The sequence below is a fragment of the Methylocaldum sp. 14B genome (genome assembly GCF_002005105.1).
In the GTDB taxonomy this organism is placed as follows: Bacteria; Pseudomonadota; Gammaproteobacteria; order Methylococcales; family Methylococcaceae; genus Methylocaldum.
In genome coordinates, this window is sequence record NZ_MSCV01000015.1 from 1 (window position 1) to 57,671 (window position 57,671).

General features: G+C 56.8%; 47 protein-coding genes and 1 tRNA gene (1 of these 48 running past the window's edge). 15 read left to right on the forward strand and 33 right to left on the reverse strand.

The annotated features are described in order from the left end of the window. Window positions 1-156: 156 nt before the first annotated feature. On the reverse strand, window positions 157-516 hold the full coding sequence (locus B2A78_RS12380; protein WP_077730312.1) for a DUF86 domain-containing protein: 360 nt from the start codon (window positions 514-516) through the stop codon (window positions 157-159). After that, window positions 513-803: a nucleotidyltransferase family protein gene (locus B2A78_RS12385; protein WP_077730313.1), complete on the reverse strand. Its 291-nt coding sequence runs from the start codon at window positions 801-803 to the stop codon at window positions 513-515. The genes B2A78_RS12380 and B2A78_RS12385 overlap by 4 nt, the downstream gene beginning before the upstream one ends. Before the next feature lie 153 nt (window positions 804-956). Between B2A78_RS12385 and B2A78_RS26875 the strand changes: the two genes are divergently transcribed. After that, complete coding sequence (locus tag B2A78_RS26875) at window positions 957-1,085, forward strand: hypothetical protein (protein WP_276205391.1); 129 nt, start codon at window positions 957-959, stop codon at window positions 1,083-1,085. A 186-nt stretch (window positions 1,086-1,271) separates the two neighbouring features. Here B2A78_RS26875 and B2A78_RS25685 read toward each other — a convergent pair whose 3' ends face one another. Next, a complete protein-coding gene (locus B2A78_RS25685) occupies window positions 1,272-1,454 on the reverse strand; it encodes a hypothetical protein (protein ID WP_143735164.1) in 183 nt (60 codons plus the stop codon). A gap of 43 nt (window positions 1,455-1,497) precedes the next feature. On the opposite strand from B2A78_RS25685, the gene B2A78_RS12390 reads away from it, so the two are divergent. Continuing rightward, complete coding sequence (locus B2A78_RS12390) at window positions 1,498-1,764, forward strand: AlpA family phage regulatory protein (RefSeq protein ID WP_139841076.1); 267 nt, start codon at window positions 1,498-1,500, stop codon at window positions 1,762-1,764. A gap of 67 nt (window positions 1,765-1,831) precedes the next feature. On the opposite strand, the gene B2A78_RS12395 is transcribed toward B2A78_RS12390, so the two are convergent. After that, window positions 1,832-1,924: transfer RNA gene (locus tag B2A78_RS12395), tRNA-Ser, on the reverse strand. A 73-nt stretch (window positions 1,925-1,997) separates the two neighbouring features. On the opposite strand from B2A78_RS12395, the gene mltF reads away from it, so the two are divergent. Next, complete coding sequence (gene mltF / locus B2A78_RS12400) at window positions 1,998-3,527, forward strand: membrane-bound lytic murein transglycosylase MltF (RefSeq protein ID WP_240502514.1); 1,530 nt, start codon at window positions 1,998-2,000, stop codon at window positions 3,525-3,527. Here mltF and tadA read toward each other — a convergent pair. From tadA to B2A78_RS25690, 7 genes are all read right to left on the reverse strand, one after another. Continuing rightward, window positions 3,524-3,976, reverse strand: coding sequence for a tRNA adenosine(34) deaminase TadA (gene tadA / locus B2A78_RS12405; RefSeq protein ID WP_077730316.1), 453 nt, complete (start codon window positions 3,974-3,976; stop codon window positions 3,524-3,526). The genes mltF and tadA overlap by 4 nt on opposite strands. A 10-nt stretch (window positions 3,977-3,986) precedes the next feature. Further along, complete coding sequence (gene guaA, locus B2A78_RS12410; protein WP_077730317.1) at window positions 3,987-5,564, reverse strand: glutamine-hydrolyzing GMP synthase; 1,578 nt, start codon at window positions 5,562-5,564, stop codon at window positions 3,987-3,989. A gap of 20 nt (window positions 5,565-5,584) precedes the next feature. After that, window positions 5,585-7,048 carry an IMP dehydrogenase gene (guaB, locus tag B2A78_RS12415; RefSeq protein WP_077730318.1) on the reverse strand — a complete coding sequence of 488 codons (1,464 nt, stop codon included), beginning with the start codon at window positions 7,046-7,048 and terminating at the stop codon, window positions 5,585-5,587. A 107-nt stretch (window positions 7,049-7,155) separates the two neighbouring features. After that, window positions 7,156-8,157: a hypothetical protein gene (locus B2A78_RS12420; RefSeq protein ID WP_077730319.1), complete on the reverse strand. Its 1,002-nt coding sequence runs from the start codon at window positions 8,155-8,157 to the stop codon at window positions 7,156-7,158. Between the two features lie 31 nt (window positions 8,158-8,188). Beyond that, window positions 8,189-10,336 carry a YgiQ family radical SAM protein gene (locus B2A78_RS12425; protein WP_077730320.1) on the reverse strand — a complete coding sequence of 716 codons (2,148 nt, stop codon included), beginning with the start codon at window positions 10,334-10,336 and terminating at the stop codon, window positions 8,189-8,191. Window positions 10,337-11,045: 709 nt separating this feature from the next. After that, on the reverse strand, window positions 11,046-11,825 hold the full coding sequence (gene amoC, locus B2A78_RS12430) for a bacterial ammonia monooxygenase, subunit AmoC (protein WP_077730321.1): 780 nt from the start codon (window positions 11,823-11,825) through the stop codon (window positions 11,046-11,048). A gap of 294 nt (window positions 11,826-12,119) precedes the next feature. Next, window positions 12,120-12,350, reverse strand: a complete 231-nt coding sequence (locus B2A78_RS25690; protein ID WP_139841078.1) for a hypothetical protein — start codon at window positions 12,348-12,350, stop codon at window positions 12,120-12,122. 356 nt (window positions 12,351-12,706) lie between these two features. On the opposite strand from B2A78_RS25690, the gene glgX reads away from it, so the two are divergent. Then, window positions 12,707-14,803 (forward strand): glycogen debranching protein GlgX, encoded by a 2,097-nt coding sequence (gene glgX / locus B2A78_RS12440; protein WP_276205394.1) that lies wholly within the window; start codon window positions 12,707-12,709, stop codon window positions 14,801-14,803. A 63-nt stretch (window positions 14,804-14,866) separates the two neighbouring features. On the opposite strand, the gene B2A78_RS12445 is transcribed toward glgX, so the two are convergent. From B2A78_RS12445 to B2A78_RS12455, 3 genes are read right to left on the reverse strand one after another with little or no spacing between them, the layout of a single operon-like run. Continuing rightward, window positions 14,867-15,685, reverse strand: a complete 819-nt coding sequence (locus B2A78_RS12445) for a quinoprotein dehydrogenase-associated SoxYZ-like carrier (protein WP_077730323.1) — start codon at window positions 15,683-15,685, stop codon at window positions 14,867-14,869. 31 nt (window positions 15,686-15,716) lie between these two features. Continuing rightward, the gene (locus B2A78_RS12450) at window positions 15,717-16,646 is read right to left on the reverse strand and encodes a quinoprotein relay system zinc metallohydrolase 2 (protein ID WP_077730324.1); all 930 of its coding nucleotides are present in this window, start codon (window positions 16,644-16,646) and stop codon (window positions 15,717-15,719) included. Continuing rightward, complete coding sequence (locus B2A78_RS12455) at window positions 16,646-17,551, reverse strand: LysR substrate-binding domain-containing protein (RefSeq protein WP_077730325.1); 906 nt, start codon at window positions 17,549-17,551, stop codon at window positions 16,646-16,648. Before B2A78_RS12455 ends, B2A78_RS12450 begins: the two co-directional genes overlap by 1 nt. Before the next feature lie 202 nt (window positions 17,552-17,753). On the opposite strand from B2A78_RS12455, the gene B2A78_RS12460 reads away from it, so the two are divergent. From B2A78_RS12460 to B2A78_RS12475, 4 genes are all read left to right on the forward strand, one after another. Next, window positions 17,754-19,451: an NAD(P)H-dependent oxidoreductase subunit E gene (locus tag B2A78_RS12460; RefSeq protein WP_077730409.1), complete on the forward strand. Its 1,698-nt coding sequence runs from the start codon at window positions 17,754-17,756 to the stop codon at window positions 19,449-19,451. Window positions 19,452-19,478: 27 nt separating this feature from the next. Continuing rightward, complete coding sequence (fdhF, locus tag B2A78_RS12465; RefSeq protein ID WP_077730326.1) at window positions 19,479-22,256, forward strand: formate dehydrogenase subunit alpha; 2,778 nt, start codon at window positions 19,479-19,481, stop codon at window positions 22,254-22,256. A gap of 295 nt (window positions 22,257-22,551) precedes the next feature. After that, window positions 22,552-24,417: a methanol/ethanol family PQQ-dependent dehydrogenase gene (locus tag B2A78_RS12470; protein ID WP_077730327.1), complete on the forward strand. Its 1,866-nt coding sequence runs from the start codon at window positions 22,552-22,554 to the stop codon at window positions 24,415-24,417. Window positions 24,418-24,555: 138 nt separating this feature from the next. Next, entirely contained in the window at window positions 24,556-25,428 is an 873-nt protein-coding gene (locus tag B2A78_RS12475; protein ID WP_077730328.1) for a substrate-binding domain-containing protein, read from the forward strand. A 74-nt stretch (window positions 25,429-25,502) separates the two neighbouring features. Here B2A78_RS12475 and lysS read toward each other — a convergent pair whose 3' ends face one another. From lysS to B2A78_RS12520, 9 genes are all read right to left on the reverse strand, one after another. Then, a complete protein-coding gene (gene lysS, locus B2A78_RS12480; protein WP_077730329.1) occupies window positions 25,503-26,993 on the reverse strand; it encodes a lysine--tRNA ligase in 1,491 nt (496 codons plus the stop codon). Window positions 26,994-27,094: 101 nt separating this feature from the next. Further along, window positions 27,095-28,193, reverse strand: a protein-coding gene (gene prfB, locus B2A78_RS12485) for a peptide chain release factor 2 (RefSeq protein WP_133719003.1) whose coding sequence is annotated in 2 segments (ribosomal slippage) — window positions 27,095-28,117 and window positions 28,119-28,193 — 1,098 coding nt in all. Because the reading frame shifts where the segments join, the coding sequence is not laid out codon by codon here. 94 nt (window positions 28,194-28,287) lie between these two features. Continuing rightward, on the reverse strand, window positions 28,288-28,608 hold the full coding sequence (locus tag B2A78_RS12490) for a non-heme iron oxygenase ferredoxin subunit (protein WP_077730331.1): 321 nt from the start codon (window positions 28,606-28,608) through the stop codon (window positions 28,288-28,290). A gap of 15 nt (window positions 28,609-28,623) precedes the next feature. Further along, on the reverse strand, window positions 28,624-29,079 hold the full coding sequence (sufU, locus tag B2A78_RS12495; RefSeq protein ID WP_077730332.1) for a Fe-S cluster assembly sulfur transfer protein SufU: 456 nt from the start codon (window positions 29,077-29,079) through the stop codon (window positions 28,624-28,626). Further along, window positions 29,079-30,320 (reverse strand): cysteine desulfurase, encoded by a 1,242-nt coding sequence (locus tag B2A78_RS12500; RefSeq protein WP_077730410.1) that lies wholly within the window; start codon window positions 30,318-30,320, stop codon window positions 29,079-29,081. Before B2A78_RS12500 ends, sufU begins: the two co-directional genes overlap by 1 nt. A gap of 68 nt (window positions 30,321-30,388) precedes the next feature. Beyond that, window positions 30,389-31,708, reverse strand: a complete 1,320-nt coding sequence (sufD, locus tag B2A78_RS12505) for a Fe-S cluster assembly protein SufD (RefSeq protein ID WP_077730333.1) — start codon at window positions 31,706-31,708, stop codon at window positions 30,389-30,391. 1 nt (window position 31,709) lies between these two features. Further along, window positions 31,710-32,468 (reverse strand): Fe-S cluster assembly ATPase SufC, encoded by a 759-nt coding sequence (sufC, locus tag B2A78_RS12510; RefSeq protein ID WP_077730334.1) that lies wholly within the window; start codon window positions 32,466-32,468, stop codon window positions 31,710-31,712. A 47-nt stretch (window positions 32,469-32,515) separates the two neighbouring features. Then, a complete protein-coding gene (sufB, locus tag B2A78_RS12515; RefSeq protein ID WP_077730335.1) occupies window positions 32,516-33,961 on the reverse strand; it encodes a Fe-S cluster assembly protein SufB in 1,446 nt (481 codons plus the stop codon). 18 nt (window positions 33,962-33,979) lie between these two features. Beyond that, on the reverse strand, window positions 33,980-34,441 hold the full coding sequence (locus tag B2A78_RS12520; RefSeq protein ID WP_077730336.1) for an SUF system Fe-S cluster assembly regulator: 462 nt from the start codon (window positions 34,439-34,441) through the stop codon (window positions 33,980-33,982). Window positions 34,442-34,663: 222 nt separating this feature from the next. Between B2A78_RS12520 and B2A78_RS12525 the strand changes: the two genes are divergently transcribed. Then, window positions 34,664-36,367, forward strand: coding sequence for a L,D-transpeptidase family protein (locus B2A78_RS12525; RefSeq protein ID WP_077730337.1), 1,704 nt, complete (start codon window positions 34,664-34,666; stop codon window positions 36,365-36,367). Between the two features lie 70 nt (window positions 36,368-36,437). Here the strand turns inward: B2A78_RS12525 and B2A78_RS12530 are convergent, their stop codons facing one another. The 10 genes from B2A78_RS12530 to B2A78_RS12575 form a co-directional block, all read right to left on the reverse strand. Continuing rightward, the gene (locus B2A78_RS12530; protein ID WP_240502509.1) at window positions 36,438-36,941 is read right to left on the reverse strand and encodes a DUF882 domain-containing protein; all 504 of its coding nucleotides are present in this window, start codon (window positions 36,939-36,941) and stop codon (window positions 36,438-36,440) included. 382 nt (window positions 36,942-37,323) lie between these two features. Further along, the gene (mtnC, locus tag B2A78_RS12535; RefSeq protein WP_077730339.1) at window positions 37,324-38,004 is read right to left on the reverse strand and encodes an acireductone synthase; all 681 of its coding nucleotides are present in this window, start codon (window positions 38,002-38,004) and stop codon (window positions 37,324-37,326) included. Next, window positions 38,001-38,561: a cupin gene (locus B2A78_RS12540; RefSeq protein WP_077730340.1), complete on the reverse strand. Its 561-nt coding sequence runs from the start codon at window positions 38,559-38,561 to the stop codon at window positions 38,001-38,003. Before B2A78_RS12540 ends, mtnC begins: the two co-directional genes overlap by 4 nt. After that, a complete protein-coding gene (locus tag B2A78_RS12545; protein ID WP_240502510.1) occupies window positions 38,558-39,172 on the reverse strand; it encodes a methylthioribulose 1-phosphate dehydratase in 615 nt (204 codons plus the stop codon). Before B2A78_RS12545 ends, B2A78_RS12540 begins: the two co-directional genes overlap by 4 nt. A 140-nt stretch (window positions 39,173-39,312) precedes the next feature. Next, window positions 39,313-41,184 carry an exodeoxyribonuclease V subunit alpha gene (gene recD, locus B2A78_RS12550; RefSeq protein ID WP_077730342.1) on the reverse strand — a complete coding sequence of 624 codons (1,872 nt, stop codon included), beginning with the start codon at window positions 41,182-41,184 and terminating at the stop codon, window positions 39,313-39,315. Window positions 41,185-41,298: 114 nt separating this feature from the next. After that, window positions 41,299-44,964 carry an exodeoxyribonuclease V subunit beta gene (gene recB, locus B2A78_RS12555; RefSeq protein ID WP_077730343.1) on the reverse strand — a complete coding sequence of 1,222 codons (3,666 nt, stop codon included), beginning with the start codon at window positions 44,962-44,964 and terminating at the stop codon, window positions 41,299-41,301. A gap of 383 nt (window positions 44,965-45,347) precedes the next feature. Next, window positions 45,348-46,349 carry an OmpA family protein gene (locus B2A78_RS12560; protein WP_077730411.1) on the reverse strand — a complete coding sequence of 334 codons (1,002 nt, stop codon included), beginning with the start codon at window positions 46,347-46,349 and terminating at the stop codon, window positions 45,348-45,350. A 388-nt stretch (window positions 46,350-46,737) separates the two neighbouring features. Further along, window positions 46,738-48,291 carry an SIR2 family protein gene (locus tag B2A78_RS12565; RefSeq protein WP_077730344.1) on the reverse strand — a complete coding sequence of 518 codons (1,554 nt, stop codon included), beginning with the start codon at window positions 48,289-48,291 and terminating at the stop codon, window positions 46,738-46,740. A 272-nt stretch (window positions 48,292-48,563) separates the two neighbouring features. Continuing rightward, complete coding sequence (gene recC, locus B2A78_RS12570) at window positions 48,564-51,821, reverse strand: exodeoxyribonuclease V subunit gamma (RefSeq protein ID WP_077730345.1); 3,258 nt, start codon at window positions 51,819-51,821, stop codon at window positions 48,564-48,566. A 271-nt stretch (window positions 51,822-52,092) separates the two neighbouring features. Then, window positions 52,093-53,307 (reverse strand): FAD/NAD(P)-binding oxidoreductase, encoded by a 1,215-nt coding sequence (locus B2A78_RS12575; protein WP_077730346.1) that lies wholly within the window; start codon window positions 53,305-53,307, stop codon window positions 52,093-52,095. A 299-nt stretch (window positions 53,308-53,606) separates the two neighbouring features. Between B2A78_RS12575 and B2A78_RS12580 the strand changes: the two genes are divergently transcribed. From B2A78_RS12580 to fliP, 6 genes are all read left to right on the forward strand, one after another. Continuing rightward, complete coding sequence (locus tag B2A78_RS12580) at window positions 53,607-54,245, forward strand: hypothetical protein (protein WP_143735166.1); 639 nt, start codon at window positions 53,607-53,609, stop codon at window positions 54,243-54,245. Between the two features lie 350 nt (window positions 54,246-54,595). Then, on the forward strand, window positions 54,596-55,114 hold the full coding sequence (locus tag B2A78_RS12585; protein ID WP_077730348.1) for a flagellar basal body-associated FliL family protein: 519 nt from the start codon (window positions 54,596-54,598) through the stop codon (window positions 55,112-55,114). 2 nt (window positions 55,115-55,116) lie between these two features. Further along, window positions 55,117-56,151 (forward strand): flagellar motor switch protein FliM, encoded by a 1,035-nt coding sequence (gene fliM, locus B2A78_RS12590; RefSeq protein WP_077730349.1) that lies wholly within the window; start codon window positions 55,117-55,119, stop codon window positions 56,149-56,151. Continuing rightward, the gene (gene fliN, locus B2A78_RS26990) at window positions 56,148-56,624 is read left to right on the forward strand and encodes a flagellar motor switch protein FliN (RefSeq protein WP_077730350.1); all 477 of its coding nucleotides are present in this window, start codon (window positions 56,148-56,150) and stop codon (window positions 56,622-56,624) included. Before fliM ends, fliN begins: the two co-directional genes overlap by 4 nt. Then, the gene (gene fliO / locus B2A78_RS12600) at window positions 56,621-57,040 is read left to right on the forward strand and encodes a flagellar biosynthetic protein FliO (RefSeq protein WP_077730351.1); all 420 of its coding nucleotides are present in this window, start codon (window positions 56,621-56,623) and stop codon (window positions 57,038-57,040) included. Before fliN ends, fliO begins: the two co-directional genes overlap by 4 nt. Window positions 57,041-57,075: 35 nt before the next feature. After that, window positions 57,076-57,671 carry the 5' portion of a flagellar type III secretion system pore protein FliP gene (gene fliP, locus B2A78_RS12605; RefSeq protein ID WP_077730412.1) on the forward strand. Its footprint extends 133 nt past the window's final position, so only the first 596 of its 729 coding nucleotides appear in the window; the start codon lies at window positions 57,076-57,078; its stop codon lies beyond the right edge, outside the window.

The window sequence follows — 57,671 nt, forward strand, 5'->3', positions numbered from 1 at the left end:
GGCACATCGAATTAAGTGTGGACGCGAGGGGTTAGTATCGACCTATACCCTGTCAATCTTCGCCGCGGGTTAGGGCATGATCTCATCCGTGCTCATTGGCGATCCGCGCCCAGGCGCTGGCCAACGCCTCGATACTGGATGTGTTCATGGTGTCCGTCATGGTTCGATCCCATAGCGGTTTTCGTCGTCGGCATCCTGGCGCACGGCGGATAGTTGCTTCAGCAGCCCCGGCAGCGCCGTTTGCACCGTGTCCCACACCATGTCGAGGTTGATGTCGAAGTAGCCGTGGGCGATGCGGTTACGCATGCCGCGCATGCTGCGCCAAGGCACCTCGGCGTAGCCGTCCATTACCTTCGTAGCGGCTTCACCGATGATGATGAGGCTCATGATGACGGCCTGCTGGGTGCGCTTGTCCGCCAGAAAGTCATCTTTACTCAAGCCTTCGACGAAGCTGCACGCATCCGTCGCGGCCTGCCGCATGTGGTCGAGGTAGTCGGGCAGGCGGCTCTCGCTCATACCGGCTGGGCTTCCGCGAGCACCTTGGCTCGGACCTTCGGCGGCAGGTCGGCCGGGGTCAAGAGATCAACATGGACGCCGAGCAGCGCTTCCAGCTCGTCCTGCAAACCGCCCAGATCGAACAACGTCGCGCCGGGTAATGCATCCACCAACAGATCGAGGTCGCTGCCGTCCCGGTCGGTGCCGTGCAGTACCGAGCCGAAGACGCGCGGGTTCGCCGCGCGGAAGCGGCTCGCCGCTTCGCGGATGGCGCTTCGTTTGAGGTTGAGCGCAACGGATGGTCGGATGTGACACCTTTCCTTATCTCAACTCGTTGAGACGGTAAGAAACCGATAATAGCATTTCAAGAACGATTTTCGAGAACAGCAAAGCGGGACTCGGGCGAACTGCTATTGGCCGACGCGCTGTCCCGGTGTCTCCGTCTCTCGGAGGAAATCGGCATGGTCGGCGTTGTGGTCGATGCCAAGCACGAGCACGCCAGGCGCTATTATGAGCGTTTCGAATTCGAACGATTCCCCGATGCCCCGCTCACCTTGTGGTTACCCACGGCAGCCATCGCCAAACTGTGAACCGGCACATCGAATTAAGTGTGGACGCGAGGGGTTATTAACCCGGCCTATATTTATAGGCCGGGTTAATCCGGGGCAGGGATGCCCCGGCGCGGCGACAAGCCGCGTGAGCCCAGGCCGGGCGTGTAACCGACCTGGGCGGCGGCCCGAAATACCAGGAGGGTATTTACGGGGCTGATTAATAATTCAATTGGCGCCCCAGATACGATTCGAATGTATGCCCATCCCCTTAGGAGTCCCGGTACGCTGCATTAAAGAAAGCGCAAGTTGATCGCAAATTTGACAACCTTTCCCGTCACCACTGTTTTTGAAGCGCTGTGCAATGTAGGCAGGCTGAATTTCATAAATCAGGAAACTGCGTTCAATCAAGTCTGACTTCCATTATCGTTTGGACGAATTTGAGAGGGTCATAATGAGCGAAAAAGCATTGGTAACCATTACAGATGCCGCAAAGATCATCTCCGTGAGTCGCGCGACGGTCTACAGAATGATTCAGGCCGGCGATTATGATCAGCAAATTGCACAAGGAAAGAAGTCCAAGGAAGACGTACCGCAAGCGATTCGAGGCTATTTAGGGTGTCGATTCCCCAGAATGATCCGTTTGGGGCCTCGTTGCGTGCGCCTGAACCGGGCGGAAGTGGAGGCATGGATAGCTTCGAGAGCCTCCCAAGGCGTGTAACGTCATGCACTACGGCGATGGGATGAGAACTGCGGTGGGCTACGAAACTAGTCGTAACTTATTGATTTGGCGGAGAGGGAGGGATTCGAACCCTCGTGCCGGGTTTCCCCGACCATCCGATTTCGAGTCGGCGCCGTTATGACCGCTTCGGTACCTCTCCCCGGAAAAGGCTGATATGATACGACACTCTTGTTGAGAACTAAATGGTGGGGGACATGAATTTGTCTGAAGTCATGCCCTTCGGCCTAAACCTGAAAGACACCTTGGGCCGAAGTTTAGATCATGCGAAAAATGTAGACGATAAAAACAAATTCATAAGGGGGCGACAAAAAAAATCAGCATTAAAGCAATCCAACGTTTTCCGTTTCCTCGCTTATCTCTTCTTCACGGCTTCTTTCTCGGGGTGTACTCAAGAAACATCCCGGCCTTTAACCCAGTTGGAACGGATCAAGCAATCCGGTGAACTGCGGGTCGTAACCCGGTACGGGCCTTCCACTTACTATGAAAGTGTCAATGGAGCGGTTGGTCTGGAGCATGACTTGGCCGAGCTATTCGCCAGGCGCCTCGATGTCAAAGTGAAATTTATAGTGTCGGATTCGGCTAAGCAGGCAATCCAGACTCTTGATGACGGAGGCGCGGATATAGCGGCAGCAGGGCTGCTTATCGATGTGGTAAGGAAAAAGAAACTACGCTTTGCACCGCCTTACCGCGTTCTTACCGAACAAGTCTTGTACAGTGACGGTCGTCCGCGCCCGAACAGCATCGCCGATTTGGCCGGAGGCGTGTTGGAGGTTTCGGCGGGTACCAGCCATGTCAACACTCTCAAAGCGCTGAAGCGCAACTATCGAGACCTTAATTGGCAAATCAATTTCGATCAGGACGTTCACGAACTTCTGTTTCTCGTCAGTGAAGGGTTGGTCGATTACACCGTCGCCAATTCGGATCAAGCACTGATCATGCGGCGCTATTATCCGAAGCTGCAAGTCGCCTTCGATATCGGCAAAACCCGGGAGCTAGCCTGGGCTTTGCCCATGTCCGAAGATTCCAGCCTATATGACGAGACCGTTCGGTTTTTTCGGGAGATCAAGGAAAACAAGACACTGGATCAGTTGATCGATCGTTATTACGGCCACGCGGAAGCATTCGACGTGGCTTTGGACAGTTCTCTACGTCGCGATTATTTGACCCGTCTGCCCAAATTCAAGCGATGGTTCGTGCAGGCGGGCAGACGTTATGACATCGATTGGCGCCTTTTGGCGGCCATTGCTTATCAGGAATCGAAATGGCGCAGCACGGCCGTCTCCGCCGAAGGTGTGCGCGGCATGATGATGTTGACCGGCGTCACCGCCAAGGAGCTGAAAGTAACTGATCGATTTAATCCGGTCCAAAGCATTTTGGGCGGCGCGTCTTATCTTCGGCAGACTTTGGCTAACATTCCGTCGCAGATCGAAGACCCGGATCGTACCTGGTTTGCCTTGGCGGCCTATAACCTGGGTTATGGCCACATCGAGGATGCCCGGAATCTGGTTGCGCGGCGCGGTGGCGATCCCGACAAATGGATCGAAATCAAGAAAGTGTTGCCTCTGCTCGGGAAACCGAATTGGTATCGCAAAACCAAGTACGGTAAAGCGCGTGGCGCCGTGGCCGTTCATTATGTGAACAGCATACGCCGGTACTACGATCTGCTGGTTTGGCTCACCGAGGAAAATGCAACCGGCAAGATGGCGATGGGACCGGAAAAGTCCCGGGCCGAGGGCGTTTAGCGTCGTTCCTGAAAAAAGCGCTTGAGGAGGGTGCCGCACTCCTCCTTCAAGACGCCGCCCTGATATGCGACCTTATGATTGAGGAACTCGGTATCGGCTAGCTGCAACGCGCTGCAAACGGCGCCTCGCGTGGGATCCGGGGCGCCGAACACAATCCGTTTCACCCGGGCGTGAATGATGGCGCCCATGCACATCACGCAAGGCTCCAGCGTCACATAAAGAACGGTATCGACCAGCCGATAGTTACCAAGATTCGCGCCGGCCGCCCGAAGCGCCATGATCTCGGCGTGAGCGGTAGGATCGTTCGTGCCGATCGGGCAGTTCCGGCCTTCGGCGATCAATGCATTGTCCTTGACCAGCACTGCGCCCACCGGCACTTCGCCCATGTCGCCGGCCTGTTCGGCAAGCGCCAGGGCATGGCGCATCCAGTCTTCGTCGCTGGGAGCCATGGACAGGGGATCATTCCCACTCAATGGTGGCCGGCGGTTTGCCCGAGATGTCGTAGGTTACCCTTGATATACCGGGTACTTCGTTGATGATCCGGCGAGAGACGAGATCGAGAAAGTCGTAAGGCAGATGCGCCCAGCGGGCGGTCATAAAGTCTATCGTTTCAACGGCGCGCAGCGCGACGACGAAATCGTAGCGGCGTCCGTCGCCCATGACGCCGACCGATTTGACCGGCAGAAATACTGCGAAGGCCTGGCTGACCTTGTCATACAGTTCGTGCCGGCGAAGCTCTTCGATAAAGATGGCATCGGCGCGGCGCAGCAAATCGGCATAGTCCTTCTTGACTTCACCCAGAATGCGCACACCCAGGCCGGGGCCGGGAAACGGGTGGCGATAGACCATTTCATAGGGCAGGCCGAGTTCCAATCCGATCTGTCGGACCTCGTCCTTGAACAATTCCCGCAACGGTTCGACCAGCTTGAGATTCATGTTTTCCGGCAGGCCGCCTACGTTGTGATGGGATTTGATGACGTGGGCTTTTCCGGTCTTGGAGCCGGCGGATTCGATGACGTCCGGGTAAATCGTGCCCTGTGCCAGCCAGCGGGCATCGGTGATTTTGCCTGCCTCTTCGTCGAAGATTTCGACAAACAGTCTTCCAATAATTTTTCGCTTTTGTTCCGGATCGTCGACGCCTTCGAGCCCTTGCAGGAATCTGTCCTCGGCATCAACCCGAATGACTTGGACGCCCATATGCTGAGCAAAGGTGGTCATGACTTGGTCGCCTTCGTCGAGGCGCAGGAGTCCGGTATCGACGAATACGCAGGTGAGGCGATCGCCGATGGCTTTGTGCAGGAGTGCCGCGACAACCGAGGAGTCCACGCCGCCGGAAAGCCCGAGAACCACCCGGTCGCTCCCTACTTTGGCGCGAATGTTCTGCAAACTGTCCTCGATGATATTACGCGGCGTCCATAGGGCTTCGCAGCCGCAAATATCCAGCAGAAAACGTTCGAGGATGCGCTTCCCCTGCCGGGTATGGGTCACTTCCGGATGAAACTGGAGGCCGTAGTAGCCGCGTGCGTCGTCGGCCATGCCCGCAATGGGGGCGCTTTCGGTAGAGGCGATAAGTTTGAAGCCGGCCGGTAATGCCGTTACCTGATCGCCATGGCTCATCCAAACATCGAGCAGACCGTAACCTTCCGGCGTCGTGTGGTCTTCGATGTCGTATAACAGGCGGGAGTGGCCGTGGGCGCGAATCTGCGCATAACCGAACTCGCGGTGGGTGCAGGCTTCCACTCGGCCGCCCAGCTGCTCGGCCATTGTTTGCATGCCGTAGCAGATGCCGAGTACCGGCACGCCCAGATCGAACACCATGGCGGGGGCGCGGGGAGTGTCCGCCAGTGTGACGGTTTCCGGCCCTCCCGAGAGAACGATGCCCTGAGGCTGATACTCGCGAATGAATTGCTCGCTGCAATCGTACGGATGAATCTCGCAATACACGCCGATCTCCCGGATGCGGCGTGCGATCAATTGTGTGTATTGCGATCCGAAATCGAGAATTAAAACTTTTTGGGAATGGATATTTAATGCCATGGACAGGTACGTTTGCCTTTCTAATCGAGCCAGTAATTGGGTGCTTCCTTGGTAATCGTCACGTCGTGTACGTGGCTTTCCCGAACCCCGGCGGTAGTGACTCGAACGAAGCGGGCATTGTTGCGCATGGCTTCGATGGTGTCGCAACCCGTGTAGCCCATGGCCGAACGTACGCCCCCGATCAGTTGGTGAATGATGGCGATCAGGCTGCCTTTATAGGGGACACGGCCTTCGATGCCCTCGGGGACGAGCTTTTCGGCATCGGTGCTTTCCTGGAAGTAGCGATCGCTCGAACCCTGCTGCTGGGCCATGGCGCCTAACGAGCCCATTCCTCGATAGGATTTATATGACCGCCCCTGGTACAGCTCCACTTCGCCGGGGGCTTCTTCGGTGCCGGCGAACAGTCCACCGATCATGATCGAGTAGGCGCCCGCGGCCAATGCCTTGGCTACATCGCCGGAATAACGGATACCGCCGTCAGCAATGAGAGGAATCCCGGATCCCTTGAGCGCTTCCGCGACATTGGCCACGGCCGTTACCTGCGGGATGCCTACGCCGGCCACGATGCGGGTGGTGCAGATGGAACCGGGGCCGATGCCTACTTTTACCGCATCCGCTCCCGCCTTGACCAAATCTCTTGCCGCTTCGCCGGTGGCGATGTTTCCGCCGATCACCTGCACTTGCTTGAAGTTCTGCTTGACCCAGCGCACGCGGTCCAAAACGCCTTGGGAGTGTCCGTGAGCCGTGTCGACTACTATGACGTCGACGCCGGCTTCGACCAGCGCGGCTACTCGCTCTTCGGTGCCGGGACCGGTGCCGACGGCGGCGCCAACACGAAGGCGCTCCTGCTCGTCTTTACACGCCTGCGGATAGTCTTTGGCCTTTTGGATATCTTTGACAGTAATCAGTCCCCGAAGCTGAAAGTTGTTGTTAACGACCAGCACTTTTTCGATCCGGTGTTTATGGAGGAGGTGGATGGCTTCCTCCTTGCTGGCGCCTTCCTGCACCGTGACCAGCTTTTCCTTTGGCGTCATGGCCTTGGTGACCGGCTCGTCGTAGCGGGTTTCGAACCGCAGGTCGCGGCTGGTGACGATGCCCACGAGATTTTCACCGTCCACAACGGGCACGCCGGAAATTCTTCTCGAGCGGGTCAATTCCATGACTTCGCGAATAGTGGTATTCGGAGAAACCGTGATCGGCTCTTTGATTACCCCGCTTTCGTACTTCTTGACGCTTTGAACCTCATAGGCTTGACGGTCGACCGTCATGTTCTTATGGATGATGCCGATTCCGCCCTCTTGGGCCATGGTAATGGCCAGGCGGGATTCGGTTACCGTGTCCATGGCCGCGGATAGCAGAGGAATATTGAGGCTGATATTGCGGGTAAGTTGGGTTTTTAAGCTGACGTCGCGCGGCAGTACGGCCGAGTGAGCAGGAATAAGGAGGACATCGTCGAATGTGAGCGCTTCTTGAACGACATGCATGGTTTGCTCCCGCCAACTAAAATTTACAGATTCTATTGTAGATATCTATATGTTGCAATATCAGGTCTAGGTTTGAAGATGGAGCTCGAATACCTTGCGGTGTGGTTCTAATGTGAGTGTTGCGAAAACACAGGGGCTCTTCGGTTGAGCTCCATTTCCGAATCGGGATCGATTCCCTGTCCAATCAACGCGAAAACGGTCTGTGCCATGGCAGCCTGTGCTATGGGCTCAAAAAATGCGGCTTTCAGAGTCCAGGCGAACGCGGCGGTAAACACGTATTGCCACAGGCCGACGGATACGGGTAGCGCGCCGGCGATGTTCTTGATCGGGATCAAAAGTACCGCAAAAGCGACTGCAAAGCCCAAGAGCTCAAAAAGGCTCAAGTAAAGACGGTTCTTGAACAGTGCCGAAAAGTGCTGAATGTGAGCCGCCAGCGCATTTCGAGCCGAGCGCCAAGGATCGGCCGTATTCGTGAAGAAAAGCCAAGCCAAAATCGCTAGATCGTTGGCGGAAAAAATCCGACCCGCGATCCAGGTTAACGCTTGGGAGAGTCTCGGATTGTTCATCTTGTCTAGAGCGGGACCTAAATAGGTTTCCGGAAGTTTTTGCAGGGTTTCCTTAACGGAGAGATCCAGTTCCATCAATCCGGAAGCGCTGGGAAAGCGCCGTGCTACGAGCTGTTTCGCATAATCGATCTGGGCTTTGCCTTCCGGAATGGATTGTCCCTTGGACTGCTCGGCCAACAAAGCCAGATTTCCCGCCTTGATGTGATAAAGAAAGGTTGCGCGAAGCTTATACATTAAAAACGCGCATCCGATGAATCCGGCGACGGCCCCGGCCGAAGCGAATGCGGTTGGATTCTGGCTCAAGGAACCCAGACCGATAGCGGTACCGGCACCGGCCGCCGTCATAAAGACATAGGCAAACGCTATCGCTAAGCATGCCAGCAGTCGATAAAGGACGAACGGCATTGATTTTTCAATGGTCCGCGTCGCGGCCAGCAAATTGAGGTCCGGCATCTCTTCCTCCAAGGTGGTTTTTGATTTTTGAGTTTTCTCGGGCAGGTCAAGTAGTTCGAATCTTAAGGAAAAACGGGGTTGTTTTTCCATAAAGTAAAAGTCCAGTTGTATCGGTGATTCGTTAAGATTTGCTCATCCGTCTCGATTTGCGCGGTGTCTTTGTCTTGGTCGTCGGCAGGCCGGTGTGCTGGGTTCGGAACGGCAGCGCCTTGCGGGCGATTCGAGTGCCTTCGTGTTGATTTCCGGTGCCTTCGGGCTGCCATGTCGGTACCAGATGATGCTTGCCGTTTCCGATCAGGTCTGCGCGTCCCATGCGTTTCAGGGCTTCCCGGAGCATCGGCCAGTTGTTGGGGTCGTGGTATCGGAGGAAAGCCTTGTGCAGGCGCCTTTGCTTAAGATTCTTGGGAACAAACACCGTTTCGCTGGTGCGTGTGACGCGGTGCAGCGGGTTCTTTCCGGAATGATACATGGCGGTTGCGGTGGCCATGGGGGAGGGGAGGAAGGCCTGAACCTGATCGGCCCGAAATCCATTGCGCTTGAGCCAAAGTGCGAGATTCAGCATGTCTTCGTCGGTGGTACCCGGATGGGCGGCGATGAAGTAGGGGATCAAGTATTGCTCCTTTCCGGCCTCCTTCGAGTATTTGTCGAACAAGGCCTTGAACCGGTCGTAAGTGCCGATGCCCGGTTTCAGCATCTTGGACAAGGGGCCCGGTTCGGTGTGCTCCGGCGCGATCTTCAAATAACCGCCGACATGATGGGCTGCGAGTTCTTTGACATATTCAGGCGAAGTCACGGCGAGGTCATATCGCAATCCCGAGGCAATCAAGATCTTCTTGATGCCCGGCAGTGCGCGGGCGCGGCGGTAAAGCCGGATTAGCGCCGTGTGGTCGGTATTCAGGTTTTTACAGATGCCGGGGTATACGCAAGACGGCCGGCGGCAGGCAGCTTCGATCGCCTTGTCCTTGCAGGCGAGCCGGTACATGTTCGCGGTCGGTCCGCCAATATCGGAGATGACTCCGGTAAAGGCCGGCGAGGTATCGCGAATGGTCTCTATTTCCCGGATGATCGAGTCTTCCGAACGGCTTTGAATAATGCGCCCTTCGTGTTCCGTGATCGAGCAGAAGGTGCAGCCGCCGAAACAGCCGCGCATGATGGTCACCGAATGCTGGATCATCTCGAACGCGGGAATCTTGCCGGTTCCGTAAGACTTGTGGGGAAGGCGCGAATAGGGCAGGCCGTAGACGCCGTCCATCTCCTTGGTGCCGAGCGGAATGGGCGGCGGGTTGATCCAGACGTCGCGGTCCCCGTGTCGCTGCACGAGCGCCCGAGCGTTACCGGGATTGGTCTCCTGGTGCAAAACGCGCGAGGCGTGAGCATAGAGGACGGGATCGGCTTTGACCGCTTCATATGCCGGCAGGCGGATGACCAATCGATCGCCGGAAGTTCGGCGTTTGGTCAGGCGGATCAGCGCTTCGGACTTACTGCCGGAAGTTTCCTTCGTACATCCGGGTGATTCCCCGTGATAAGGATTCAGTTTGGGAGCCTGATTTCCAGGCGCATCCACGGATGTGGAGTCGAGTTCGGTCCATCCTGCGGGTGTCTGTTTGCGGATGAACACGGTTCCGCGAATATCGGTCAATTGGTCGATGGATTCTCCCGCTGCAAGCCTGTGGGCGATCTCCACCACCTGGCGTTCGCCATTGCCGTATACGAGAAGATCCCCCTTGGCATCGAGCAAAACCGAGCGGCGCACTGTGTCGGACCAATAATCGTAATGGGCGATCCGGCGGAGGCTCGCCTCGATCCCGCCCAGAACGATCGGCACATCCTTGAAGGCTTCTCGGCACCGCTGCGAATAGACAGTGACACAACGGTCCGGGCGTCTGTCGGGGGCTCCGTCGGGTGTGTAAGCGTCGTTCGAACGGACGCGGCGGTCCGACGTGTAGCGATTGACCATGGAATCCATGTTGCCGCCGGTGACGCCGAAAAACAGGTTGGGCTTGCCGAGTTCTCGAAAATCGTCGGCGGATGTCCAATCCGGCTGCGCGATAATGCCGACTCGAAAGCCCTGAGCCTCCAGCAGCCGGCCGATGATCGCCATGCCGAAGCTTGGGTGATCCACGTAAGCATCGCCCGTTACAATAATGATGTCGCACGAGTCCCAGCCCAAGGCGTCCATGTCGCCGCGGCTCATGGGGAGTTGCGGTGCTGTTCCGAAGCGCTTGGCCCAGTATTTTCGGTAAGAAAAAAGATCGGGAGTAATGTTCATCGCGAACTAGCGAAGAAGACAAATGAAAGGAATCGAACAGGAGAGAATCGAGAGCACGACTCCCCGTACAGTACCTGAGAATTTAACTGGGGATTCTAACGCGAAAATCCCGCCTTAGGCGCTAAAAAGCCGATCGGCCGGCTTTTCGTTCACAAAAATCCAAGAACGAAAGATGGGCGAAGCCTGTAACGAAAATCGAATGGTTTCTAAGGGAGAGGCTAAGGTCTTAATGGCGCGCGTGCCTTGGATTCGCGGATAACGCCCAGTCCCCAGATGCCCCATGATGCCGTTTTAAGCATCAATAAAGGAATAGCGACGGCTTTGAGCCCCCAAAGAACAACGGCTAGCGCGCTTGCTCCGGATAGGCTCCAAGCAAACACACCCCAACGTCCACCGACGACGACTCGAAGAAGACGCTTAGATGTATTTTGCAATTTGCTCATAGATAGATGGCATCCAGCAAGCGGGGGCAGTGTACCATGCGGCATCGATCGGTAGAGTGGCGGTAAAGTAGAGATCCGCAAAACGCCTACTGAATGCGTGCTCAAGAAAATCCTAGCAAGCGAATTTAATATAAGCAAATAAATTGTTAAGAATACGTAATCAATGCTTATTTCCTTCACGCATTAAAAAGCCACTGCCTGAGAGCGTGGCTCCAGGCAGTGGCTGTAGACGCAAACAGTGCTTAGAAAACTAAGCTAAGACGCCGTTAGCGTTGTGCCGGTGGTATATCCGGGCAGAGGTCTTTGCCGATCAGGTTCGAGATGCTCGCAAACACCTGCAGCAACACGCCCATGATGGCCAATGCCAGCCAGCCGAAGATCACGAAGCCGTAGTGCAAGGGCGCTACGAACAACTCTTCCATAAACCAGAAGGTGTGACCCCATTCGTTCAAGCCGACGTTCGGCAGAATCATGAACGGACCGGTCCACAGAATCAGGTACGCCAGCGACAAGCCTTTCGACGTCGAGAAGTACGGCAGGCGGGTATGCGCATACAGGAACGCGCCACCACCCGTGATGATGTAGATCGGATAGCTCAGGTAGAACTCGATGATGTGCGACGGCGTGAAGTCGGTGTCGCGAACAATCGTCTGGTGCCAGGTGCCGTCCTGCTCGGTGAAGTAGCTCGCACCCCAGTAAATGGCCCATGCATACGCAAACAGCCAAATCAGGTGCGTCATGTTCCGGCGCAGTTCTTCCCGCGGCGCCAGTGCCGCCAGGTTGCGGTCACGGGTCTTCCACAGGTAGCCCCACAGAATCGAGGCGGTGACCACTTCCAGTACGATTTCGGTGTACAGGAAGTTCATCCAGTACGTCTCGAATTCCGGTGCGAACGAATCCAGACCGGCGGACCAGCCGTAGACCCCTTCATACCACCGAACCCAAAAATAAAAGACCGTGTACAGCATGAACGCAAAAGTCAGCCACTTTACGTTAAGTAAGGGTTGCTCTTTTGCTTCCACGCCACCTGCTGTTGTAGCAGCCATAGTTTTACCTCCATTGCTTGTTGTTAATTGCCAATGAATGCCAGAGTACGTACGTGACATCTCTGACCCCGATTTAGAGTAAAGCTGCACAAAAAAATTCCGATCCGTAGGAAGAAATTTTTAACTGTGCGGCTTCTGCGTTGAAAATACGGAGAAGCCCTTCGAAACCCTAAATACAGGGCCTATCCCGATACTTTTCGGCGTACGGCAGGTTTGTCGGAACGCCCAACCGCAGCCAATGGTATCGAGTCAATACTGTATGCTCGGCTCATAAGTGATGTCAACTAGGATGTGTCAATTATTTTTCGACGAAGTTGATGGCAGGATTTGGTGCCGATCGGATCGGGCTGACAGGCTCGGATCGTCGATTTTTACGCTGAGATGTTGCGGGGTCTGGCTGGGTCGCCCAGCTTTATCACCAGCGGCAATCAGATAGACGTCCATGACACCGTAGTAGCTGATCACGAAGCGTTCGAAGAATCGAGCCAGCGGGCTATGGATGTTTTCTCGTTCAGTGATGGTCAATACGGTGCCGTCGCCATCTTCCGCAAGTTCGTAAATCCAAGTACCGTTTGAAAAACAAGCTAAAAGAGGTGATCTGCCAGCGTGGCGACGGGCTCGACTCGTGTACTTTGCGTATTCGGTTTGTCCATTATGCGGAAGTGGGCGGGTTTTTCGTTCCGTGATCAGGATGATAAGATCGGCCTAATGTAAAGCGGATTGTTTGTGGCTCATTCATAAGCCAGCCATGAGAAGGGAGGCGCTTGATCGGCGAGGCGGTAGTACCGGCGCAGCTATTGGTACTGATGCAAGTCCACCGCAAGACCGTCGATCCGTGTTTTATGAAATCCGTCAATCATGCGACCACAGTTATTCCCTCTATGAAGCCCCGTTATTCCTATTCGGCGGGATCTCCTATTCCGCATGGAGTTCATTTGCACAAAGGCGGGGTGAATTTCTCCCTGTTTAGTCGGCATGCGACCCGCGTTTGGTTGCTTTTGTTCGAAGATGTGCATGCCAGCAAGCCGTTTCAAGTCATCGAGCTCGATTCGCAACATCATAAGACCGGCGACATGTGGCATATCTGTGTCCTGGGGGCAGGAAGGAATCTAGTTTACGCCTTTCGCGTCGATGGGCCTTTTGCACCTGAACAAGGACATCGTTTCGATTCGACGAAAATGCTGCTGGATCCATACGCGACGGCGCTTGCCACGCCGCTACAGTGGAATTTTGCCGGTTTTTCTCCTCATGCCAAACCAACTGCGCTCGCTGATTCCGAGCGAGAAAACCCGGTGGCCGCCAAAAATCTTGTTACCGGCAACGGCTTTGACTGGGAGGACGATCGACCACTTTATCATCCATGGTCTAGCCTGGTGATTTACGAAACGCATGTACGCGGTTTGACGGTGCACCCATCGTCCGGCGTCAGGTCGCCGGGCAGTTATCTTGGTCTTATCGAAAAAATTTCGTACTTCAAACGGATCGGGATCACGGCCGTTGAGCTAATGCCTTTGCAGGAGTTCAATCCTAATGAGGTTACCGCGGTTAATCCTCTGACCCGAGAGAGGCTCCGCAATTACTGGGGCTACAACACTATCGCTTTTTTCGCGCCTTTCGAGGGGTATGGCAGTCGTCTGTATCCCGGCTGTCAGGTCGACGAATTCAAGACGATGGTCAAAGCCCTGCACAAAGCCGGAATCGAGGTGCTGCTCGATGTTGTGTTCAACCACACGGCGGAAGGCGATGAAACCGGACCGACGCTCAACTTCCGCGGTCTGGACAACAGCATTTATTACTTGCTGGAAGACGATAAAAGTCGCTACAAGAATTTCTCCGGTTGCGGCAATACCATGAACTGCAACCATCCCGTGGTTCGCAACTACATTCTCGACTGTCTGCGGTATTGGGTCGTGGAGATGCACGTGGACGGTTTCCGCTTCGATCTGGCCTCTATTTTGGGGCGAGACCGCAACGGCCATCTGGTGGCCAACGCGCCGCTCTTGGAGCAGATTGCCGAGGACCCGATTCTGCGCGACGTAAAGCTGATCGCCGAGGCTTGGGATGCGGGCGGCGCCTACTTGGTCGGACGTTTTCCCGGAGAGCGCTGGTCGGAGTGGAACGGCCAATATCGTGACGACGTGCGGCGCTACTGGCGCGGCGATCTCGGCACGGCCGGAGCTTTTGCCAGCCGATTATGCGGCAGCGCCGATCTTTACGAGCATAGCGGGAAGGCGACGGTTAACAGCATCAACTTCGTGACCTGTCACGACGGGTTTACGCTGAACGATCTGGTGAGCTACGAGTACAAACACAATCTGGCCAATGGCGAAGAGAATCGGGACGGTTCGAACGATAATCACAGCGCCAACTACGGCGTGGAAGGTCCGACCGACGATCCGATCATCAATCGAATTCGGCTCAGGCAGATGAAGAACTTCATCGCCACGCTTTTCGTTTCCCGCGGGGTGCCGATGATTTTGGGCGGAGATGAGTTCTGTCGCACTCAACTAGGCAACAACAACGCTTATTGCCAGGACAACGAGATTTCCTGGTACGACTGGAGGTTGCTGGCGCGGAATCAAGAATTCTTCGAATTCGTGCGGAATATGATCGCCTTTCGCGCGCGCCACCCGGTTCTGTCGTCGGAAAGGTTCTATAGGCCAGAAGACGTGAGCTGGTTCAATCCGTCCGGGCAGGTTCCCGACTGGCATTCGGAGAGCGCGGTGGGATGTCGGATTTATGCGGAAAAAGAAGGAGGGCAAGACCTTTGTCTGCTCTTCAATCCGCTGACCTATGCGACAAACTTCGTACTGCCGGATCTGCCGCACGATTCGGCTTGGCTTAGGGTGATCGATACCAGTGCCGCGCCGCCTTTCGATATCTGCCGGCCGGGCGACGGCATCCCGTTCGGCGGAAACTCATCCATTCCGATCGAGGAGCGCAGTATGGTCGTGTTGCTCGCGGAGCGTAATCGCTAGTCTGAAAATGAAAACGGCCGGTTGTCCCGGCCGTTTTACGTTTCTAAGGCATGTACGAAACATTCACGGCGTTACCGTTTGAGTGGCCGAAAACTGATTTCCTTTATTGTCTCGAATTTCGGCTTTCAACTCTCCGGCCGTTTCCGGCACGAAATAGAAGCGGAAATTCGGGTCGGCGCTGATGGCGATATCGGTCTGTGCCGTGAGAACCGGTTTGTCGTTGAAGCTGACTTTTAGTTCTTCCACGAAGTGAGCCGGCTTGATCATCCGGGTCAATTGATCCATCTGCAGGCCGGTGATGTTCGGATGACTGATGAGCAGTTGAGCCAAATTCGGCTGTTGCAAGGCTGCTTTTTCATTGTCCAGCTTGAACTTCATCTTGCCCATGCGTGCCATGGCTGCCTCAAGATCGGTGCCTATGGGGGCCGAGCAGCCGCCGCTCGCTTTGACGAACACTTTGTTCATATGGAGCTTGCCGTCGTTGGTCTCGGCGATGGCGCGAATATGGGTGTAGGCGTTGACGCGTACCCGCATGGCCAGGTCGGCTTTTCCGCTTTCCGGTGTGAAGTGGAAGTTGGCGGAGAATGGAACCGGGTTGTTGTCGATGATCAAGGTCACGGTCTTGATGTATCGATCCTTGGTCTGCGGAATCTTGCTGTTGATCTGGATCGGTACCAAGGCCGGATCTTCTGCGCGATAAGGGGCGGTCAATTCGATGATTTGGTTGCCCTCTTCGATTGCGCGGTCGCCGAAAAATTTTTGTCTGAGTCCGCCGTTCCAGGCCGCTTCTTCCTCGCCGGCGGCGAACGCGGAGCCGGTTACTGCTAGTAAGTAGGCCAAGGCTAACCATAGACCTTTGTTTAACGCTATCAATTGTTTCATTGAGTTACTCTCCGGGTAAGTGTTCGGGGATTTAGTCGTCTTCCCACTCCAGTTCGGCGAATGCAGTGGAAATATTCCTCTTATGGAACTCGTCGAACAGTTGCCAGTCATCGCGGACCGATAAATCGACGTTCTCCATGGCATCCTCCATGGTTTTGTCATCTTTGATGAACGCTCTGATCTCGGACTGCAAAGTCTTGAGATAGCGCTCCTCGGGCTCCAATGCTCCAGGCCAATCGGCCGAAACCGGGCCGTGTCCCGGTATTGCCAGCTTGGCATCGATCGTTTTGAGTTGCTCGATCGTCGCGAGCCAGCCATTGAGGCTTCCGTCAACCACGGGTAAATGCCCCATGAACAGGAGATCGGCAAGCCAAAGGGTCTTGGTTTGAGCGTCGTAAATGCTGAGATCGTTGTCGGTGTGGGATGTCTTGTGTGCCCTCAAAAGCAGCGTTCTGGCGCCGAGCTCTAGCACGAGCGTGTCCCGAACCGAATGATCGGGCGGCACGAAGTTCTCGATCTTTAAACTGAAGCCGAGATCGCGCTCGGCCTTTTCTTGATAAAAGGGCGCGCGCATCGCCATGGCTTCGGCAAGCTTGTGATGGCCGATGAAACTGACGCCGGGCTGTTTGAATGCGATATTGCCGTAGATGTGATCCGGATGGACGTGGGTGTTGATGACGTAGCAGATCGGAGTCGTGGTGATGGATTCGATGGCGCTTCTCAAGGCATGGCCTTGCTCCGGGCTGCCCCCGGTATCAATCACCGCCACGCAACGCTGGCCGACTATGAAGCCGATATTGGCGATCTCGCCGCGGTTGTGGCTATCCGGCAGTTCGTGGACGCCCTGGTGAACGTAAATGCCCGGCGCGACCTGCTGAAGCGAGAGTTTGGGGATGTCGGTCTGGGCGGGGGCGTTTAGCGCGGTGAGCGACAGGATGAGCGCAATGACTGGAACTTTCATTAAGGTCTTGTGTCTTTTTCGTTGGCGATCAATAGATCGAGCAAAGCGCGGCTGGCCCGCGACCGCATTTTCGCTTCGGGCGCGATGATGTTCAACTGCCAGCGGAGGCCATCGGGCGGGTTGATCCGCCGTGATACCAAGCTGTTATTTTCATGGCGCATGGCCTGAATGGATGCAAAACCGATACCGAGTCCGGCCCGGACAGACTCTTTCACGCCCGCGACGCCCATCACCTCGATATTGACCGGCGCCGTAATATGCGCTTCGGCCAACGCGGTTTCGACGACTTGCCTCGCACCCGATCCCGGTTCGCGCCAGATGATTTGGTAGCGGGTAAAAACATCGAGAGGAACGGCCTCCGGATAAATTTCCGCGATTTCATGATTCTGGGGGACGATCAGCACGATTTCGTCCTCTTTCCACGGCAGCATGCGGAATGGCGCGGATAACTGCTCGGTCGCGACCGGGCCTTCGATGAAAGCCAAATCCAACTCCGGAAGATTTTGCACGATTTCTTGGGTATTGCCGGTATTGATATACACATGCACGCCGGGGTAGTCGGTTTGGAGTCTCACGACGTATTCGGGTAGGTAATAGCTGGCGATGGTCATCGTCGAGCCGATGCGCAAGGTTCCGACGTTGACCTGCTGTAAGCGGCGGATGTAGTCCTTCGCCTCGCGATAGTCGCGTTCCATGCGTTCGGCGTATTCGAGTAGACCTTGGCCTGCCGGTGTCAAAACGATTTGATGGCCGACTCGCTCGTACAGCGGTTCTCCGACGGCATCCTGAAGTAACTTCAGCTGCCCGGAGACGGCCGGTTGGCCTAGATTCAGCTGTTCAGCGGCTCGAGTGATGCTTTTCAGCTTTGCCACGATCGCAAAGGTCAGGAGAGACTGCAAGTTCATACATGATTCTGCATAAATATGCGTAACATCATGAAAAGTAATGGAAAATTCATGAATATCGATTTGAATTTGATGGACCCATCCGCTACAGTCGCGTACACCGATTCGACTACCCGCTAGAACGCGTTGTTTCTGCCGATGTTGAGGGCGCTGGGCCCGAGAACGGCTGTTTCCGAAGCACTATATTAAAGGTATGCACCGTATGACCACAGCTCCGGTTGCTTTTAAGAAAGTCAAGAAAAATAAGAGGATGGCGCCCAAGGGGCGCCCGATCGACCTCAAGGCCTTGGAGGAGATTCGTGCCTTGCTCGGCGAAGCGCCGCGTCGCCGGGATTTGCTGATCGAGCATCTGCATAAGATTCAGGATGCCTACAAGTATATTTCCGCAAAACATGTCGTTGCCTTGGCCCATGAGATGAAGCTTTCTCCAGCCGAGGTGTATGAGGTCGCTACCTTCTACCATCATTTCGATGTGGTCAAAGAGAACGAGACGCCTCCGCCGCCCTTGACGGTGCGCGTTTGCGAGTCGGTTTCCTGTGAAATGGCCGGCGCCAAGCCGTTGCTGGAAGCACTTCAAAAAGGGCTGGGAGAAGGGGTCCGCGTGATTCCGGCACCATGCGTCGGACGTTGCCAGCATGCGCCGGTTGCCGTGGTGGGGCAAAATCCGATCGATAATGCCAACGAAGAAACAGTACAGCAGGCGGTTGTCAGCAGGGCGGTCGAAGCCGAGGTCCCGGCTTACATCGATTATTCCCAGTATATCGCTCAGGGCGGATACCAAACCCTGAAGGCATGCATCGAAGGCAAGCGCAACCGCGAGTGGGCGATTAATGCCATGGAGCATTCCGGTTTGCGCGGTCTTGGCGGCGCCGGTTTTCCGGCGGGACGCAAGTGGCGGATCGTCAGTAGCTATCCGGGGCCGAGGCTCATGGCAGTGAACATCGACGAGGGCGAGCCGGGCACTTTCAAGGATCGCCATTACCTGGAAAGCGATCCTCACCGTTTTCTCGAAGGTATGCTGATCGCCGCGTGGGCGGTCGACATCAGCGAGATCTATATCTATCTTCGCGACGAGTATGCCGCCTGCCGCAAGATTCTTACCGAAGAACTGGCCAAGCTGCAGAGCAATCCGCCTTCCGCAACACACCTGATTCCGCCGATTCATCTACGGCGGGGGGCCGGCGCCTACATCTGTGGCGAGGAGTCGGCAATGATCGAATCCATCGAGGGCAAGCGCGGCATGCCGCGGCTCCGTCCTCCCTTCGTTGCCGAAGTCGGTTTGTTCGGCCGTCCCACGCTGGAGCACAACATGGAGACGGTGTTCTGGGTGCGCGACATTCTGGAGAAGGGACCCGAGTGGTTCTCTTCGTTCGGGCGGCACGGCCGTAAAGGATTGCGTTCGTTCTCGGTCAGCGGGCGCGTGCAGAAACCGGGGGTTCATCTGGCCCCCGCCGGTATCACCGTGCGCGAGCTGATCGACGAATACTGCGGCGGCATGCTGCCGGGACACGAGTTCTACGGCTACTTCCCCGGCGGCGCTTCCGGCGGAATTCTGCCGGCATCCATGGGCGATATTCCGCTGGATTTCGACACCTTGAATCAGTACGGCTGTTTTATCGGCTCCGCTGCCGTCGTCATCCTGTCCAACCAGGACAGCGCCAAGGCGATGGCGATCAACGCCATGAAGTTTTTCGAGGAAGAATCGTGCGGTCAATGCACGCCTTGCCGGGTCGGTACCGGCAAGGCGGTCAGGCTCATGCAAAAGGACCAATGGGACAAGCCCTTGCTGGACGACATCTCCAAGGTGATGACCGATGCATCCATCTGCGGCCTTGGTCAGGCGGCGGCAAATCCCTTGCAGTGCGTGTTCAAGTATTTCCCCCAAGAGCTTGAAAAGTAAGCGAGCTGAAATCCGTAGGAACGAGATATGGTTGCCAATCCCAAAGATTTAAAGACAGCGAAGACCGTCGGATTCAAGCTCGACGGCGAAGACATTCAGGCTTTCGAAGGCGAAACTATCCTTCAGGCGGCCAAGCGGCAGGGTAAGGAGATCCCGCATCTGTGTTACAAAGACGGCTACCGGCCGGACGGCAATTGTCGCGCCTGCGTGGTGGAGATCAAGGGCGAACGTGTCCTGGCGCCGTCCTGTTGCCGTTATCCGCAGGAAGGGATGGATGTATCGAGCACGAGCGAGAGGGCTCGCACTTCTCAAAAGCTGGTGCTGGAGCTTCTGCTCTCCGATATGCCGGAGCAAGGCAAATCGCCTTATAACCCTCATTCCGAGCTGGATTTCTGGGCAGACAAGATGGAGGTCGGGAACCCTCGATTCCCCGGTCGAGGGCAGCCGGCTCCCGATTTTTCGCACCCCGCCATCGCCGTGAATCTGGACGCCTGCATCCAGTGCACGCGTTGCGTGCGGGCCTGCCGCGAAGAGCAGATGAATGACGTGATCGGCTACGCGTTCCGCGGGCATCACTCCAAGATCGTTTTCGATCAGGACGACCCGATGGGCGAGAGTACCTGCGTGGCCTGCGGTGAATGCGTGCAGGCGTGCCCGACCGGTGCCTTGATGCCGTCCAAGAATGTCGGCCTGGTCGAACCCGACAAGAAGATCGATTCCACCTGCCCTTACTGCGGCGTCGGGTGTCTTCTGACCTTCAACGTCAAGGACAACAAGATCCTTTACGTCGATGGACGCGACGGCGATACCAATCACAGCCGTCTCTGCGTCAAGGGTCGGTTCGGTTTCGATTACGTCCACAATCCCTTGCGCCTGACCAAGCCTCTGATCCGCAAGGAAGGCGTGGCGAAGACCACGGAACTGCTCGATCCTAAGGACATCGAGCAGGTCTTCCGTGAGGCGACCTGGGAGGAAGCACTGGATTTCGCCGCTTCCGGACTCCGCAAGATTCGTGACGAGAAGGGCCCCCAAGCTTTGGCCGGCTTTGGCTCGGCCAAAGGCAGCAACGAAGAGGCTTATTTGTTCCAGAAACTGGTGCGTACCGGCTTCGGCACCAATAACGTCGATCATTGCACCCGCTTGTGTCATGCCTCGTCGGTTGCGGCTTTGCTGGAGTGCATCGGTTCCGGCGCGGTATCGAATCCGGTGGAAGATGTCGCGAAGGCCGAGGTCATCGTCCTCATCGGGTCCAATCCCACGGTCAATCACCCGGTTGCGGCCACGTGGTTCAAGAATGCGGTGCGGAACGGCACCAAGCTCATCGTGATGGATCCGATCCGCACGGAAATTTGTCGCTTCGCGACCTATTCGCTGCAGTTCCGTCCGGATACCGACGTGGCCTTGCTCAACGCGATCATGCATACCATCGTTGCGGAAGGCCTATACAACGAGGAATACATCCGAAAGCACACCGAAGGCTTCGAACAGCTGAGAGAGCACCTGAAGGACTACAATCCTGACCTGATGGCTCCCGTGTGCGGCATCCCAGCGGAAACCATCAAGGAGGTGGCTCGTCTTTATGCCAAGTCCAAGGCGGCGATGATCCTCTGGGGAATGGGGGTGTCCCAGCACGTCCACGGTACCGACAATGCCCGTTGCTTGATCTCTCTCGCTCTGATGACCGGCCAGATCGGCCGTCCGGGCACCGGTTTGCATCCGCTGCGCGGACAAAACAACGTGCAGGGTGCGTCCGATGTGGGGCTTATCCCCATGGTCTATCCGGATTATCAGCCGGTCGGCGATGCCGAAGTCCGCGCAAAGTTCGAAAAGCTGTGGAGTACTCAACTCGACCCCAAGCCAGGCCTTACCGTGGTCGAAATCATCCATGCCATCCATGATGGCAAGCTGAACGGTCTCTATATCGAGGGTGAAAACCCGGCCATGTCCGATCCCAATCAGAACCACGCCCGCGAAGCCTTGGCGATGCTGGAGCACTGCGTGGTGCAGGACATCTTCCTGACCGAAACGGCCGGCTTCGCCGACGTGATTCTGCCGGCCTCGGCTTTCCCAGAAAAGACCGGGACCTTTACCAATACGGATCGCCGTGTTCAGTTGGGACGGCAAGCCATCGACCCGCCGGGCGACGCTCGACAGGACTGGTGGATCATTCAGGAAATCGCGCGGCGTATGGGGTTGGACTGGAATTACTCCGGCCCTAAGGATGTGTTCAACGAAATGCGCCAGGCGATGGGCAGCATCGCCGGTATTACCTGGGACCGGCTGGAGCGGGACGACTCCGTCATCTACCCGTGCGAGCAAGAGGGTGATCCCGGTGAACCGGTCATTTTTGTGGATGAGTTTCCGCGCAAGGGCGGCAAGGGATTGTTCGTTCCTGCGGTATTCAGCCGCGCGAACGAACTGCCCGACAATGACTATCCGTTTGTCTTCATTACCGGCCGGCAGCTCGAGCACTGGCATACCGGCAGTATGACCCGGCATGCGAGCGTTCTGGATGCGATCGAGCCCGATCCGGTTGTCTCGATTCATCCGCTCGACTTGGAAGCCTTGGGCGGCAAGCCAGGCGAATTGATTACCATCGAATCGAGGCGCGGCAAGATCTCCGCCTATGCGAGGGTCGATACTGGGTTGCAGCCGGGAAGCTTATTCATGGCCTTCTGTTACAACGAAGCCTCGGCCAATCTGATCACCAACGAGGCGTTGGATCCCTACGGTAAAATACCTGAATTCAAGTTCTGCGCCGTCAAAGTTACACCCGGCGGCAAGTTGTCCGAACGGATCAGTTAATCGATAGATTGATCTAGGGCAGCCCTGACGGCGGATTTGTCGTCAGGGCTTTCTTGCGTGTTGCCCAAAAAACCCGTCTAACCGTGCTGTGCCGGGCTTCGCAGCAGTTCTTGCATTATTGACTTTTAATCCGAAATACTTCAACTTACGCACGCAGACGGGCTTGTCGGGGAATTTCCACGAGTACCTTAGGGAATGTTTCCTTACGCAACATAAAATCCGTCCTATTGTTTTTAGGGTAACTTATCGTTAACAAAACGTACTCTGTGTATACAGAATACGAGGAGGAAAAGAGATGAAAAAACCCGTGAAAAGTTGGCTGGTCGCAACGTCGGTCGCATCGTTGCTGGCAGCCCCGGGGATTTCCCAAGCCAATACCGAAGTCGAAGCCCTCACGAAGGACCCCAAGAACTTCGCGAGTTGGGGCGGGGATTACTATGGCATGCGCTACAGCGCGCTGGACCAGATCAATAATAAGAACGTAAAGGATCTTCAGCCTGTCTGGACTTTCTCGACCGGCATGCTGCGTGGTCACGAAGGTGGCCCTCTCGTCATCAATGATGTGATCTATATTCAGACGCCTTACCCGCACAAGGTTTATGCGCTGGATCAAGGCACTCAGTCCGTAATCTGGGAGTACTCTTACTCACCCGATAAGGATGTCGATCCCAACCAGGTTATCTCGGTCATGTGCTGCGACGTGGTAAACCGTGGTCTCGCGTACGGCGACGGCAAGATCTTCCTGGCTCAGGGTGACGCTACGCTGGTTGCCTTGGACGCCAAGACCGGCAAAGTGGTGTGGAAGACCAAGAACGGCGAACCCAAGCTCGGCATGACCAGCACCAACGCTCCGCTGGTGGTAAAGGATAAGGTCATCACCGGTATCGCCGGCGGCGAGTTTGGTGTGCGCGGTTTCCTCGCGGCTTACAACATCAAAGACGGTACCTTGGCTTGGAAAGCCTACAGCATGGGTCCGGATTCCGACATCAAGGTCGATCCGGAAAAGACCATGACCTGGACCGACGGCAAAATGGCGCCGGTCGGCAAGGACTCCAGCGTGAAAACCTGGGAAGGCGATCAGTGGAAGCTCGGCGGTGGCACCACCTGGGGCTGGTACAGCTACGATCCGAAACTCAATCTGGTCTACTACGGCTCCGGCAACCCCGGTACCTGGAATCCGAGTCAGCGTCCCGGCGACAACAAATGGTCGATGACCCTCTGGGCTCGCGATGCGGATACCGGCGTGGCCAAGTGGGTTTATCAGATGACCCCGCACGACGAATGGGACTATGACGGCATCAATGAGACGCCCTTGATCGATCTGAAAATGACCGACAAGAACGGCAAGGAGCACGACAAGTTGATCGTCCACTTCGATCGTAACGGTTTCGGCTATACGCTCGACCGTGAAACCGGCGAGCTTCTGGTTGCCGAGAAATTCGACAAGGCCGTCAACTGGGCCAGCCACGTCGACATGAAGACCGGCCGTCCGCAGGTGGTCGACCAATACAGCACGCACAAGGGCGGTCCCGACCACAACACCACAGGGATCTGCCCGGCCGCTCTGGGTAGCAAGGACCAGCAGCCGATCGCGTTCTCGCCCCGGACCAATTTGGTCTATATTCCGGGCAACCACGTGTGCATGAACTACGAGCCTTTCGAAGTCGAGTACACGGCAGGTCAGCCGTACGTCGGCGCGACTCTCACCATGTTCCCGGCCGGTGTTGACGCCAAGACCGGCGAGAAGAACGGTTCGCATAACCTCGGCGTATTCACCGCCTGGGATCCGACGACCGGCAAGATCGTTTGGGCTAAGGACGAACCGTTCTCCGTATGGAGTGGCGCGGTTGCAACCGCTGGCGATGTCGTGTTCTACGGCACCTTGGAAGGCTACTTGAAAGCGGTTGACGCCAAGACCGGCCAAGAACTTTACAAGTTCAAGACCCCGTCGGGCATCATCGGCAACGTCAACACCTGGAGCTACAAAGGCAAGCAGTATGTTGGCGTTATGTCGGGTCTCGGTGGCTGGGCCGGTATCGGTATGGCCGCTGGCCTCGAAGGCGAAAGCGAAGGGTTGGGTGCTGTAGGCGCATACCGTAGCCTCAGCAACTACACCAAACTGGGCGGTGTATTCACCGTATTCGCTCTGCCTAACAAATAAATCTAAAGCGTTAGTTGTATAGTACGCCCTGGCTGATTCGTCAGCCGGGGCGTTCTTTTTGTAGTGGTTTTGAATGCCGAATTTTTACGTTTACTCTTGGTCTTAAAGACGTTTGTTCAAGCTATAAAGGAGTCCTTCATGACCGTTAGGTGCGATACCCGTCGGGCAGTGGTGCTTTTGGCGTCATTGTTGATGCCTTTTTCCGTGGCTCAAGCGGATAAAGATGCTTTCAAGGTTTGCGCAGACCCGAACAATCCACCTTTCTCAGATAAGAACGGTCATGGTTTCGAGAACAAAATTGCCGAGCTGTTCGCTAAGGAGTTGGGAAAAAAAGTCGAATACACCTGGTTCCCGCAGCGGATCGGCTTCATTCGGAATACTTTAAAAGCGCAATTGCCGGACTCCGACGAATACAAGTGCGACGTGGTGATGGGCGTGCCTACCGGATATGAGCTCGCCGCGACCACCAAGCCTTATTACCGTTCGACGTATGCCTTGGTTTACCGGAAAAATCGCGGCTGGGACGACATCAAATCGCCCGAAGATCTTGAACGTCTTCCGGACGAACGGAAGAGCAAGCTGCGCATCGCCATGTTCGATGGAGCGCCAGGCACAACCTGGCTATTCAATCATCAACTCGCCGATCAAGGGATACCTTATCAAAGCATGTCGGGAGATGCGTCGGTCAATACCGCTCAGATTCTTGCGAAGGATTTCTCTGAAGGGAAAATCGATATGGTCATCGTTTGGGGGCCGATCGCCGGTTACCTCGTCACTCAAGGGAAACCCGGGGCTTTCGGGATGATACCCATGAAGTCGGAAGAGTCGGTCAAATTCGACTTCCCTATCTCGATGGCCGTCCGCTTTCCCGACAAGGAGCGGAAAGAGGAGTTGAACTCTTTGATCGAACGAAACGCGAAGAAGATCGAAGCGTTACTACACGAGTATCGCGTGCCCTTGGTCGATCAGAATGGAAACCTGATCGAAGCGGCAAATAAAAGAAAAAAATAAGATATGGCGGGAGGGGCAGGGCGGTGAAGCCTTGCCCCTGCCTCGTTATGACGGTTCCGGTAAACCGGGGTTTTTCAGCTTTCTCGCCGCATGTGCGGGAAGAGAATGACGTCGCGGATCGAGGGCGAATCGGTGAAGAACATTACTAACCGGTCTATGCCGATGCCCTCGCCCGCGGTCGGCGGCAGCCCGTATTCCAAAGCGCGGATATAGTCCGCATCGTAGTGCATCGCTTCTTCGTCCCCGGCATCCTTGTCTGCAACCTGTTTTTTGAACCGCTCCGCTTGATCTTCCGGGTCGTTCAGCTCCGAGAAGCCATTGGCGATTTCCCGTCCTCCGATGAACAGCTCGAATCGGTCGGTCACGAATGCATTCTGATCGTTGCGGCGGGCCAGGGGCGATGTTTCGGTGGGATATTCCGTGATGAATACCGGACCCATCAGTCGATGCTCTACGGTTTTCTCGAAAATCTCAGTCTGGAGTTTGCCTAGACCATCGCCTGGGGTGACGAGATAACCCAGGCGCTCCGCAACTTGGGCCGCCCGATCGCGATCGGCGAGATCCTCAGCCGTCAGGTCCGGATTGTAGCGAAGAATCGATTCGAGTACGGTCAGCCGTTCGAACGGCTGCGCCAAATCGTAACTTTGACTCTCGTGTACGACGGTGGCGCTTCCGAAGAGCTTAACGGCTAGGCCGCGTAGCATTTCCTCGGACAAGTCCATCAAGTCCCGGTAGTCTGCATAGGCCTGATAGAACTCCAGCATCGTGAACTCCGGATTGTGCTTGGTGGACAATCCTTCGTTGCGGAAGCTGCGGTTGATCTCGAAAACCTTTTCGAACCCGCCGACGACGAGGCGCTTCAGGTAAAGCTCCGGCGCGATACGAAGATACAAATCCATATCGAGCGCGTTGTGATGGGTGATGAACGGCTTGGCCCGAGCTCCTCCCGGGATCACTTGCATCATCGGGGTTTCCACTTCGAGAAAGTCCCGCTCGAGCAGAAACTGCCGAATAAACTGAACGATGGTGCTGCGCATCTTGAACACTCGCCGCGAATCCTCATTCATGACGAGGTCGACATAGCGCTGCCGGTGGCGGGTTTCTTCGTCCGTTAGGCCGTGAAATTTCTCCGGCAAGGGGCGCAGTGATTTGGTAAGAAGGCGAATGCCCGTGGCTCGTATGGACAGCTCGCCGGTCTTGGTTCGAAACGCCGTTCCCTCGACGCCGATGATATCGCCGATGTCCCAGTGCTTGAAGGCTTCATATTCGCCTTCCGGCAGGGCATCCTTCTGCAGGAAAATCTGAATGCGGCCGGACATGTCCTGAATATGGGCAAAGCTCGCCTTGCCCATCAGTCGCTTACCCATGAGTCGCCCGGCGGCTTTCACCCGGATGTTGCGCGTTTCGAGGGTGGCGCCATCCTCGTCCCCGTATTGGTCATGAAGTGCCTGTACCAGTGTGTTGCGCCGGAAATCGTTGGGGAAGGCAATGCCGCTCCGACGCAATTCAGTCAGTTTTTCCCGCCTCTGAGCGATGAGTTTGTTTTCGTCGAGTTGTTCGGTCATACCGTTTCTTGTTACGAAAATGTTTCAGGGAAAGCTCCGCTTGAGCGGAGTAAACCAGGCTGTTTGCGGCGGGCCGGGCATACTCCGACCGCCTTTAAGCCTCACAGGCCGCTTTTCAAGCTGGCTTCGATGAACATGTCCAGATCGCCGTCCAGCACGGCTTGCGGGTTGCCGGTTTCGACCCCGGTGCGCAAATCCTTGATCCTTGATTGGTCCAGTACGTACGAGCGAATCTGGCTGCCCCAGCCGATGTCGGACTTGGAATCTTCCAGTTTTTGCTTTTCCGCGTTGCGCTTCAGCATCTCCATCTCGTAGAGCTTCGCCCGAAGCTGTTTCATGCATCGGTCGCGGTTGGCGTGCTGGGACCGTTCGGTCTGGCACTGTACCACGATGCCGCTGGGAACGTGCGTGATGCGCACGGCGGATTCAGTTCGGTTGACGTGCTGTCCGCCGGCGCCGCTGGCCCGGTATACGTCGGTGCGGAGATCGGCCGGATTGATTTCGATATCGATCGTGTCGTCCACTTCGGGCGAAACGAATACCGAGGAGAACGAGGTATGCCGACGATTGCCGGAGTCGAACGGTGATTTTCGGACCAGACGGTGCACGCCGGTTTCGGTTCGCAGCCAGCCGTAGGCATATTCGCCCTCGAAGCGGATGGTAGCGCTCTTGATGCCGGCAACGTCACCGGGCGACTCTTCGATCAGTTCGGTCTTGAAGCCGCGGCGTTCGCCCCAGCGAAGATACATGCGTTCCAGCATTTCCGCCCAGTCCTGGGCCTCGGTGCCGCCGGACCCCGCCTGAATGTCGAGGAAGGCATTGTTCGGGTCCATTTCGCCGGCGAACATGCGCCGGAACTCGAGATCGGCTACCAGCTTTTCGAAGCGTTCGAGATCGGCAGCCACGGTGTCCACGGTTGCTTCGTCGTCTTCTTCCACCGCCAGTTCGAGGAGTTCCTCGGCGTCGTTCACGCCCTGCTCGATGCTGACCAGGTTGTTGACGACCGACTCGAGCTGCGTGCGCTCGCGTCCCAGATTTTGGGCTCTTTCGGGGTCGTCCCAGATCTTTGGGTCTTCCAGTTCCTTTAAAACTTCGTCCAGCCGCTCCCGTTTGGTATCGAAGTCAAAGGTACCCCCTAAGAGCTGCCTGGCGGCTCTTCAAGTCTTTGATTTGGTTGTAGAGGGGATTGAGTTCGCGCATGGTGAATGGTTTTCAGTATCCGGCGAAAAAACCGCGATAGTACTACAGATGAGCGAGAAGAAAAACGAGCGGAAGCGTGCGGCTCAACTCGGCATCAGTCCCAGCGCTCGTCTCGCACCTGAATCATGCCGTTTGCGATGCGGACCGGAAAGCACGGGAGGTCCTCATAGGCCGGGGGCTTGAGGACTTTGCCGGTCTTTAGGCAGAAGCGGGCGCCATGGCGAGGGCAGACGATTTCGCAGCCTTCCAGCCGGCCGCTCGCGATCTCGGCGCCATCGTGGGTACAGACATCCTCGACGGCATAATACTCGCCGTCGATCATGAACACGGCGACGTCGGTTCCGTCGACATCCACGACGACATGCTCGCCGTTTTGAAGACTGCCTTCACGGGCGACATCGATCCAGTCGGACATGAAACGACTCTCTCTTTATTCGGTACTGACGGTGTCGGCTTCGTTCTTGAGAGCCGCTTGCAACGAATGCCAGGCCAGGGTGGCGCATTTCACCCGGGCCGGGTAGGCGCGTACGCCCGACAGGACCGCCAGTTTGCCGATTTCTTCCAGGTTCACGGCGTCGTCGTTCTTGCCGGTGGTGATGCGATGGAACAGATCGAACAAGTGCTGGGCCTCGTCCTCGGTGTGGCCTTTGACGATTTCGGTCATGAGCGAGGCCGAGGCCGTCGAAATGGCGCAGCCCGAGCCTTGGAAGCTCACGTCCTCGATTACGCCGGCGTTGACTTTGACGTAAAGCGTGATCTTGTCGCCGCACAAGGGGTTGAACCCCTCGATCTTGCGGTTGGCGTCTTCCATCACCCGGAAATTGCGCGGGTTGCGGTTATGGTCGAATACGACTTCCTGATAGAGATCCCTGATCTGATCCAGCATTAGCCGAACACCTCGATGACTTTTCGAATACCGTCCACCAGGATATCGATTTCCTCGAAGGTATTGTAGAGCCCGAAGGAGGCGCGGGCGGTCGCGGGCACGCCGAAGAAGTCCATCACCGGCATGGCGCAATGGTGTCCTGCCCGGATGGCGATGCCGAGGTGATCCAGAATCGTGCCGATGTCGTGGGGGTGTATGCGCTCCAGCGTAAACGACAGGATGGCGCCTTTCCGTTCTGCGGTGCCGACGATAGTCAATTGCGGAATTTCGAGGGCCCGTTCCGTGGCGTATTGCAACAACTGGTTCTCGTACTCGGCGATGGCATCCATGCCTATGGTCTCGAGATATTCCACCGCCGTGCCCAGGGCGATCGCGTCCACGATGTTCGGCGTGCCCGCTTCGAACTTGAAAGGCAGGGTGTTGTACTCGGTTTTATCGAAAGTGACGCGGCGGATCATGTCGCCGCCGCCTTGATAAGGCGGCATCGCCTCGAGCCATTTTTCCTTGCCGTAGAGAATGCCGATGCCGGTCGGACCGTACAGCTTGTGCCCGGACAGGGCGTAGAAGTCGCAGTCCAGGTCCTGGACGTCCACCGCCATGTGAGGCGCCGCCTGCGCGCCGTCGAGAAGCACCGGAATGTCCCGGCTATGGGCCAATTCGATGATGGCTTTGACCGGGTTGATCGTTCCCAGCGCATTGGACATGTGGCAGACCGAGACCAGCCGGGTGCGCGGCGACAGGAGTTGCTCGAATTCGTCCAGCAGAAGTTCGCCGGTTCGGCCGATCGGAGCGACCTTCAGCTTTGCGCCGGTTTGTTCGCACAGCATCTGCCAGGGGACGATGTTGGAGTGATGCTCCATGGCGGTGATGAGGATTTCGTCGCCTTCTTTCAAGGTGCTGCGGCCGAAACTTTGGGCAACCAGATTGATGGCTTCGGTGGTGCCCCGCACGAACACGATTTCGTGGCTGTGCTTGGCATTGAGAAACTGCTGTAGCTTCTCGCGCGCACCTTCGAAGAGATCGGTCGAGCGCTGGCTCAGGGTATGCACGCCGCGGTGAACATTGGAGTAGTCGTTCTCGTAAACCCGGCGGATGCAATCGATAACTGCTGTGGGCTTTTGCGTGGTGGCGGCGTTATCTAGATAGACCAGCGGTTTACCGTTCACCGTTTGGCGGAGAATCGGAAAGTCCTCGCGAAGTTTCGCGACGTTATAACCGACCGAGTTCGGCCGAGTTTTCAGGCTGGCCGCGCTTGGAGCGGAATGTGCTGGATTCTGTGTCATAACGGCTTGGGAAGCGGAAACCTTGTTCATAGCCAATCCTTTCGGATGTCGGATTGCGGCAGAAAAGACAACAGTTCGCTTTGAACCAGTCGTTTGAGACTGCTTAACCGTATCTTTTCGACCATTTCATTGGCAAAGGCGAAGGTGAGCATATTGCGCGCCGTCGGTTCATCCACGCCGCGCGATTCGAGGTAAAAAATGGCCTCCGGATCGAGTTGCCCTACCGTCACGCCGTGAGCGCATTTCACGTCGTCCGCGTGAATTTCCAGCTGCGGCTTGCTGTCGATCTCGGCGTCTTCCGACAAGAGCAGGTTGCGGTTGCTCATTTCGGCGTCGGTTTTCTGGGCTTCCGGGTGAACGACGATGCGCCCTGCAAAGACGCCCCGCGCGCGATCCCCGGCGATGCCGCGGTAGGTTTCGCGGCTGGTGCCGCAGGGTGCCCGGTGATGGATCAGGGTCTGGGTGTCCAGATGCCGCCGTCCGGTCGCGAGGAACAGTCCGTCCAGTTCGCACTCCGCCGCATGGCCCAATTGAGCGTGAATCTCGGTACGAGCCAAAAGGCCGCCGAAAGCAAGATGATGCTGGCGGAGTCGGGCCGAGCGCGCCTCTCGCGCGTAAATGCCGCCGAAGTGATAGCTCTTGGCGGTCTCGCTCTGAAGCTTGTAATGGTCGAATCCCGCATTCTCGCCCACCGAGATTTCGGTGACCGAGGCCGTGAGATAGCTTGAGTCTCCGATACCCGCATACGTTTCAACGAGGCTGGCTTCGGCATTCTGCTCCAGCGCGACGAGATTGCGGGTCACAGACAGTCCGTCCGGGCGTGTCGAGAAATGGATCACCTGCAAGGGTCTGTCCAGAACCTTGCCGGCCGGGATGTGCACGAATGCGCCGTCTCTGAAATACGCGGTGGTGAAGGCGATAAAGCCGTGAGCTACTTCCGGAACCACTTGGTTGAGTAAGCCCTCGATCAGATCGGGATACTGTTCCAGCGCGTTGGCCAGAGATGTCGCGATTACGCCCTCGGGAAGGTTGGCAGTCACGGAATGTTCGGCGGAATAAACGCCGTCGACGAAGACCAGCAACCAGGCACCTTCCAGACGGAGCCGCGCCAGAGCGTTCGTATCCGTCGCGCCTGCGGGCGCGCCCACAGTCGGCACGAACAGCTTCTTCTCCAGGGTGGCGACATTGGTGTATTTCCACTCTTCCTCGCGCGGCGAGGGAAAGCCGCTGGCGGAGAAGCGGCTTTGGGCCTCTTCCCGCAGCCGGCGCAGCCACGGCAGATGCTCGCCCGGCAGCTTCGATGCCAATTCGCGATAGTGTTCGACGTAGTGCTGAGCCGCGCTCATATCAGGCACCCGCAGACGTCAGTTGATCGACCCAGCCGTAGCCTTTCTTTTCCAGTTCCAGCGCCAGGCTGGCATCGCCCGATTTCATGATCCGGCCGTGGGCGAGCACGTGAACCTGATCCGGCTTGATGTAGTTCAGCAGGCGCTGGTAATGGGTGACCAGGATGAAGGAGCGATCCGCCGAACGCAGGGCATTCACGCCGTCCGCCACCAGCTTGAGCGCGTCGATGTCGAGCCCGGAGTCGGTTTCGTCGAGAATGCACAGGCTCGGTTCGAGCACCGCCATCTGGAGGATTTCGTTGCGCTTCTTTTCGCCGCCGGAGAAGCCTTCGTTGACGCCGCGGTATAGGAACTGCTCGTCCAGATTTACTGCCTTGATCTTCTCCTTGACCAGTTTCAGGAAGTCCATGGCGTCGACTTCGCTCAGGCCCCGATGTTTGCGGATGGCGTTCAGGGCGGCCTTCAAGAGATAAATATTGCTGACGCCGGCGATTTCCACCGGGTATTGAAAGGCGAGAAAAACGCCTTCACGGGCGCGCTCCTCGGGTTTCATTTCCAGAAGATTCCGACCGAGATAGCTCACGGTTCCATCGGTGACTTCATAACCCGCGCGACCGGCCAGCACGTGGGACAGCGTGCTCTTGCCGGAGCCGTTCGGTCCCATGATGGCATGGACCTCGCCGGGCCTGATGTCCAGGCTGATGCCTTTGAGGATGGGTTTGTCGTCGACCCGGACGTGGAGATTCTCGATTTTGAGCATAACTGACTTACCTGAGGTTTATTCTGTTGGATGGATCGACCGGGATACTAGCCTACGCTGCCTTCCAAACTGATTCCCAAGAGCGCCTGGGCTTCCACGGCGAATTCCATGGGCAGCTCCTTGAACACTTGCTTGCAGAAGCCGTTCACGATCATCGATACCGCGTCCTCGGCGGACAGGCCACGCTGCATGCAGAAGAACAGCTGGTCCTCGCTGATCTTGGAGGTGCTGGCTTCGTGCTCCACTTGCGCCGTGGGCTGCTTGACTTCGATGTAAGGGAAGGTATGCGCGCCGCAGCGATCGCCGATCAGCAGCGAGTCGCACTGGGTGTAATTGCGCGCGTTCTCGGCTGATTTCAGGATTTTCACCAGGCCGCGATAGCTGTTCTGGGCACGGCCGGCGGAAATCCCCTTGGAGATGATGGTGCTGCGGGTGTTCTTGCCGAGATGGATCATCTTGGTGCCGGTGTCGGCCTGCTGGCAATGATTGGTTACCGCAACCGAATAGAACTCGCCCACCGATTCGTCGCCGCGCAGGATGCAGCTCGGGTATTTCCAGGTGATGGCAGACCCGGTTTCCACCTGGGTCCAGGAAATCTTGGATTTGCGGCCCCGGCAATCGCCCCGCTTGGTGACGAAGTTGTAGATGCCGCCGCGGCCTTCTTCGTCGCCCGGATACCAGTTCTGCACCGTCGAATATTTGATCTCCGCGTTGTCCAGGGCCACCAATTCCACCACCGCGGCATGCAGTTGGTTTTCATCCCGCATCGGAGCGGTGCAGCCTTCGAGATAGCTGACGTAGCTGCTATCTTCGGCAATGATGAGAGTGCGTTCGAACTGGCCCGTTTTCGCGGCGTTGATGCGGAAATAGGTGGACAGTTCCATCGGGCAGCGCACGCCTTTCGGGATGTAGACGAAGGAGCCGTCGGAGAACACCGCCGAATTGAGCGCCGCGAAGAAGTTGTCGCCGGGCGGCACTACGCTGCCGAGGTATTGGCGCACCAGGTCGGGATGGTTCTGGATCGCTTCCGACATGGAGCAGAAAATCACGCCCGCTGCCGCCAGCTTTTCCTTGAAAGTCGTCGCCACCGATACGCTGTCGAACACGGCGTCGATGGCTACGCCGGCCAGCCTTTCCTGCTCGTAAAGCGGGATGCCGAGCTTGTTGTAGGTTTCCAGCAGCTTCGGGTCCACCTCGTCCAGGCTCTTCGGCTGTTCCTGGGACTTCGGCGCCGAGTAGTAGCTGATGGCCTGATAATCGACCGGTCCATAGTGGACGAAAGCCCACGTCGGCTCTTCCATGTTCAGCCAGTGACGGTAGGCTTCCAGCCGCCATTCGAGCATGAACTCGGGCTCGTTCTTTTTGGCCGAGATGGCGCGTATCACGTCCTCGTTGAGGCCGGGTGGAAGGGTATCCGCCTCCAGGTCGGTGACGAAGCCCGGCGCATAGTCCTTTTTGATGAGTTTATCCAGGGTTTTCGCTGTCGCAGACATGATGTTTACTCCGCGCCTTTATCTCGGCTGATAGTGAAGGGTGCTGACCGGGATATGGATTTCCTCGGACGCTTTAGTCAAGGGCATGACCATATCGGCCAGGCTGACCGACTCCAGGGCGGTTCGGATCGCCCGGTTGATGACGCCCCAATGGCCACGAATCTGGCATGACGACGACTGCTGGCACTGATCGTGGTCGAGGCCGCATTCTGTCAAGGCGATCGGTCCTTCGAGGGCGTAAATGATAGTCGCCACGCTGGTCTTGTCCGGCGATCGGGTCAACTGATATCCGCCTTTGGCGCCGCGCGTGGATTTGAGGATGTCGGCTTTGGTCAAACTCTTCAGAATCTTGCTCACCGTCGGGATCGCGACTCCGGTCGAATCGGCCAAATCGGTCGCGGCATAAGTGCGTTCGGGTTCTCCGGCCATATGTCCCAAAACGATGATGGCGTAATCGGTTAGTTTGCTGATGCGAAGCATGGCGCTACCTTTCTAATTAAGGACCATTTTAGTCCTATATAAATCCCAAGTAAAGTAGTAGGCTTTTGTTGAACCCGGCTGTTTTCTGGACCTCGAAGGATATACAGATTGCGGTTGCACAATGTTGGAGCTCAAGGCGCCATCATTCGGCGTTATACTGTTGCGAACCCGCACGTAATTGCGCCATTAAGGCACTTTTATTGCCAGCAAGGAAAAAATGAGATGAACAAAGTTTGCCCAACCTTGGGGATTTTTTTTCAGTTTGCTGTAACCGTTTTAGCTCTCGGCACCGTTGCTGCGTCCGCCGTTCAGGCCGAAGCTCCTGAGCTCATCCCGGATACGCCCGCCGTCCACATACAAAGTCTTCTCAAGGAGGGTACGCATCCGAAGCTGCGCTGGGGCAAGTTTCCTGACTACAAGGCGCAACTGGAGCAGTTGTATTACCAGAACGGCCTTACGCCTTTATGGCTGAACGAAGGAAGGCCGACGCCGCAGGCAGAGACGCTGGTGGCGAGCTTGGCGGAGGCGGACAGCAAAGGGTTGAACGCTGCGGATTATGACGCCGAGCTGTTGGGCAAGTGGTTGAGCGAGTTCGATACGACGTCCGCAAATCCGCGGGAAGTCGCTTCCTTTGATGTGGCTCTGAGCCTCGTGGCCATGCGTTACGTATCGAATCTGTATGTCGGGCGCATCAATCCGAATAACATCGATTACGGACTCAACGTCGAGCCCAAGAGGGTGGATCTGCCGAATCTGATTCAGAAAATCGCTCAGAGCCAGCAACCGGCGGCGATGATCGATGCTTTGGAGCCCAAGTTTCCTATCTATGAGCGGCTCAAGGCGGCGCTGCCTCAGTATCAGCGGTTAGCAAAGGAAATGACCCCGGTCCAGTTTTCTTTTCCGGCGAAATTCAGTCCGGGAGATCGCCATAAGGATGTGCCGGCGCTGAGACATTTGTTGCTCGCTCTTGGGGATTTGAACGAAATCAAACAGGGTTCCGCCGGCTCCCTGGTTTACGGACCCGAGCTTGCGCAAGCGGTCAAGCGTTTTCAGCAGCGCCACGGGTTGACGGCGGACGGCATTATCGGAAAAGGTACGCTGAATCAGCTTAATTTCCCGCTGGCCGACCGATTGCGGCAAATTCAGCTCGGGCTGGAGCGTCTTCGCTGGTTGCCCGAACAAATCCGCGGCAACTATCTTGTCGTCAACATTCCGTCATTCCAGCTGTTCGGTTTTCGAAACGGCTCCGCTTTCGGAACGTCCGATCTTCAGATGAACGTCATCGTCGGGGAGTCCGTCGACGGACGTCATACGCCCGTCTTTCACTCGGATATGACGTATATCGTCTTTCGGCCGTACTGGAATCTGCCGTACAAGATCACGGTCAAGGAAATGCTGCCGCAAATTCTCAGTAACCCCGGATACTTGGCGAAGAACAGCCTGGAGCTGGTCCCGAATTTCTCGCCGAATGCGCCCGTTTATGAGCCAAGCTTCAGAAATATCGAGATGCTGACGACTGGTACTCTCAAGTTGCGGCAGAAGCCGGGCCCCAAAAACGCCTTGGGTTTGGTCAAGTTCGCGTTCCCTAACCACAATAACATTTATCTGCACAGCACACCGTCCAAGGGATTGTTCAAGAAAGCCAGGCGCGATTTCAGCCACGGCTGTATCCGAGTGGAAGATCCGGTTGCTCTGGCGGAATTCATTCTGGCAGACCAGGGTGAATGGACCCGCGAACGGATCGAATCGGCCATGACTAGAGACAAGCCGAAAACCGTCACCTTGAAGCAGGCCGTACCGGTTTACATCTTCTATTCGACGGTGTTGGCGGACGAGTCAGGCACCGTGAGCTTTTACGATGACATCTACGGCCACGACCTGATTCTCAGCGACCTGCTGGCGAAGGGCTTCCCTTACCCCTCATGACGAGGAGGGGAGCGAGCGGAGAAAGCGCTCTAAATCGGATTTGGAGCGCTGAATCTATTATCGGGCAAGGCTACCAGGAACGGACTCTGCCGGTATCCAAATGAACGAAATCGGAGCGGCGGTAATAGCCGACGCCGCCCTGTTGTAGGGCGAGCGCTGCCTTCTGGATCGTGCGCGTACTGATATCGCTCATGCGAATATCGATCGCCTTGCCTTCCATGTGCAGGCTGTGTTCGGCCACGCCATGGCTGGTCTTGCGCAGCATCCGGTTCGTTTCCGGAGAACGGTATCCCGAGACCACCTGAAACGTGCCGCGGCTCCCGGTGAATACCGAAACCGCATAGAGCAAATCGATCAGGCCGGAATCCATCGGATGGACGCTATCTGTACGATGGTCCCGCAGAAAATAGTTGAACTGCCTCAAAGTTCGGCGGTCGTAATACTGTTGCGGGCTACAAAGGAGCGTCAGTTCTTCGCCGGTATTTAAATTATGAAATGAGAGCTTGCGATCTTTACTGAAGATTTTCGCAAGCGCATCGGTCGAGGGTAAAAGCAAAGCTCCGACAGCAGCCATTCCGGCACGCGTCAAAAATGCTCGCCGGGATATGCTGGCGTCGGATATTCGATGCCTATTATGAGAATTTGTGTTAGTGCTCATATGCTAAGTTCCCTTTTTTAAATAAGGTCTTCGCATAGGCATCGAAGAATTCTCCGTAGTCCCTTCTCCGCCACCAATGCGCGGAGGCGGGGAACTCGTCGATGCCCGGGTGAACGGCAACCCGCCCACCGAAAAACGCGAACTTTACTTTTCGTGCCTTACGGAATCAAGCTTTAAAACTACCTCCTCATTTAAAGCATAAATCGCGCCATTCGTGAGTAGCCGCTAAGTGCCTGTGATTCAAAGCTCGGCGGCTCTGTCGATACTGTCCCGGTCTGGTCGTTAAATGCTTCTTTTCTCATAAAGAAATATTGATGGCATCAAAATCCGCTGCCCGATCATGGGCAGTCTGACCCGAATCAGTGCTTTCACGAACCAACTGGCACGTCAAAAAACCGGCGGATTTTGCAGCGTCCAATTCCCCTTCAACGTCCGAGAGGAACAGGATGGAGGCGGGCGGCAAGCCAATCTGCCGAGCAATCTCCCGGTAGGAATCGGCATCTTGCTTGGGGCCGATCCGAGTGTCGAAATAACCGGAAAACAGCGGCGTCAAATCGCCGTATTCGGTGTGTCCGAACAGGAGTTTTTGGGCGTGGACGGATCCCGAGGAAAATACATAGAGATCGATGCCCTGAGCTTTCCATTCCCTTAGCTTGCGCACGGCGTCCTCATAGATGTGACCGCAATAATCCCGTTTGCGGTATCCCTCTTCCCATATCATCCCCTGCAATGCTTTGAGGGGCGGTGACTTTCGATCCTCATCGATCCAGCGAATCAGCTGTTCTGCGACTTGTACCGTGCTCAACTCCATTCCGCAGAGTGAACGCACCTCGTCGAACAGCTTCGCTACATCCGGATTATCGGCATGATGAGCGACGAAACTCATCATACGCTCGCGGGAGTAGGGGAACAATACATCTTTGACAAAGGATATCGATGATGTAGTTCCCTCGATGTCAGTCAAAATCGCGCTAATCATACGTACTGGGTCAAAAATTGTTCGAGTTTGGGAAAGGTGTCGGCAATATTGGCGCCGGTGAATCGAGCGACCCAGCCTTCTGGAGAAGTGAATAAGCGGATTGCCTTCAGATTCGGATTCTCGCCCATGTCGAACCAGTGCTTGACATGCGCCGGGACGCTGATGAGGTCGCCTTGCTCGCACAGCAGCACGTATACCTTGTCGTTGGGATGCAGATAAAAGAGGCCTTTTCCATCGACGAAGAAACGCACCTCGAAATCGTCGTGAGTATGTTCGCTGAGAAACTTGGTGCGCAGTTCCGCCTTCTGCGGATGGTCCGGGCGTACGCTGATGACGTCGACCGAGCGAAATTCGTAGCGGTCGATCAGCCGATCGATGGATGGACGATAGGCCGCGATAATGGACTCCTGATCGGCGTCGGGAGACAGTTCCTGGTCGGCGGTCCAGCGCTCGAACAGCACACCGATTTCCCAAAGCTTCGTGGCGATGGTTTCCGGTTCTCGGATCACCTCGGCATTTTCCGGCCGATTTTCGGGATGAATGGTCAGTAAGCTCATGGCGTTCTTACTCCGTGTAAGCGACTCTCGATATCAAATAAAAATTCCAGCGCGTCGACATGACGCAGAGCGTCCTTCACCGAGGCTCCCCAGGTATAAAATCCGTGACCTGCGATTACATAACCGTAGATGTTGCCATGGAGTTCGATGTATTCGTCCACTTTCAGCGCCAGTCGAGGAATGTTCTGATCATTGGGGAAGATCGGGACGACGATTCGAGTCTCATGCGTGTCGATTCCCGGCAGGGCTTTCAGCAGTTCGTAGTTCTCCAGCACCAGTTCGTCGCGGAAGAATCGCGAAAGCAAGGTGGCGCTCGGGGTGTGCGGGTGCAGCACGGCACCGACATCCGGATAGCGGCGATAGATCGAGGTATGCAGCAAAGTCTCGGCCGAGGGCTTTTTTCCGTCCAGCGACCTGCCTTCGGCATCGATCAGCATGATGTCGTCGGGGGTCAGTTCGCCTTTGTGGCGTCCGGATACGGTGATGGCGATGCGCCCGTCGCCGAGCCGGGCGGAAAAGTTTCCGCTGGTCGCAGGGGCCCACCCCCTGCCGTGAATATAGCGTCCCGCTTCGATCAGTTCGCTGGCGCGCTGCTGGAATTCGTCGTGCATGGATGATGTCTGCCGTGCAGCAAAGCTCGCCATTGTAGTCGTCCCGATGGGCCGGCTCAATCCGGAAGATTTCTCAGAGATTGTTGAGAAAATCTGCTTCGCAGCCCGAGTTCGCGACGAAGGGGTATGAGAAATGTGGGCTAAATACAGGTCCAAAGCCGCTCGCGAAGTCCGGAGAATCGTCCGGGAACGCGCTTGATGGCGTCTTCCAGAATTTTCTGCGAGCCGTGTATTTCCGCTCGATGCCGCGCTCGGGTGACGGCCGTGTAAATCAACGGGCGGTCCAGTACCGGGCCTTCAAGGTCCGGTAGCGCCAGCACGATCTCGTCGAATTCGGAACCCTGGCTTTTGTGAACGGTCATGGCGTACACGGTTTCGTGTTCGGGGAGGCGTGTCGGCGAAAATCCCCGGATGTGGCCGTCCGCATCCTCGAAAAAGACCCGGAGTCCTGCGCCGGTTTCCAGCGCGATGCCGATATCGCCGTTGAACAGCCGGAGGTCGTAATCGTTGCGGGTCACGATCACCGGACGACCGGGATACCATCGGCTTCCCCGGCGCAATCGCCGTTGCACGTAAAGTTGTTCCTCGAACCTGCGGTTTATGCCCGCCGCTCCGCTATCGCCTTCCCGATGAGCGGTCAGTACCCGAAAACGGCCGAAAAGGCGCAGAACGTCCTTTGCTTCGTCGCCCGAGTCGACGGCTTCGAAGAAAGCTCGATAGCCGCCTTCCATCCTTCGGACCAAATCCACTCCGCCGACCCGTGTCCGCTCCCAATGAATCTCGGGATGACGGCCGCCGGCGAGCAACGCGACCGCTTCTTTAGCGCGCCCGGCATTGATCATTCGCGCCAACTGGCCGATGCCGCTTTCCGACCCGAAGCGATGGCTGTGGGTGAGGAGCGCGATACAATCGGACAGGGCCGGTGTGAACAGATCGCCCGACGGAATCTTGACACCCGAGGCTGCGTAAAGTTGATCGCAAAATGCCGGGCTGTAGCCGGACGATTCGCACAGATCGCCGAACACCGCTCCGGGTTCCACCGACGCCAATTGATCCTTGTCCCCCAGCAAAATCAGCCGGGCGGCTTTCGGCAAGGCGTCGATCAGCTTGGCCATCAGCGCCAGGTCGATCATCGATGCCTCATCCACCACCAATACGTCCAGCGGCAGCGGATTTTTCCGGTTATGGCGAAAGTAAACGGAGTCGGGCTTGGCGCCCAGCAGCCGATGCAACGTGGAGGCGGTTTCGGGAAGAGTGTCGAGTACGGCTTGCGGCACCGGCAGTTTCGCTTTCTGTTCGCGTATGGATTCCTGAAGCCGCGCCGCCGCTTTGCCGGTGGGCGCGCTCAGAGCGATGCGCAGCGGCTTTTCTCCCGCCTGGGATTGGAGTGCGGCGAGTATGCGAACCACGGTGGAAGTCTTTCCCGTTCCGGGGCCCCCGGAGATGACGCAGAACCGCCGCAACGTCGCCACGGCCGCAGCCAGCTTCTGCCGATCGGGCACCTCGGTGTTGTGCGCGAAAAGCCGGTCCAGTTCGGCGCGAAGTTTGGCCAGATCGATTTCCGGGCAAGGGCTTTCTGCGAGAGATATCAAGTTGTCCGCCAATGTCTTCTCGTAATGCCAGTAACGCGTCAGATAGAGGCGGTTGTCCGCGTCGAGGATGAGCGGCGCGAAGCTGCCGGGAGCCCCGACCAGCTTGGACTTTCGGAGCAGCGCCAGCCAATCGGCGAGACCGGGCAGCGTAACGATGCCCTCGCCGTCGTCGGGGGCTACCTCGGAGCCGGCATAGTCGCACAGACGAATACAGATATGACCTTCCGCGACGGCCTGGTAAGCCAGCTGTGCCGCCCAGATGACCGCTTCGTCGGGATTGCCGTCGAGCCGGCCCAAGTAAGTGGCGAACTGCTTTCCGAGCGTCGAAAGCTTCAAGAGTTTCTGGGCGGCCGAGGCCGGTGCGGCCGGTAAGGAACGTGCGGAAGAACGCAACGAGGCAGCGCGGGCTTCGGAGTTCATGACCTTATTATTCGAAATGGGGAGATGGCCTATTTTCGCCGTATTTTTCTTTATGAACAGTATCGGCGTTGGCCAAGCGACTAGACGGGGGTGTTATCGAGCCGCAGTTTTGCGCTACGACGTCCCCATCAAGAGGCTGTCCAAAGCCTCGATCAATGACTCCGTCGCCTTGTCCCAAAAGATTCCGGTTTTTCTCTGCGGCGCGATACCCCTCAGAAATAGGTAATACGCTCCGCCAAAATGGGTTTCATAATCGTAGCTCGGCAGCCTTTGCTTGAGATATCGGTGCAGGGCGACGGTGTAGATGAGGAACTGGAGATAATAATGCTCGCGCGTCATGGCGGCGGCGAGGCGGTCCGGAGCGTAATCGGCATGGGTGTTGCCGAGCCAGTTGGATTTCCAGTCGAGCAGGTAATAGCGGCCGTCCGCTTCGAACACCAGATCGATAAAGCCTTTCATATAGCCTTCGATATGCTTGAAGTCGAGCAGCCGGGCGGCTTCGGCATAGCGGCGGTCGCGTTGAAATCGCGGATCGGCGAGAAGTTTCCGCAAAGCTTCGGAATCGCCCCCCCGCAACGCATAAGTGAATTCCATTTCGACCAGGCGCTTTTCTTCCGGCACATCGGACAGCTTGAGCCCGCTGTCGTCGAGCGGTGTTTCGAGGGCGGTTTCGATGGTCTGCCGTACGGTCGGCGTCCAGCCATCTCCGATGCCGTGAGCTTTCAATTTGCGGCGGACGAGTTCGGCTAGCCGTTCGGAATCCCGGCAGGCAAAGTCCCATTCCTCCAAAATCGCGTGCAGGCACGATCCGGCCCGAGCGCCACGCGGAAAGGCGAATATCGAATCGCCCGGCGCTTCCGGTAACTCGGATTCCGGCAGAACGTCGTAATCCGGCGCTTCGCTGTGCCGCCCGGTGGTCAAGGCGGAAAAGCTGCTCATGCGCCAGTTCGGGTAAAGCGGCGGACGCCGGAAGGGGCGAACGGCCAGGGTTGAATCGTCCTCCCGTTCCGAGCCGCGGTAGCGGATCGGACGGGTTTCGACGGAGCCTAGGCTAACGCAGCCGGGCGCCCGTTCCGCGAGGCCGCGGATGTCGGCGGCGATAAACCCGGTATCGGCTTCCAGCAGTCTTGTCTCCAATGCCGCCAACGGATCGTCCTCCGGCGCCGTCGAGCCGCCGTGCAGCAGCCAGGCCATGGCGGTCGAGTGAAAGCCTTCGCTTTTGTCCCGCCCGTTCCGGACATTGCCCCAGACGACATAGCAGCGGTAAACGGCGCGCGTGAGCGCCACGTAAAGAAGACGCAGATTTTCCGACATTTCTTCCAGGACGGCCTGACGCCGGTTTTCCTCCAGCTTCGCCGAGCCGAGGTCCAGTACCGATTCGCCGTCGGCGTGCAGAAGCACCGATTGAGCCTTTCGCTGCCGCAGCCTTCCGTCCCAGAGAAACGGACAGAACACGATCGGGTATTCGAGCCCCTTGCTGGTGTGTATGGTCACGATCTTCACGCGCTTGGCGTCGCTTTCCAGGCGTAGCAGGGCGGTTTCGTCGCTCTTGGAGGGACTCCGGATGGCGCGGCCGAACCAGCCCAGCAGCGTATCGATACTCGATTTTTTGCGGCTCTCTACCTGCAGCAGTTCGGCCAAGTGCAGGAGATTGGTCAGCCGCCGCTCGCCGTCTCGAAACTTCGGCAGATGCTCGGTGATGCGGGCGTCTTCGAACCAGCGGCGGAACATCGGCATGAAGCCTTCGCTCAGCCAGACGTGATGGTAGGTCTGAAAGCGGTCGAAGATCGCTTCCCAAACACTCTCGTCCTTTTGCAGTTCGAATATCGCGTTGGCCGTATGATTCATGAGTTCCGTCGCCAGCGCGGCCTTGATCAGCGGCTCCCGCCCCGGCTGGGCGACCGCCTGCAAGATCCGTTCGAGTTCCGCCGCTTCGGGAGTCGAGAACACGTTCTCCTGCCCCTGGCGCACGCTGGGCACGCCGCAGGCCGACAGCGCGTCCTCGATCAAGCGCGCCTGGACGTGGGTGGAGACCAGTACGGCGATGTCGCCCCCGTCGAGGCTTCGCTCGCCCAGGCGTGCCTTGCCCTCGCTTGCGGCGTTGAGCAGCCGGGCGATTTCGAAGGCGGTCGCCAAGGCGGTCAATCGGCTTGCCGCGCCTTTCGAATAGGGCTTTTCCTTTCCTTTGTCGTCTTGCTCCGGCGGCAGCAAAAGGAAGCGGAACGGCTCCTCGCCGTCGCCTTCGATATCCAGAAGGGCACGCAGCCGCGCGGCGGGCCTTACCTCCGGGTAGGGAATCTCGTCGAGCAGGAACGGCTTCGGATGGTCGACGAACAAGGCATTGACCGTGGCGATGAGATCGCGCTCGGAGCGCTGATTGGTCTTCAGCGTGCGGCGGGTGATGCGTTCGTTGCTCCGCGCTTCGAGGTAGCTGAAGATGTCCGCGCCGCGAAACCCGTAGATCGCCTGCTTGGGATCGCCGACGAAGAACACCGGCGAACCGCCGTCCCCGTAGATGCGGCGGAAGATGCGGTATTGGATCGGGTCGGTGTCCTGGAATTCGTCGATCAGGGCGGCCCGGTAGCGGCGGCGGACGGTTTCCGCCAGGCGTTTGCCGTGTTCCGAATCCAGCGCGCTGGCCAGGCGGTTCAGCAGGTCGTTGTAGCAGACGACTTGCAGCGCGCCCTTGCGCTGGTCCAGTTCGGCGTCGCAGAACTCGATCAGGCGCCGCTTGAGGCACTGAAGCCGAATTTCGAAATTTCGGCGCAGGGCCTCGTCCGCCTCGACCACGGACCGGCAACGTTGAAAAAAAGGATGCCGCGGTGGCTCGCAAGCTTTCTTGACGGCAGCGGCAAGGGCTTCGGGCGTCAGACGTTGAAGACCTTCCGGCAGATCGAGCACGGGCGGGACTTCGGGTAAAACGACCGGCTGCGGAGTCTGTTCCGATGCCGGCCATCGGCCGAAAAATTCGGCCGTTTCGGCTAGCCAGTTCCGCAAGCTTTCGGGTTTGACGCGGGTTCGGTTGAAATTCGGATAATCCAGCAGCAGCGCCTCGATGGCAGTCCTTTCGGCATGCCAGGCTTCCGCCGCTCCAAGCACCGCCTGCCCGAACCGCGCGATGTCGTCCTCCTCGTCAGCCGGTTCGACGGGCCCGGCGATTTTCAGGAACGGCTTGCCTACATAGGGCTGAATTTCGCTCAGCCAGACATCGGGCGATTGATTTGTTTGGGCCAGATAATCGGCCCAAGCTGCGGAGGCGAGATAGACCTCCCGTCGCCAGAAATCGTCGACGATTTCCCGCAGCAAATCGGTTTCGTCCGGCATCAGCTCGCAATCGAAATCCGCTCCCGATTCGAAGGCGCTTTCGTTCAAGAGGCGCTGGCAGAATCCGTGGATGGTGTAGACCGCGGCCTCGTCGAACCCGCTGATCGCATAGCCGAGAAGGCGCCTGGCGATCTCGGTCCGGTCGCCGTACAGTTCGAGGATGCGGCGGCAGAAATCGTCGTCGCTTTCGCCGGTTTCGAAGGCGGAAAGGACCTCCCTCAACCGCCTGCGGATACGATCCTGAAGCTCGGCGGTCGCCGCCTTGGTGTACGTCACCACCAGAATCTGATCGACGCTGAGGCCAAGCTCCAGAATCAGCCGAACGTAAAGCCCCGAAATCGTCCAGGTCTTGCCCGTCCCGGCGCTGGCTTCGACCAGATTCAGCCCGGCGAGCTCGGCGTCGTAGATGTCGAACTCTGGGGTATGGTCGGTGGATAGCTGGCTGGAAGGGAGCATGGGCGATTTCGTTTAATGCCGTAGAGCGCGGTGAGGAACGAGCCGCATCCTACGCCACGAAGCACTTCTCCGGCAACGACGAGAAAGATTGCGGCTAGAGCATTTTCATACCGACTGTACGGGCATTCGCGAGTAGGTCGGGAATCCTTTCCCGACACCACGTCTCGGCCGAGCGTCTTCGTCGGCAAAGGATTGCCGACCTACGAGTGCTTGAATCCATTCACCCGAGCCGAAGTCGCCAACGACTTCCGCCAAGCCTGTTTTGCCGGACGAGCGAGATGAAAACGCTCTAAAGCAACCGTTTGCGATTAGAAGGGTCGTCTTGGTGTCCCCAAGACGACCGGGAAAGCTGACGCCGTGTGGAAGGAGGGTAGTATTTGCCTTTAACCGCCGGAGTAGTGTTCGACGATCTCGACGCGCCGGTTTTTCGCGCGCCCTTCTTCCGTTTTGTTCGAAGCGACAGGCGCTATCATGCCGGCGCCCGCGGGTGTCAGGCGGTCGCGAGCGATGCCATGGGCCGACACCAGAGTGTCTGCCACGGTCTGGGCTCGTTTCTGGGACAGCGAGAGATTGTAGTCGAACGCGCCCTTGCCGTCCGTGTGTCCGACGATGAGGACCTTTAACTTAGGGTTTTCTTTCAGAAGCGCCGCCAATTGCGCGATTTGCGGTTCCGATTCCGGCTTGATCTCCGCCTTGTCGAAATCGAAGTAGATGCCGTAGATCGCGATCCGGCCGTCGCGCTCCAGCGCCTGCTGCATTTCGCTGGCCTTGACCAGCGCGATCTTGTCGGCCTCCATCGGCTTCGATTCGACGACCGTCACGGCAACATGCGGCGTCAGAGGCCGGGATTTGGTCGCCTTGGTCTCGACCCCGAGCATCCCGACGGTAACCCGGCCTTCCGGCGCATCCCGCTCCGCCAGCAAATAGACAGTGGTATCCCAGGTCGTCGGCATGCCGATCTGGCCGTTCCCGGCTTCCCAGAAGGTTGGGACCGATCCGCCGGGCGAACATTCCTTCGCGCCCTTGCAGAAGAAACGAATCGTGAATCCCTTCGAGCGCAATGCCGCCTCGTAATTGCGCATGACCTCCAGGATCGAGCGATCCGCGGGGCCTTCATATCGAATCGAGGTGAGCTTCCCGGACACGCCGATCTGCCATGCCTCGGGCTTGTCTTTTTGGCCACGGTCCAGCGGTTTGAACGGCAGCTTCAATTCTTCGTGGGCTTTCGTTTCGTAAAACGTGACAACCGACCCCTCGTAACGTCCGACCAGGGCATGATCGGCGGAACCGGCCAAATCGGTTTTCTCGGCTTGCACCGTCCCGGCAAAGAGGGCCGGAACCGCCAAAAACAAAAACAAAAACGAAATCCCCAATGGCAATCTCATGAGTTCACCTCGATTTTTTCCGCCCGATCGGGCATTTGTAATTATCCGAGTTTCCAGTGCGTCCGCCGGCAACATGGCCGCTACCGGCATGAAATCCAAGCCTTGCGTCGGCGCGATACCGCGTCCGGTTGAAAACAAGATTAGATTATTTGTGCGGTTACTGATTGTTCAGCGGCAGTTCGTAGGATGTGCCGACGATAGGAGGCGCATCGTTCGCGATTGATGCCTGTCCTGAGCCTGGTCGAAGGGCGGTTCGTTCCTCACCGCATCCTACGGCCCTTCGCCTAAAGAAGTCTGAAGCAAATAACAAAAGCCTGACCCTTTTCCTGACCCTTTTCCCATATGACCCTTTTCCCATATGACCCTTTTCCCATATTGCGCCTGCGGGCTACCAACCCCATTTTAGCCTATCGTACAGCGCCGCCAATTTTCTAAAATTACTGGCGTAGCTTGATTTTTTATAATCTATCTTTTCAAGATTATTGATGAGGAATTCTTTCAATACATCTAGATCAATTTTATCGCTTGGTACGAAAGGAATGTACGCGGAAGAATTCTCGGGCGTGCATAGCTGGATAATCTCCTCTATACTTTTATGCCTATAGTTTCTAAAGAATGGCCTCGAGTACATTTTCAGTCTAAAATCCTTTACTTCTTTTTTTACAACTTTATCAAGGCATATATTGGCCAGCCTGTACTTCTCTTCACTATCAATTCCGATTGATCTCAAGTATTTAAATACTGGAATATAAGGGGTGTTCTTACTGGCGCGGGGTAGCACGTTGTCAACAATTTGTTGATGATCGAAGCCTTTGTTATCAAGCAATAGATCTTCGATTAGCTCCTCTGCACCTATCGCCGCATATCCAATTGGTGCTGGGCCCGCGTGCTCTTTTGATGCAACTCCAACTCCAACTAAAAATTCAACATCCTCTTTTGATTCAATTTCGTCGATATCCACCACGCATATCTTCTTTTCTGGCTCTGCCGACTGCACTAACTCATAAAGTTGTTCTTTGCAGTACCGCAGAACTCTTGCAGGAATTTTCCGCTTTGTTGTATCAATGGCTTGATAGACCTCTCCGAAGTTATTGGTCTTCACCAGAACCAACGGTATCTGCACACCGTTTATGGCTAGATATGTATCAGAAATAATTGGTTCTTCGCCATTAGACAAGCGCTGTACGAATATTAGATTTTTCCTTAGTTGCTCTATCTTGTCCGTGCCGATACATGAAGCAATTGCTCTTAGGAGGCTGCTTATGTTTTCATCAGAAATTGAATAACCAATAAACACAATTGGATGCTCGACAAACAGAGTTATTAATTTGGCAGCAAGATAAGTATTTTTTTCGTTAAATTCATCGTAATCCTTTTTCGTCATTACTAACGAAGACGGTTCAGTAGAGCAGCCGTGAATCTTGTAGATTTCGCCAATTTCGTGGGGATGTGAAAACAGCAGCTCTTCTTGACCTATATAAGTTCTATGTTCAGGAAAAAGCTGTTCAATAAACATATCCCAGTTCGTGGTTATGACACCATCAACATTCAGTCCTGATAATAGCGAAACTTCTTCTTTATATTCAGAGTCCATCGCTTTTGACTGATCTAGGGTTGATAGATAGTTGCAGATTTCAATACGTAGAGCTGATGTTTCATCTTTCACTTTTGACTTGAAGCGCTCTACGCTTTTTTTATAATCTTCTGAGTTCCACCAGATCTCATTGAAATCTCTTGCTAAGAGAGCTGCAACGGTAGGGTAGTGCCCATTTGCAGAAGCTAGATAATACTCAAACGGCTTTCCAGTAACACAGAATCTCTCTAGAAGTCCTCTCCAATCCTCAAGACCTAAGTAGCGTCTCGAAAACCCCGATCCAACAAACAGAAATGGTCCCGCTTTTCTTGATCTAAAAATCTCAATCAATTTTGATGTTATACCCATAAATACCTTAGTTAGGTCAAAATTTCGAAACATTCAAGGTAAAATCGACTTCAAGAACGAAGCCAAATCTTAATCGGAAAATATCCAATATCTTACTTCGATAGCTACGCTCCGTATCCTTGTTCGAAGCGTAATCGTTTTATGCCGGCCTGATCGATAAACGTTAGTTTCGTGCCCCACTCCCAATAACACGGAAAAGTAATCAATATCGATCAGGCTAATTCGGGATAAAGAGGCATCGTATACACCGAATTCAAGAATCTCATCGGCAATTACCGAGATACCTCTTTCGTCATCGCCGCCAACATCGGGCTTATAAGCTCGATGGCCAGCGCCTCGAAGCTTTCGTCCAGAGGATCGCTGCCTCGATAAACCGTCTGGTAATAGGAATTCACGCTTTCACCGGCCTGAAACTCCGACCCTTCCCAGATACTCCAGGCCTGCCTTAGCGCGTTGAGCCGGATAGCCTCCGGATCGCCGCCAAGTCTGGCCGGCGGATCGTGTATGCAGCGGGCGTAGGCATGACTGGCCTTGGGAAAGAAGGGCAGCGGGGCGGATAGTCCCTGCCAGTAGGCGTTCAATAGTTTCACGAGTTCGTTTTCGGGATCGTGGACCGCATGGAATGTGAGGGTTTGCTTGGGCGTGTGCAGGATGGATTGCGGCGTCACGTTTTTCGGGGCGATCAGGCAAAGCATCAGGTGCCGGAGCCAGAGGTCGAAGAGCTGGCGGGGGCTCGGCTCTTCGAAGCTGTAGTCGGTAAGGCCGCTAGCGCCGACTTCGGCGAGGGAGCCGATGAGGCGCAGGCCGTTCGCTTCGAAATCCACCGGCATCGGCTCGAAGCGGGGTTTGACGAGCTCCGGGAGCAGTTTGACGGCGAAGCTTTCGACCAACCGTTGCTCCTTGCCGTGCAGCGCTTCGCCGAAGCGGCCGTGGGGCAAAAGGCCCTGGGCGTCGGCGAGCAGCAGCGCGCTGTGCGGTTCTCGGTCCAGCGCCAAGGCGTTCAGGAGGTTCTGGCGGACCTGGTTTCTCGTTCGGTAATCGAGCGCAAACGGTTCGCGCACTTCGAACTCCGTTGCGGCGTCTTCCAGAACCAGGTTCAGCCGCCGACGCAGAAGATAACGGGCGGGGTTGCTGAAGAAATAAGCAAGGCCTTCCGGATCGACCGTGCGCCATTCCTCTTCGGGTTCCGGTAGAGGGCCGGAAAACAAGGGTGCGGGCTCCTGGTCGCCTCGTCCGATCAGGCGGGCCGCGGCCAGCCAAGTCGACGAATAGCCCGGCAACCTTGCGTCGTCCTTGAAGTAGCCGGGATCGAACGGTTGCAGCGGGTGCTGGGTAACGAGATGGGACTCGATGTCGCCTTCGGCCAGCTCGCAGCTTTGTTTCGCGACGTCGATGAGTTCGGACACCAAAGGGGAAGGCGGGAGTTCGGCGTTGTCGCGGACGCTGCGGCCCACATAGCTGAGATAAAACACCTCGCGCGCCGACAGCAGCGTTTCCAGGAAGAGATAGCGGTCGTCCAGCCGGCGGGAACGGTCTCCCCGGCGGGGATGCTTCGCCATCAGGTCGAAGTCGGGGGGATGGCGCTGACGCGGAAAGCTGTCGTGGTTCAGGCCGAGCACGGCGATGACCTTGAACGGCAGGCTGCGCATCGGCACCATCGCGCAGAAGGTGACCGCGCCGGTCAAAAAGCCGCCGGCGCTCGATGGCTGACACAGGCGGTCGGCGAGCCAGCGCTTGATCACCCGTATCCCGACCGGCTCGCGGAAGCCGGCTTGTTCCGAGAGTTCCCGCAGCAGATCGAGGGTGCCGCGCAGCTGGAGCAGCAGCGTTTCGTCCTCGTCCCGCGGATCGAACAGCCGGTCGATGAAGCTGTTCAAGCGCTCGACCCACTCCGTCACGGGCTGCTTCGCCTTGAACCGGTCCGCCCATTCGAACAGGGTTTCCAGAAATTCCGCGAACCGCTCCAGGATCAAGACCCGGCTGCCTTCGATGTCGTCGTAAGGCAGGGTTTCGGCGAACAGCGGAAAGCCGTCGCCCGCCAGTTCCTGCGGCAGGGCATAGCCCAGCATCAGGCGCTTCAGGCCGTCGCGCCAGGTGTGGCGAGGAACGTCCGGCAACCGGTATTCGGTCTTGTGGGTCCCGTCCCGCCCCCAGCGGGTGCCGACCGACCGCGCCCAGTGATGGATCATGGGAAGATCGTCTTCGCACAGCCGGAAACGGCGCTGTATGGCGGGTTGCTCCAAAAAGCCGAGCGTCGTGTCCGCCGCGAATCGGCTCTCCGGCAAATCGAGCAGCGCGAGAAAAGTCTCCAGGAGCGGCTGTTCGTGGGTCAAACCGCGGTCGGCGATGCTGAAGGGGATTTGCGGCGCATCGTGGCTTTCGGCGAATACCGCTTCGATGTAAGGCGTGTATTGCTCGATGTCCGGCGTCAGCACGGCCACGTCGCTCGGTTTCAATTCAGGATCGAGGTCGAACAGCGCCAGAAGCTGATCGCGCAGGACTTCGACTTCGCGCATTGGGCTGTGGCAGGCATGGACTTGCAGCGAGCGGTCGTCCGGCCGTACGGCCAAGCGCCCGGCGCTGCGGCGGTCGATCAGTTCCAGGATGTCGGCCTGGAGTATGTGCAGCAGCGAATCGCGCGGCGGTTCCGCCCGAAACAAGCTGTGCAGCTCGGAATGCTCGGCCACGGAATCGAAAAATTCGCGGCCTTGTTTCCCTAGCGATGCCAGCAAGGGATGCCCCACTTCCAGGTACAGATCTTCCGGCGAGCGTTCTCCGGCCACGCGGCCGATTTCCCGTTCATCCCGGATTTCGCCCCAGTATTCGCGGCAGGGATTGAGCGCGTATAGATTGATCTCGGTATGCCTGGCGAGCGCATTCAGCACGTACAGAAAGGCCGGCGGCAGCGAGGAAACGCCGAAGATGGCGATGCGCCGCGGAAGCCGATCGGCCGCCGAGTCGGATTCGAGCGCCGTCAGCAGTTCGTTCATGAAACGGGCGCGATGGGGCGCAGCTTCCCCCATGCTCAGGTCGCGCCACAATAGGGCTTGCCAGTCCTCGTCGCCGTCCAAGGCGAGCGTTTCGCCGCGTTCCCAGGCGGCTATCCAGTCGGCCCGGTACATCAGATATTGATCGAACAGATCGGCGATCCGCCTGGCGAGTTGGAACCGGCGGAGTTCGTCTCCGTTTTGGAGATACCCGGACAGGCGCGGAGTTCGCTCCAGATTTGCGGTTCTCCCCAGCCAGTCGAAGATGCGGAAGGTGAGTACCTCGGAAGAGAATGCCGAACGCCTCGGGAGTTCGCCGAGGAATTGCCGAAGCAGGTCCCAGATGAACGAGGCCGGCAGCAGAAAACGGACGTTGGCGCAGATGCCGAGATTGTCCGCAAGGCGCAGGGACAGCCAGCGTCCCATGCCAAGGCTTTGAACGATGACGATTTCCGGTTCGAAGGGGGAGGCCGGCGGTGTGCTGTCCGCCGTCAAAAGTTCGGCGAGAAATTCCAGCTTGTCGGATTGGTAGAGGCGAAGCACGGGGCGGTCAGTTAGGTTTCGTTCTTAATACCCTCACCCTAGCCCTCTCCCGGCGGGAGAGGGAAAGATCGGTATTGCCATGCAAATAGCGGATTGCGCTTGGGCCCGCCTCGTGGGAAAGGCTCCGGCTTACGAGGTGCAGCGCCGTAGGCTGGGTCCAGGAACGAGACCCAGCATTTTCAGGAGATCAGATGCGAGATCGAACTGGAATTACGCAAAGCTCCATTCCAGCCTACGGACTTTGCCATTCCTGCGGCGCGGGGATGCCGGTTTACGCCTTGCCCAGATGAGGCCACTGATAGCCCTTGAGCAGGCCCTGCCAGTAGATCACCGGAATGATGTAGCGCTTCAACAGATACATGCTGTAGCGCTCCTTGCCCTGGTCGAAGGGAAAGGTTTCCTTGGGCTTCAGGTCGTAGTCGAATTCGGCCAGGATCAGCTTGCCGTAACCGGTGATCAGCGGGCACGAAGTATAGCCGTCGTATTTGGCTACCGGCTGTCCGCCGTTCATGACCGACAGGAGATTCGCGGTCAGGATCGGGCTTTGCGCCCGGACTGCCGCCGCCGTCTTGGACGTGGGCAGGCTGCTGGCATCGCCCAGGCTGAACACGTTGGGGTAGCGGACGTGCTGCAAGGTGTCCTTATTTACGTCCACCCACCCGCCTTCGTTCCCGAGCGGACTTTTCTTTAGGAAGTCGGGAGCGCTCATGGGCGGAACCACGTGGATCATGTCGTAGGGCTGAACGACGTTCTCTCCGGTATCGAGATTCTTGAACACGGCCTCTTTCGACGCCGGGCGCAGTTCCACCAGATTGTGCTTGAAATGAACTTCGATATTGCGCGGTTTCACCACCTGTTCCATCAGGCTGGCGGCGTATTTGGGCGCGCTGAAGATGGTGGGCGTGGCGCAGTAGTAGACGACGCGGGATTTGTCGCGCAGGCCGTGCTTGCGGAAATAATCCTCCGCCAAATACATGATTTTCTGCGGTGCGCCGGCGCATTTGATGGGCGGCGGCGGAAAAGTGAACACGGCGTTGCCGCCCTTGAAGTTCCGGATGTTTTCCCAGGTGGTGTTCACGGTGTCGTAGCTGTAATTGCTGCACACCCCGTCCTTGCCTACCGCTTCCTTTACGCCCGGGATCTTGTCCCAGTCGATCTGTAGCCCCGGACAGACGACCAGGTAGTCGTAGCCGATTTCCTTGCCGCCCTCGGTTTTCAGCGAATTATTGGCGGGATCGAACTCCGCGGCGGCATCGCGTATCCAGGTGGCGCCTTTGGGGATCAACTCGGCCATCGGTTTGACCGACTGCTCGCGAGTGACGACGCCGCCTCCGACGAACGTCCAGAAGGGCTGGTAATAATGCTTCTCGGACGGCTCGATGATGGCGACATCCGTTATCCCGGCATGCAGCAGACGGGCGGCGATGCCGAGCCCGGCGGCGCCGCCGCCGATCACTACGACACGATGATGAATCTTGCTATCCATGGGGTCTTCCTCTTGGGTGGATGAGTTTTAGAATTTATTAATCGAGATTTCTTATTTTCAGATTCATTCTCAATGATTTGGCTTGTCCGCCCAATTCTGCCTTGCATGGAGGTCCTTTGACAATGTATTCCGGTTTTGGACCGGCTGTCGGCCTGCCCGAATGTCGCCCCGCCCGGATTAGGTAAGTCTTTGTAATGGCTGAGGCCAATTTAACCTGCTATCTTCATGTGGCGGAGGAACAACACGCTTTGGGAGTTCAGTCGCGCTTTAGTTTGTTCATCAATTACAAGGAAACAATAATGTTTAAGAAACCGTCTGTAATTACCGTTTGCGTCGCTACCGGGATGATCGTTTCGGCCTCTGCTTCTGCGGATATCGTGATCAAGTCGGGGGTAGGGCGTACTCAAACGGTTATGGAAGCCTCGATTCATTACGACGATTTGGGAAATGACGATATCGATTGGCCGGCGATAGCGCCGAATTACGAGGGAGATACCCAGCTCGGAGAAATGGCCGTAAAAGTAGATAACAAGACTACGTTGGTATGCGCCGTCTTGGGGAAAGGATACGATCTACAGGTTTTTACGGACGGCTCCGGAGCGCCCGTCATGCTTCCGACAGGACAGCCTCTCGTGGTGCCCGGCCATCTTCGCCATGTCATCACGTGTACCGATTCGTCGGGTTCGGAACTGTCGCGGTTGAGCACCGATGGCGATACGCCTGTCAGCTTTTCTCCGGTAGCATATCCTTGTAAATGGGCGGTCACGGAAATCATGTATGTCAAGGCGCCCGTGCTCACGGTGGGGCCAATTACCGCTCCCGGAAATACTGGAACGTTCAGTGGCGTTACAGGCGGCACCCTTACTGTAAAGGGTACGATCAATGCCTGTACCGGCCAAAATGTATTCACGAGTATTACCGGAACGCTTACCAATTAAGCATGGATTACTAATCTCGATTTCATAATGCCTAAGGGATCGGCTTAGCCGGCTGATACAGATTATGCCGATCCCCGTTTTCTGGCTCTGTATCTGAATACCCGTTCCCGTGCCGCAGTTGCTCGCTCCTCGTATCGGCCGTAGCGCTGCCGGGGTTGATCTCGCTCTTGGAGCATTCAGCCATCAGCCTCCTTTCGTTTCCAAGCGTCCGAATTTTGGCGCCTTGCTGGCTTTTGTCTTGCCGTAGGGCGACGAAAAGCGTTCAGGGCTTGCTAATGCCTTGTCGGTGCTAAGCTTTTTTTGTGGGCATCATTGTTGCTGAAGGCAGCAGAAAACTTTGGAAAACCGCGATGGCGCAACAAGACAAACTGGATTTAGGCGAAGAAAAGAAGAAGTCATCCAAGAGCGTTATTTTTATCGTTCTCGGAGCGATGCTGGGAACGCTCCTTGCCGTGTTCGCAGCGCTTTATTTTTGGGGGATCTTCCCACCGAAGCAGAACGAGAATGAGGCGGCTGCGGAATCCCGTGACGGCGGGGCACTCGCGCTGCCGATGATCTATTTCGCTATCGACCCGGCTTTCGTGGTCAATTTCAAGAGCAATCCGGATGCCCGCCTGCTCCAGGTTGGCCTTAGCGTCGCTTCGAAAAATCAAGCCGTGATCGACGCGGTGAAAAAGCATTCGCCGATGATCCGCAACAACGTGCTTTTGCTGCTGAGCGGCCAGGAGCCGGCGGGGCTCAAGACGGCCGAAGGCAAAGAGGCGCTCAGGGGCAAGCTGCTCGAGGAAATCAACGCGGTAGTTTCTAAGCAAACGGGCCACAAGGAAGGCGCCGAAGAGGTTTTTTTCACCGGATTCATCATGCAATAGCCATGGCCGTTCATGATCTTTTGACTCAGGAAGAAATCGACGCGCTTCTGCACGGCGTCGACGACGGAGATATCGGAACCGAATCGGAGATCGATTTTCGAAGCGGCGAGGTACGGACCTACGACTTCACCAGTCAGGACCGCATCGTGCGCGGGCGGATGCCCACTCTGGAGATGATCAACGACCGCTTCGTCCGTCATTTCCGCATCAGTCTGTTCAATTTGCTGCGGCGCTCCGCGGAGATTTCGGTATTGGGCGTTCAGGTCCTGAAGTTCTCGGAATACGTGCACAGCCTGTTCGTTCCGACCAATCTGAACGTCATCCGGCTCAACCCCTTGCGTGGGCGTGGTTTGATGGTCATGGAGCCGACCCTGGTGTTCACCGTCGTGGACAATTTTTTCGGCGGCAGCGGTCAGTTCTACAACAAAATCGAGGGACGCGAGTTCACGCCGACCGAGATGCGGGTCATTCAGATGCTGCTCGAGCTGATTTTCAAGGACATGAAAGAGGCCTGGGCGCCGGTCATGCCGATCGAGTTCGAGTATCTGGGTTCGGAAGTGAACCCGCAGTTCGCCAACATCGTGAGTCCCGCCGAGGTCGTCGTGGTCTCCACCATACATATCGAAGTGGAAGGCGGGGGAGGCGATCTGCACATTACCCTGCCGTATTCCATGATCGAGCCGATCAGGGAACTTCTGGATGCCGGTATTCAGGGGGATAGAAGCGATGATTCGGACGACCGTTGGCGCACGGCTCTGCAAGCGGAAATCCTGGATGCCGAAATCGAGATGCACAGCACCTTGGTCGAAAAGACCTTGTCGTTGGAGGACATGTTGCGGTTGAGAGCCGGCGACGTGATTCCGATCGAAATGCCGGAGACCATTACGGTCGTCGTCGACGACATCCCCGTATTTCGCGGCAAGGTCGGGATCTCGCGGGGCAATTACGCAGTGCAGATTCTGGAGAAGATCAGCCGCGCAAGCGGGGATAAAGAACGCTTAATCGGGGTATTGGGAAGCGGAGTTGAACGAGCATGAGCGACGAATTGGAAGAATCGATCGAAGGCGCTGACGGGGGCGACGAATCCGAAGATCTAGCCGACGATTGGGCCGCCGCCCTGCTGGAGCAGCAAGAGGCTGCCAAAAAAATGGCGGAGCCTCCCCGCCAGCCGGCGGCTCCGAGACCCGAACCCGCGACCTTCGAAGATCTCGGGAGATCTCCGCCGGCGGCGGACGTGGCAAAAATCGAGGACATCAACCTGGACGTGCTGCTGGACGTTCCGGTGACCATCGCGATGGAGATAGGGCGCACTAAGATCAACATCCGCAATTTGTTGCAGCTGACCCAGGGCTCGGTGGTCGAGCTGGACCGGCTGGCGGGCGAACCCATGGATGTGCTGGTGAACGGCACGCTGATCGCTCACGGCGAAGTGGTGGTGGTGAACGACAAGTTCGGTATTCGTCTCACCGATGTCATCAGTCCCGCGGAGCGGGTGAGAAAGCTGAAATGAAGGCCCATGTCTTTGCGGTGGTTTCGTCGCTGATGTCGCCGGTTCTGCTGGCCGACACCGCTTCCGCCGTACCCAAGGCCTTGCCTTCGGTGGATATGGCGAAGAGTCTGACCGGATTGCTGGCGGTATTGGCGGTCATTTTCACTCTGGCCTGGCTGCTGCGGCGATTCGGCAGCTTTTCCCGGCTCGCGCCGGGAAGCTTTCGCGTGTTGGCCGCGGTTTCGCTGGGATCTCGGGAGCGGGTCGTGTTGTTGCAGGCAGGTGGGAAACAACTGGTGCTGGGGGTGGCGCCAGGACGGGTCGAGACCCTGTGCATCCTGGAAAATTCGGAAATCATCCCGGTCGAGAGCGGAATGCCGTCGGCCGGGGCCTCTTTCGCCGAACGCTTGCACGAGTTGACGGGGCGGCGATCATGAACCGTCGGCCGTACTTCGCTCTGACGTCTCTCGGGATGATCGCGGCTCTATTTGCGTTGTCGATTCCCTCGGCGCAAGGCGCTCCCGGCATCGAGGCTTTCACCGTGGCCGCCAACGGCCAGGGCAGCCAGACCTACACGGTCACGATACAGGTTCTGGCGCTGATGACGGCGCTGACCGTGCTGCCCTCGCTGTTGCTCAGCATGACCTCGTTTACCCGCATCATGATCGTCCTGGCGATCTTGCGGCAGGCACTAGGCGCCGGTCAGACGCCCAACAATCAGGTACTGCTCGGCATTTCGCTGTTTCTGACCCTGTTTACCATGCTGCCGGTGTTCGAGCAGGTGAACGAACAGGCCCTGCAGCCTTATATGAAAGAACAGCTGGCGCCGGGCGCGGCCCTCGAACGCGCCGCGGTTCCGTTCCGCCAGTTCATGCTCAAGCAGACGCGGGAAACCGATTTGGAGCTTTTCGCGCGCATATCCGGCAAGCAGGACATCGCCAGTCCCGAGGCGACGCCATTTTCCTTGCTGGTGCCGGCCTTCATGACCAGCGAGCTGAAGACGGCTTTTCAAATGGGATTTCTTTTGTTCCTGCCGTTTCTGATCATCGATCTGGTGGTGGCCACCAT

Excerpts from the sequence above, each read along its gene's own strand:
- B2A78_RS12380 (WP_077730312.1), bottom strand. The coding sequence starts at position 516 with ATGAGCGAGAGCCGCCTGCCCGACTACCTCGACCACATGCGGCAGGCC.
- B2A78_RS26875 (WP_276205391.1), top strand. The coding sequence starts at position 957 with ATGGTCGGCGTTGTGGTCGATGCCAAGCACGAGCACGCCAGGCGCTAT.
- B2A78_RS12390 (WP_139841076.1), top strand. The coding sequence starts at position 1,498 with ATGAGCGAAAAAGCATTGGTAACCATTACAGATGCCGCAAAGATCATC.
- mltF (WP_240502514.1), top strand. The coding sequence starts at position 1,998 with ATGCCCTTCGGCCTAAACCTGAAAGACACCTTGGGCCGAAGTTTAGAT.
- tadA (WP_077730316.1), bottom strand. The coding sequence starts at position 3,976 with ATGGCTCCCAGCGACGAAGACTGGATGCGCCATGCCCTGGCGCTTGCC.
- guaA (WP_077730317.1), bottom strand. The coding sequence starts at position 5,564 with ATGGCATTAAATATCCATTCCCAAAAAGTTTTAATTCTCGATTTCGGA.
- guaB (WP_077730318.1), bottom strand. The coding sequence starts at position 7,048 with ATGCATGTCGTTCAAGAAGCGCTCACATTCGACGATGTCCTCCTTATT.
- B2A78_RS12420 (WP_077730319.1), bottom strand. The coding sequence starts at position 8,157 with ATGGAAAAACAACCCCGTTTTTCCTTAAGATTCGAACTACTTGACCTG.
- B2A78_RS12425 (WP_077730320.1), bottom strand. The coding sequence starts at position 10,336 with ATGAACATTACTCCCGATCTTTTTTCTTACCGAAAATACTGGGCCAAG.
- amoC (WP_077730321.1), bottom strand. The coding sequence starts at position 11,825 with ATGGCTGCTACAACAGCAGGTGGCGTGGAAGCAAAAGAGCAACCCTTA.
- glgX (WP_276205394.1), top strand. The coding sequence starts at position 12,707 with ATGAAGCCCCGTTATTCCTATTCGGCGGGATCTCCTATTCCGCATGGA.
- B2A78_RS12445 (WP_077730323.1), bottom strand. The coding sequence starts at position 15,685 with ATGAAACAATTGATAGCGTTAAACAAAGGTCTATGGTTAGCCTTGGCC.
- B2A78_RS12450 (WP_077730324.1), bottom strand. The coding sequence starts at position 16,646 with ATGAAAGTTCCAGTCATTGCGCTCATCCTGTCGCTCACCGCGCTAAAC.
- B2A78_RS12455 (WP_077730325.1), bottom strand. The coding sequence starts at position 17,551 with ATGAACTTGCAGTCTCTCCTGACCTTTGCGATCGTGGCAAAGCTGAAA.
- B2A78_RS12460 (WP_077730409.1), top strand. The coding sequence starts at position 17,754 with ATGACCACAGCTCCGGTTGCTTTTAAGAAAGTCAAGAAAAATAAGAGG.
- fdhF (WP_077730326.1), top strand. The coding sequence starts at position 19,479 with ATGGTTGCCAATCCCAAAGATTTAAAGACAGCGAAGACCGTCGGATTC.
- B2A78_RS12470 (WP_077730327.1), top strand. The coding sequence starts at position 22,552 with ATGAAAAAACCCGTGAAAAGTTGGCTGGTCGCAACGTCGGTCGCATCG.
- B2A78_RS12475 (WP_077730328.1), top strand. The coding sequence starts at position 24,556 with ATGACCGTTAGGTGCGATACCCGTCGGGCAGTGGTGCTTTTGGCGTCA.
- lysS (WP_077730329.1), bottom strand. The coding sequence starts at position 26,993 with ATGACCGAACAACTCGACGAAAACAAACTCATCGCTCAGAGGCGGGAA.
- B2A78_RS12490 (WP_077730331.1), bottom strand. The coding sequence starts at position 28,608 with ATGTCCGACTGGATCGATGTCGCCCGTGAAGGCAGTCTTCAAAACGGC.
- sufU (WP_077730332.1), bottom strand. The coding sequence starts at position 29,079 with ATGCTGGATCAGATCAGGGATCTCTATCAGGAAGTCGTATTCGACCAT.
- sufD (WP_077730333.1), bottom strand. The coding sequence starts at position 31,708 with ATGAGCGCGGCTCAGCACTACGTCGAACACTATCGCGAATTGGCATCG.
- sufC (WP_077730334.1), bottom strand. The coding sequence starts at position 32,468 with ATGCTCAAAATCGAGAATCTCCACGTCCGGGTCGACGACAAACCCATC.
- sufB (WP_077730335.1), bottom strand. The coding sequence starts at position 33,961 with ATGTCTGCGACAGCGAAAACCCTGGATAAACTCATCAAAAAGGACTAT.
- B2A78_RS12520 (WP_077730336.1), bottom strand. The coding sequence starts at position 34,441 with ATGCTTCGCATCAGCAAACTAACCGATTACGCCATCATCGTTTTGGGA.
- B2A78_RS12525 (WP_077730337.1), top strand. The coding sequence starts at position 34,664 with ATGAACAAAGTTTGCCCAACCTTGGGGATTTTTTTTCAGTTTGCTGTA.
- B2A78_RS12530 (WP_240502509.1), bottom strand. The coding sequence starts at position 36,941 with ATGGCTGCTGTCGGAGCTTTGCTTTTACCCTCGACCGATGCGCTTGCG.
- mtnC (WP_077730339.1), bottom strand. The coding sequence starts at position 38,004 with ATGATTAGCGCGATTTTGACTGACATCGAGGGAACTACATCATCGATA.
- B2A78_RS12540 (WP_077730340.1), bottom strand. The coding sequence starts at position 38,561 with ATGAGCTTACTGACCATTCATCCCGAAAATCGGCCGGAAAATGCCGAG.
- B2A78_RS12545 (WP_240502510.1), bottom strand. The coding sequence starts at position 39,172 with ATGCACGACGAATTCCAGCAGCGCGCCAGCGAACTGATCGAAGCGGGA.
- recD (WP_077730342.1), bottom strand. The coding sequence starts at position 41,184 with ATGAACTCCGAAGCCCGCGCTGCCTCGTTGCGTTCTTCCGCACGTTCC.
- recB (WP_077730343.1), bottom strand. The coding sequence starts at position 44,964 with ATGCTCCCTTCCAGCCAGCTATCCACCGACCATACCCCAGAGTTCGAC.
- B2A78_RS12560 (WP_077730411.1), bottom strand. The coding sequence starts at position 46,349 with ATGAGATTGCCATTGGGGATTTCGTTTTTGTTTTTGTTTTTGGCGGTT.
- B2A78_RS12565 (WP_077730344.1), bottom strand. The coding sequence starts at position 48,291 with ATGGGTATAACATCAAAATTGATTGAGATTTTTAGATCAAGAAAAGCG.
- B2A78_RS12575 (WP_077730346.1), bottom strand. The coding sequence starts at position 53,307 with ATGGATAGCAAGATTCATCATCGTGTCGTAGTGATCGGCGGCGGCGCC.
- B2A78_RS12580 (WP_143735166.1), top strand. The coding sequence starts at position 53,607 with ATGTTTAAGAAACCGTCTGTAATTACCGTTTGCGTCGCTACCGGGATG.
- B2A78_RS12585 (WP_077730348.1), top strand. The coding sequence starts at position 54,596 with ATGGCGCAACAAGACAAACTGGATTTAGGCGAAGAAAAGAAGAAGTCA.
- fliM (WP_077730349.1), top strand. The coding sequence starts at position 55,117 with ATGGCCGTTCATGATCTTTTGACTCAGGAAGAAATCGACGCGCTTCTG.
- fliN (WP_077730350.1), top strand. The coding sequence starts at position 56,148 with ATGAGCGACGAATTGGAAGAATCGATCGAAGGCGCTGACGGGGGCGAC.
- fliO (WP_077730351.1), top strand. The coding sequence starts at position 56,621 with ATGAAGGCCCATGTCTTTGCGGTGGTTTCGTCGCTGATGTCGCCGGTT.